The sequence below is a fragment of the Arthrobacter sp. SD1074B genome (assembly GCF_056780195.1).
The window spans coordinates 2619714-2670560 of sequence record NZ_JBRAZT010000001.1 but is presented as its reverse complement, the minus strand read 5'-3'; the positions used below and the strand labels follow the sequence as shown (position 1 = coordinate 2670560).

The following is a 50847-nucleotide window of genomic DNA, read 5'->3' as shown; positions in this document are numbered from 1 at the left end:
TCGGTCGCGTGCGGGACGGAATCGAGGGCGAGTTCGAGGGCGCGCTGCCGGGCGGCGAAGATCGGGTCCATTGTGTTCTCCAAGGGGTTGGTGGTGCATGGTTATGCGGCGAGGTCCACGAGGGAGCGCCAGTTCGTTTCCGTCGTCGTGATGACGTATCGGGCGGGGTCGATGGAGTCGTCCGCGGTCTTGATCGGCTTGTCCTCGCCCCGGAGGGAAGCGGTGGGGTCCCACGAGTACCCGGGCATCTCACTGATGAGCCCCTGGCACCGGTCGGATACCTTCAGCTTGCCGTTGGCCATGAGCGAGGACATCGTCCGGATCCCATACAGGACCTCGTTGTTGGCCGGGATCACGTTGCGGACGCCCTGCGTTCCGAACTCCACGTGCAGGGACGCGGCGGCGGGGTCGATGATCACCCATTCGGGCTGCAGCGTGGACGGGTGCGGTGTGTGCTGGACGGGTAGCCATTCCTTGATCGCGGTGGTGATCGTCGCGTCGTTGAGGCGCATGGACCGGTCTGAGGCTTCGTAGCGCCACTCGTCGACGAAGTACAGGACCCCGTCGACGCCGAGGCCGAGGATGATCGCGGACGTGGCGTGGGTGGTGCCGTAGTCGATGCCGCAGCCGAAGTAGCGCTGCATCGGGGGAAGGTCTTTCCAGGCGACGACGTGCTCGGCTTCGTCCCAGAAGTCGAACACGGCGCCTTCAGCGGCGACCCATAGGCCTTCGATGAAGCGCTTGTAGAAGAGGCCGGTGAATTCGAGCTTCTTCTCTTCGATGTACTCGGGGGACAGGCTGGGGTTGTCGTCCATGGTGAACCGCCACCGTGTCCAGTGGGGGAGCTTGTCTTTGCCGGTGCCGATGCGGTCCAGGAATTTCTTCTTGAACCAGTGCGCGGGCCCGTCAGGGTTTGTCGTGCCGAATAGCTGGGCGCCGGCGACGGACATGCGGCCGAGGAGCTGGGTGAAGAACTCCTCCGGGATGGTCGTGATCTCATCGACCATGGCGCCGGAGACGGTGAGGCCTCGGAGGACTTTCTCGGACTTCGCATCGGACGCGCCGAGGACGTGGACGAGGCGGCCGAAGATCTTCACCGTCGGCGCACCGTAGTTGCCTACGACGTCGTCGGAGAGGGCGCCGAAGAGGGTGGTGTCCTGCAATGGCCCGATCATGTTCCGCCACACACTGTCCCTGGTGCGGCCGACCATGACGAGGGCGCCGGTCTTGGGGGCGGTGGCGATGAACATCATCCATCGGACGAGCGCGATGATCGTTTTCCCGGAACGGATGGACCCTTCGAGGATGTTGACCTTACGGTTGCTGCCCCTCAGGAAGTTCAGTTGCTTCGGGCTGACCGCTTGAAGCACTGGTGACCCCCAATTGTTCTGCGAGGCGGCCGAGCATGGATTGCGCTTCGGAGCGTTCGGGTACGGCGTCGACCTTTTCGAGGAGCATGGCCTTGTCCAGGTACACGGCGACGGACGTGGCGAGGTTGCGCTCTTCGCCTGCGGGGACGAAGTCCAGATCGCGGGGTGATTGCTGACCTGGCCCGGTGGGCACGAGCGCAGAGAACGTGGGCTTTTCGAGGCGGTCGAGGATGAACTCGGCGCGGTCGTACATGCGGCCGACGAGTTTGGCGCGGCGGGCTTTGTTGTCGGCGGTCTTCGCTTCGGTGGCGGCTTTGACGCGTTCCCCGCGGGCGAATGACTTGCCGGCGTCCCGGACGACGTTGGAGACCCAGGCTGTTGAGTAGCCGGTCTCGCGGACTATGTCGTTGCGGCCCTTGTTTTGGCCGTGGAGTTTGAGGACGATGTCGATGTCTGCTTGTGTGCGTTTCGGGTTGGGCACAAGAGAGTTGTCACCGCCTTCTGGGTTGGGATTGTGGAGTGTTACTGGCTCGTCCGCGGTTCCCTGGTGGTTGGTCGGCGGCGGTCACACTCAGTGGACTGGCGATGGGTCGAACATCGCACCGGGCCTGCCGCGTGCGGCCGTCCTCAGTCCTGCCGGGTGAATAGGCCGGCGGTCTTACTCATGGGAGCGACATGGGTCGCCGTGGGTCTCCCCGGATTCGAACCGGGACTGTGCAGGTTTTGAAGCTGCTGTCTCTGCCGTTGGACTAGAGACCCGGGTGGTGAGTACGGCGGGCTGCTGACCGAGCCATTTAACCTAGGTGCGTAACCGCCAGGCACGTCGCTAGGCACCACTCTTCTGGCCGTACTCTCCGTGGCAGCAGTTGGAATCGAACCAACCGTGGACCGATTTACAGTCAGCCCTGGCACCTTGCCTCTTCTACTGCCTGGTCCCGCTCCGCTGAGGTCTCACGGCAGGGGAGCGGGAAGTGTTGGTGGTGGCGGGCCCGTGCAGGGTTGTCACTCTAGGCTGGATGGGCCGAGCTACCTGCTGGAGAATCTGTGCAGCAGACACCCGCCACCACGTCTAGGACTACCCGTTTAAGGGGTAGAAACCAAAATGTCTGTGGAGACAGTACTCCGCAGACATGACCCATGCTACGGGAGTTTAGGCACTGACGCAACGCGACACGCGCACTGTCAGACGGTACTCAGGGCGCGGGCAAGCCACTGGACGTTGTCACCGTGCCACACCACACCGCACGCCTCGCAGGAAGCGTCCCACCGGGACGGGTGCATCATCGCCTCGTCCTCGTCCCAGCAGTTCACGGTCAGGGCGGGAAGCCGGTCGTCGCCGTGGTACTTCGCACCGCAGGCCGGGCAGGGCCGGTGGAGGCGCCGGCGTGGCTTCGCCGGGTGGAGGAGCGCGGTGATCTCGGTGATCCAGCTGGTGGCCACGCCGTGGAGGTAGTCGTCCCAGTCCTCCGGGAGCTCCACGAACGGCGGCCGGACAAAGTCGGCAAGGAGGTCCTCCAAGTGCCCGACGTAGGGGAAGCCTCGGAGGACCTGCCATTCAGTGCGGGCCGCTGCCTGGATCTTGCAGAGGAGGTCCACGGCGGTGAGGTTCACAGGGACGGGCTTCCCGCCGTCGCCGCCTGCTTTGCCGCCGTCGCTGCCGGGCGTAGTGGCTGCCCGCAACCGCGTGAGGAGCGGCGCCTGCGGCTGGCCCGCGGCCAGGTGCGGTTGGGTGAGCTGGTGGACGTGGACGGCGAACCTGGACACGATGTGTCCCCCCTTAGTTGAGTCTGGTGTGGAGTCGTTGTGGTGGTCGGCGGCGCTGGTTGAGACGTCGGGCCAATGCTGGGGCGTGTTGGTGGGCTTCGGGTGTTTGGATGAGCCGGTTCACTTCTTGCCAGTACCGGGTCGGGGTGAGGCCGAACTGCTGCATGGCGTGGTCTTCGAGCGATCCGGCGTACCGGAAGGTTTGGCCGGCAAGAGCAAGCATGGACTGTTCAGTGATGGTGAGCATTCAGGCAGGTTAGCGTCGAGCCCTGACAGTGGAGCCAGGGGAGCCGTGAACGCTTCGAAGAACTCCAGCACCGGACGGAACGCTTGGCCGATGCAGTTGCCGAAGTGCGCGAGGCCCTTGGTGTGCCGTTGCATGGATTCGATGGCGCGGAACTGGTCCGGGTGGTTGGTGGTTAGGTGGCATGGCTGGCACTCGTACTCCCAGTTGGCTTTGCCGCGCTTCCGGATCATGTGGAGCCTCCAGTGGTTGATTGTGGGTAATCAGTCGTTTCCGGTTCGCCATGCCGTCTACATCCCGGGTCGGTTGGACGCGGTCGCTTCGGGTCGTACACGGACCGCGGGCAGGTGCACCGGTCAGACAAGGAATCTCTTCCTGAGTTCCGTGGCTTGTCTGCCGTGCGCGGTGAGTGCGGCCCTGGTTCTTTCCTCAGCCAACCGGTGCCGGATGTTGAGGGCTTCCCGGTCGAAGGCTTTGAGTGAGTCCCACGCCCGCCACCCGGCCTGCTCGCACCCTTCGAGGTAGTCGATCTGGTCCGGTGTCATCCGTTCCCGTGCGAGTAGGTGCCGTGCGGCGAGGATGCCGAACCGGATCCGCTGCGCCCCGTACGCGGTCACCCTTCACCCCGCACAGCAGCGGCGCGGGCACGGAGGCGGCGGGCATCATGGTTGATCGCCTTGACGGATGCCGCTGCCCCGACGCTCATTTCTCCCACCCAAGTTGAAGCCACGCCTTGTGCTGACTTTCCGAGCCAGTCCGCAGCTTCTTCGAGTGCCTTCGCCCCGGCTTCCTTGACCAGCCCGAACCCCGCAGCGTACAGCGCATCGGCTTGGTGGATCACGAATGCCTCTTGGCCGCTCTTTGCCTCATTCAGCCACGGGAACTTGGTCCCGCAGATGCAGGTCATGGCAGGGTAAGCGTCCGGGTCGAAGTCGAAGTCAGCGTGCGCCGCGAGCACTTCCGCCATCCCGCTCGTGCTGGTTCCTTTGATACTCCTTTGACGAACCTCAATTCTGTTACCCCCTTCAAAGGGCTTGGTTCCATGCCCACCCATCACGCCCCCTCCGTTGCGGTGAGCGCGGCACGGATGAGTCCCGCGTAGTGCTTGTCTCCCGGCGCGAGGCGATCCAAGTAGCGGACCAGATCGTTGACCCGCACTATCGCGGCCTGCTGGGACCGGACAACAGCGAGAAGGGCCGGCACATCCGTGCGGGCGTGCGCGATGAACTCCGCGTCGGCCTTTGAAGTCCCGAGGTCCAATGCCCCCTTGCCGTTGTGGACCTCACAGCCCTCAGGCGGCCCGCCACCTGTGCCGTAGTATGCAAACACCCACGGCCCTTCTGTGGCGGCGTCTGCGCGTGCCTGGATCGTGGCGAGGTCGTCCGGGGACAGGGACGCGGCGGTCACTCGGCCGCCTCCTGCTCGGTTCGTTCCCCGGCGGTGCCGCGCATGTCCCACGTGGTGCCACAGTCCTTGCATCGGATGCTGTCGGAGTCGTTGACCTCGATGTCCCCGATGCCGTCCTCGCAGACGGAGCAGCACGCGGAGATGACCCAGTCAACTTCAATGTCTGGGGCGCGACCGGGCTCGTACTGGTCAGAGTGGTTGCGCCGGAACTGCCCCTGCCAGAACAGGTCGTTGTCCTTGATGGTGGGGTTGGGGTTGACGTACTGGGTGAACTGGCAGTCCGTGGCGGTGCAGTGGAGATGCTTCGTGCCGGTGCTGGGCTGGTGCGGGTGCTCGCTCATTGTGTTCCTTCCTGGTGGGCGGTCGTTTCTTCGGTTTGCGCTTCTGGCGCGGCTGGCAGGGCGTTCAGGACGTCGTTCATGTGCACGATTGCCTCCGCGGGGCAGTCGGTGTTGTTGCACCGGACGAGCCGCCAGTCAGCGTTGATCATGCGGGGGTTGGGGTGGCCGCGCTTGTCGGCCGCCACCTCCGTGGCGGTCCAGTTCCACTCGTGGAAGTCCCACTGGTCCTCAGTGTTGACGACGTGGTCGAAGCTGACGACGGTCCGGATCTCGGGGCGAGTGACCTGCAACCCGCTCATCGGACGCCCCGGATTACGTGGTTTCGGCCGGGGATGAGCTGCTCACCGAAGAAGCAGGCGAGGCGGCGGAACGTCCAACGCGCCGCCCTCACGAGTGCACCGGGGAGGCTAGGAGGATGAACGCGATGACGAAGACGGGGATGAACGCGGCGAGGAAATCCCACCGCGTGTACCGGTCCCTGGCGCTCACGCCTGCGCCTCGGGTTCGTGCAGGATCGTGGCGGGGAGGGCGATACGCGTGGCCGGGTACCTCCGCTGGTCACCCGGGGTCATCCACCACGGCAGGTCCGGCGCGTCGTCCTCAGCGTCCTTCTCGTGGATGCGGCCAACCCAATCGACTACAACCGCCCCCACCGGCAGCGCGTCGAGTTCTTCGGCGGTGGTGATGGTGCGGGGCGTGAAGTGTTCCTCAGCAAGTGCGACAACGTTGTGAGCTGCGTCGTCGGCATCGTGGTCAGTCACGATTGAGCCGAGGTCAAGAATCAGGCTCAGCCGAACTTTGTGGACCAGTTCGTCGCGGGCGCTCATGCGACACATCCAAGCTTCGCGGCCCGGTACTCGGCTTCGAGTGCGGTGAGCCGGGTCCGGGCTTCCTGCGCCTCGGACGCGGCCTGCGCGGCGTCAGCGTCGGCCCGCTCCGAGGCGACCTTCGCCCGGCGGAAAGCATGCGCCAGGATCACCCGGTCAGTCGCCGGCGTGGTGGTTGTGGTCATTGTTTCCTCCATCGGGTTAGGCCATCCCTGGCCGTTGTCTGCTGCTCTCACCGAGCCTACCGCCTGTCGGTGCGCGACACAAGCACCGACAGTGGTCACGCTGGGTAAATCTTCACCACCAACGCCGCCGGACCAATCCCGCCATGCCGCATATCGGGCCCCACCACATGCAGCCAATCATCATCCGACAACAGGCCAGCGTCCACGATGCCGTCCACGACGGCCTTCGCCGTGGGATACAAGTTGCCCGGGTCATACCGGCCACGCCGCGGCTTCCACACCTCAGCCACCACCCGCACCGGGCCCTCAGCCGGCGACCACGAACCCGGCACCCGCACCCTGGCAGCCTCACGCCACGACGCCGTCAACTTCGCCACCTGCATCCGATGAAGACGCTGATTCGAATTGATCCACCCAGCCGGCGCCGGAACCTCCAACTGCTTCACACCTTCTGCGCGTTGTTGAGCCGGTCCGGTAACGCGCTCAGTGCCCTTCTCCGGCACTGTCAGTGCCTTCCGTGGGCATGGAGGCGGGAGCGGGTGTTTGCGGCTGTCCTGCCGTGCTCTCTGGTCTTGTGGCGCATCACCTCGCGGTAGAGCTGGAGGTCCTCTGAGGTTTGTTCGACCCAGTCCCAAGCTTCTTCCATCTGGATCTCAACGGCTTGGGTTTCTTTCCCTCCTGTGGTGTGGAATCGGTCTACCCAGGCGTGGAAGATGTCGAGGGCTTCTTGGTGGCGGGCTTTGAGGGTTGTTTCGGTGTGCTTCCCGGTGGTGGTCATTTTTGGTCGGCTTTCTGTCGGAGCCATTGGGCGGCTTCGGGGTGGGGGATTTGTTCGGCTGCGTCGAGGAGTGCGCGGCGCTTGGTGGCGGCGAGGACGGCTTTGACCTGGTCCGGGGTCATGATGCTTCCCTGAGGATCTTCTCGAGGACGCTCTTCGCTATGGGGGTCATCTCGTCCGGGTAGAGGAGCTTGATGGCCGCCTCGATACGGGCGACGTCGACGGTCTTCTTTGGGTCGGTCATGCTGCTAGGTCCTTTGCTGCTGCTCGGGGCTGGTGGAGTTGGCAGGGTGATGGTTCGCCGCAGGCTTGGCATTGCCGGTAGGAGCCGCGCCCCTCAGACCACTGGCTGATGGTGCGTGCATCGCGCCTCAGTGGTTCACGGCATGCTGTTCGCTGGACGGCTGATGCGAGGCCTGCGATGAAGTCCAGTGTCAGGGGCTCAGTGTCCAGCTCGGGTGCCTTGACCTTGATTCGCAGCCTGTTCCCGCTCTTGACCATGAGGCCCCAGTCCTCAGGAAGTTCTCCCGGCTTCACAATGGCGGCGTCCGAGATGACGAGCCACCAGAAGTTGCAGTAGCGCTTGATGCGCTCGGCCTTGGTCGGGTCCCGCAATTCGGTGAGCCAGTCGGAGCGGGAGACCTTCACCTCGTGGCCATGCATCGCCTGGGTGGAGCGGTACTTATCGATGGCGATGAAGTCCGCGATGCTGGTGAACTGGTAGCCACTCTGGGTGCTTCGGACGTGTTCGGCCCGGACCCAGCGGTCGGCGATGGTGCCCTGCCGCTCGGTGTTGTACCGGGCGAGGAGGAGATCCAGCATGTCCCTCTCGGTGTGCTTATCGCTCATGATGCTTGTTCGCTTTCTGGTGTGTGGTGTTTGCCGAGTTTGTTCTCTGGTCGGAGGCCGGCTTTGATGTCTCCCCAGCAGGCCCGGCAGGTATGGGCTTCGAAGGTTCGATGGTCTTCGCATGGTGTCCAGGTGCGTGGGGCTTGCCAGTCGTCGGGTGCCGTACTGGACCAGTGCTTCCCGTCTTGGGGGTAGAAGTTCGGGGTGCGCTTCGAGTGGGCACCGCTGGCGTCCACCTGTGTGGCGTAGTGGGCGAGGGCCCGGATGCAGTGACCAAAGTCCTTCCCCGGTAGCCCACCTGCGTCGTTCGCTTCCCGGAGCGTCACCCCGGGCTTGTTCGGGAGCCAGTCAGGCCGGGCCGCGACCATCATGGCTACCAGCCTCTGCCCTTCCTGGTCCGTGAGCTTGTACATGGATCTCCTTGGTCAAAATTGGATCGGCGTGCGTCGCGGAGGCCCCTATCACCTAAGTGACGATCGACGCTTTTCTTTTCCCAACTTCTTGAAAACTGAAGTAGAGATTGAAGTGAGTTGAGGCTCTTAGGTGAGTAGGAATGGTTAATGGTTAATGGTGCTAATCCGCTGCTACGGGTTTGCTATGGCACGTGCTTTAGCAGGTGCTAACCGGTTCGGGTGGCTTGGCAGTATTCGCAGCTGATGTCGAAGATGCCCTTTTTCTCGTGGTGCCGAGTGTGCGCCCCGATCGCGCCGGCGGTGGACTTCTTCGCCTTGTGCAGCTCGATCTCGACCTTGGACTTCTGGTGGACGAGGTAGTCGTGCATGTAGTAGACGCCGGCGGTTTTGGTGGTCTCCACCCAGCCGTTGAGGAGCTCGTCAGCGACTTTCTTCCCCTGGGCGTGGAGGACTGCGTGTTCGATGAGCCCGTCCGTTTGGAACTCGTTGCACGTTCCCCAAAGCTCGAGCAGGTAGAGCTTGGCTTTGTCCGATAGGCGCCGGAACTTGGGGTGCCGGAACAGCTCGTTCGTGACCGTGATGTACGGCCGTTTGTCCTTGTCCATCATTCGCTCCATCCAGGGACTCGTCTTGTCCAGTGCCATCCGCCGTGATCGCATTCGTAGAACCGGCACACCTCCAGCTGCGCGCCGGGCCCTGCGATTTCTCTGCGGAGGCGTCTGGCTTCGTCCCTGGTGGGGGAGTAGACCTTCCCGCAGCCGCAGTAGAAGACCACGGGTTTTCGGTGCCGGACCCGGTAGTCGGCGTGGGCACTCACGCTGTGACTCCCATAAAAGCTGCGTTCATTTCCTGTCCTTCGCTAGAAGAGAAGTTCCCTGACCTGGGGGCGAATTTTTGTCTCGAAGGCGCTCACAAATTCACGTTTGATCTCGAAGCCGAACGACTTCCGCCCGAGGTTCTCCGCGGCCAGTAGGGTCACCCCGGAGCCGGCGCATGGGTCGATCACCACGTCTCCCGGGTCAGTGAACATTTCGATCAGCCGTCCAATGACGCAGATCGGCTTCTGGGTTGGGTGAACTTTGGGAGTGAGACTGTCGCGGGTCCAGTCCATGCAATTCATCACCATGCGGCCTTTGTTGCGGAACTTCGGAAGCTTGTCCCGATAGAGGACGATCGCGTATTCGGTGTTACCGACGATGCGCATATTGGCTTTGAGGACTTGCGGGGAGAAGTTCTTCCGGAACACAAGGTTTATGTAGTTCTTGTATCCGTACTTGCGGCCTTCCTCTATGACCTGCATCTGCTGTTCGAAAGAGCAGAAGACGATCATGCAGCCGGCCTCGTTCTTCTCCTTTGGCTCCTTCTTGAGCATCCGGCTGGTGAAGTGCATGAACTCGCTAATCCGGAAGTCTTCGTCCGTGTCGAAGAAGCGTTTTCCCGCGAGGGCAGATTCCCCGTTGACCCGGTCGCCGCCTTCGTACCACTGAGGATTCGAGCCGTAAGCGTTGGTACCGATGTTGTAGGGAATGTCGGCAATGATCAGCTGCGCGGGAGGAATGTTGTATTGCCGGTGGTTCTGGAAGTGGTCGCGGTAGAGCTTCATCGTTCCGGCGGTAGTGAAGACGTCCGAGACAGCGAGTTCGGTCATGAGTGTTCCTTCCAAGGGGGTGGGTGGGGCTCCCGCGGTGTTGCGGGAGCCCCAGGGTGTTTCCCTGCGCTGGCCCGGTGCTGCAGGCGCTGGCGGGGAAGGTTTAGTCCGTGCAGCCGGCGCACTCACCGGTGCGGTTAAGCGGTTTGTCGCAGGAGTCGCACATGGCGATGTCGAGCTGCCGGCGCGGGATGTTCAGTACCGGCTTGGGCGGGATGAGGGCGATCGGCTTCACGCGGCCGCCCGCAGGAGTGCCCGGGCCTGCTTCGTGGCCTTCCGCATCTGCTTCGGTTTGGCCTGCCACCACTCCAGCCCGTCACCTTTCAGCAGCTCGTTGCGGAGTGTGCAGACCTTCTCCTCGAACGGCAGGTTCGCCTCCAGCCACTTAGCCATTGCGAGGTGCGCGACAGCTTTGCGGTACTCGAAGTTGACGTTGTGGTTCGCGCTGACGATGGACTTGGAAGGGAGTGGAACGCTACGGCTGATCAGACCGCCGGTGAAGGCGATATCGTCGATGCCGTCGATGCGGGCAAGGAGTTCATCCTCGTCGGTCTTGACCTCGGGCAGGTCGGTCGGTGGGATTACGATGTATCCCTGGGCTTCGAGTTCTTCTACGAGGTTCATGCTGCTGCCTCCGCACGGTGGGTGATGTGTTCGCGGATTTTGGTCGGCTGCAGCCCGGACCAGTGGACGTCACCCTCGGGGGTGGAGACGTACAGGGTCGGAGCCTGCTTGTAGCCGAGGGTCTTGGTGACGTAGTCGTAAGCGGCTTGGTCGTTCTCCATGTCCACTTCGGTGTACTCGACACCGGCCTTTTCCAAGAGGGCTTTGGTCTTGCCGCAGCCCCAGCATTCGGACTTGGTGTAGACGGTGACGGCGACGCCTTCGCGGGCTTCGATGCGGGGTGTGATGTCGGTGATGGTCAAGGGGATTCTCCTTAGAACGGGGGTTCGGTGTCGGGGCCGTTGCCCCAGACGCCCGGCGAGTTGTTGCCGGTTGCGGGCTGGCCGCCGCCCCACGAGCCCTGCCCGCCCTGGTTTCCGCCGTGACCGGCACCTTCCTGCCGCTGGGTCCGGTTGACCTTGGCGTTCGCGTATTTCAGGCTGGGGCCGATCTCGTCGACCTCCAGCTCAATCACGGTGCGCTTCTCGCCTTCTTTGGTGTCGTAGGAGCGGGACTTGAGCCGTCCGGAGACGATGACGCGCATGCCCTTGGTCAGGGACTCGGCCACGTTCTCCGCGGCCTCCTTCCAAACGCTGGCCCGGAGGAAGAGGGTTTCCCCGTCCTTCCACTCGTTGGACTGCCGGTCGAACGTGCGCGGAGTGGACGCGATCGTGAAGTTCGCGACCGCCGAACCGCTGGGGGTGAACCGGAGCTCCGGGTCATTGGTCAGATTGCCGATCACGGTGATCGTGGTTTCGCCCGCCACTACTTGGCACCCGCCTGGTTGAGGCCCCACTCGGAGTCGACGTCTGGGATGACACCGTCAGCGTCAGCCGGTGGAGTCTCGGCGTCTTCGATGAAGCGGGACGCCTCGGCCTTGGTGAGGGCCTTGGACGATTCGATGGTGCGGCCGGTGAAGTTGGACAGCTCGGCGAGTCCGGCTTCGCGGTCGCTGGCGCCGAGCTTGCCGAGGATGACGTGGATCTTGGTGAGCTGCGCTGTGGTGGCCAACGGCTCGGCCGGCGCCTCCGGCTCGTCCTGCGGTGCGTCGTGGACGATGTCGGGGAGGTCCGGGGCCGGGGCCTGGGCTCGCTGGATGGTGCGCTTCGGCTTAGCCTCCGCAGCGGGCGCCGCGGGTGCCTGTTCGCCGAGGTCGTCCAGCTCCACTTCTTCCACCGACGTCGCGGCGATACCGGTGAGCACGTCGGGGGCGATGACGCGGCAGATCTCGGCCTGGCACTTCGCGGTGAGCATGCCGATCGGGTCGGTCTGGTACTTCTTGTTCGACGTGTAGCCGGCCTTCTGTGCCCGGGCGATGGTCCACTCGACGCGGGTGAAGGTGGTCTCTCCCTTGCGGCGGCCTTCGTAGATGACGCGCTGCTCGGTCGCCTCGATACGGCGGATGGTGTGGCCTGCCTGCATGACGAGGGCGGCCATGGTGCGGGCGTACATGGAGGGGCGGCCGGAGACGACGAAGATGTTGGCCAGGGCGTTCATGGGGTCGAGGCCGAGGGACTTCCCGGCGAGGATCGCGGCGGCCGCGGCTTCCGGCTTGCCACGGAACGACGTCGGAACGAACTCGGTGCTGCACAGGGCGGTTCCGAGCTGGTGCGCGGCGGCGAGCTCCTGCGCCCATTCCATAAGGGACACGGTCGCGGATGTCGCTGGGAGGGCGCTCGTGTTGAAGGCGGCGACGGGGGCCGTCTGGGGGATTGCTACTTCGCTCATGCTGCTACTGCTTTCTCTTCGATGGTCACTGGGGCGCCGACGATGGCGTCCCGGAGTTTGGTGGTCTTGTGGGTGTAGGCGGCGGCCAGGAACATCGCGTAGTGGCCCTTCATTTCGGCGCGGTTCTTCGCCAGCGGGTAAAGGGTCGTGCCGAACGGCGCGTCCCCGTAGCGGGCGTTCTCACCGTCGCGGTCCATAGGAGTCACGTGGGCGACGTACGTGGCCACGATCTCCGGCATGGGCTGCTCAGTCCCGTCCTCGTCCATGTAGAACTCGGCCAGAGAGTAAGCGGCACACTGCAGGCCGGTCTCCCCGTAGACGAACTTGGACGTCTTGAGGTCGATCATCACCGGCTGCCCGTCGTTGAGCAGGGGAGAGGTGCCGATCATGTCGAACTTCCCGGCGAACCAGTCCTTCCGGCTGGCGCACGGCCTTTCCATGAGGATCGGGGTGATCTGGAAGCGGTCAAGGAAGTCCGCGTAGCCCTCGACGTACCCGGCGAGGTCGTCCGGGACGTCCTCAACGGACCCAGTCGAGGCCAGGGCTTCGGCGAAGTCGTGCACGGCAGTGCCGCGCACACCTGCTTCGTCCCGGACCTTGGCCGGCACTGCAGCGAGTTCCCGGACCATGTCTACCTCGTCCCGGGCCCGCAAGGATTCAATCTCGGTGGGGTTCGCTTCGACGTACTCCGCCACGACCTTCCCGGCCCAGTAGACAAGGGCGGGCTTCGGGATGCCGCCATTGAGGATGGTGGTCACGCCGGTGACCGGGAGCCCGTCGAGCTTGTAGCGGTGGCCCGAATGCGTGAAGGTCAGTCCCTTCACCTGGGCCTTGGTCTTGGTGGTCACGAGTTGTCCTTTCCGTGGTGTGTGTCGTTGCAGTTGCAGTCGGTGCAGGTGTGTTCGCCGCAGTTCGGGCAGATAGCCTGGCCCCGGCAGTAGCAGTTCATGACTCATCCCTGAAGTACTCGTGGAACTTCTCGATGAGGTCCTGCGTGTCCCGTAGGTAGTGGCCTTCGAGGTGGCCGGGGATGGCGTGCAGCTGGTAGTGAGGACCCAGGCCGCCGACTTCGGTGAACCCGATCGCCATACCGTGCAGGAAGTGCGCTTGCTGCTCGCTGTCCCACTGCCAGAACAAACGCCCTAGCTCCCAGTGGTTGATCTTCGTTTCGGTGGTTACTTCAATGGCGTTCATGACAGGTCCGTTCCGCACGTCGAGCAGGTGGTCGCACCCTTGTCGTATGTGGCGGAGGGGTGCTCGCAGGCGTTCACAGTCCGACCAGCTTCCCGAAAACCAGCAGCGAGCCGGGGATCACGACAATGGCGGCCAGGGCACCGAGGCAGTCGACGACCCACTCGCCACGCTCGGTCAGGTGGATACGCTGCCGGCTCATGCCGCCACCGCCGAGGGGACGAAGACCTCGCGGGTGCGGAACTCGGCCACGACATCGCGGATCGCTGTAAGGAGATCGCCCTCGAACTCCTCCACTAGGGCCTCGGTGTTGTCCCGGGTCCGTGCGGCGTTCAGGTCGAGCCGGTCGTGGGTGCCGTTCTCGACCTGGCGAAGATCGTCGAGGGCCTGCAGCGCGTTGGCGATGTAGGCCGGCTGCGGCCGGATCCCCAGCATGCCGCTGACCTCGTAGGCGAGGGCGTCCTCGTCCTGCCAGTCGTTCGGGTACCGCTCGTAGTAGTTGATGATCGCCACCCGGGCGGCCTTCTCGGCCTGCTCCTTGGTAAACTGGAAACGCTGGTCCATCAGGTATCCTCCTTGTAGATGAGCCGCTTGCTTGTTCTTGGGTCCCGCGATGCTTTGGCCGGCTGCGGGGCCCTTTTCTATTGGGCGAAGATCCGGGTTTCGCGGAGCTGCCGGTTGCGGGTCCTGCGCTGGGCTTTGTCCGGGGCTGGGCCCTGGGATCCTTTTCGGCGGATCGCTTCGATTTCCTCGGGACCGAACCGCATCTGGCGGCCGTCCCGCCATGCTGGCCACTGGCCGCCGTTCACCCGGTTGCGGACCGTCTGTTCGCAGATCTGGAACATCTGCGCTACTTCCGGGACGGTGAGGTAGGTGCTCATGCCGCCACCCATTCGCGGAGGATCCCGCCGTGCCTGGACCGGTGCCGGGACGTGGAGATGCCGGCCTGGGTGATTAGGCCGCGGGAGCGAGCGATCCTGAACGCGGACCCGACCCGGTTCGGGTGTGGTGCGGGGCGGTGGTTCCGGCGGAGGTCGTCGGCAGTGACAGTGCCTCCGCGTTTCGCGAGGTCCGCGATCGTTGCGACGGCCTCCTCGGTCCACGTGGTGTCTTCCAGAGCCATTGACTGCGTCATGTCGGCGTGTCCTTTCCTAAGCCACTTGCAAGTGCTGTGACTGCGTGATCTGACGCTTGGCAGACGGTGCCACAGACACGAATAGAACCTCCAGTGGCGCGTTAAGCACCTCCGAAATTCGCTCTGCCGTTTCTGGGAGCAGGCACTTGCGCCGGCCGCTGGTGAGGTGGTTGATGAAGCTGGGGTGCTTGCCGATTCGGTCAGCCAGCCCCCGCTGGGTCATCTTGTGCGGCAATGGGGCGCCTTTCTTGTGGGCGTCGATGTCTTTCTGGGTAATCAGGTAAGCGCAGAGCGCTTCCTTTGAGACCAGTTGCATGTACGTTCCTTTCGGCCAACGGGCCTTAGTGCGCCAGGGTGACATGAGCTCTCCTTTTTGTTCGGTAGGCGGGTTGCCTTGTTCTGCTGCCCTTGAAGTATTGCCTACCGGTAGGCGTCACGTCAAGCACTGACAGTGCTTGTTTTCCGCACCAGCATTAATCAGCTGCTAGATGGGGGGCTTTTTTGGTAGGCGGAAACCTAGAATTAGGGGTACCGCCTACCGGTAGGCATAGTGCGCACCATGCGCGTTGCGCTCCACAGCACCCATAGGAAAGCTCAGAGCATGACATCGACATCAGGCCCCAACTTCCAGCAGATCGTCCTCGCAGCAAAGAAGGACGACTCCTACGAGACAATCTCCAAGCGCGCCGGCGGCGTCCCCAAAGCCCGCGCCCTCCAGTCCATCGTCAAGGACGGCTTCACCCGCTGGCCGACCACCGAGACGATCGCCGGCCTATCCCGTGCGCTCAACGTCAGCCAGCGCGACCTGGTCCTCGCCGCGGCCCGCACACTCGGGATCGACATCGAACCGGAGAACCCGAACGACCTCCTCCTGGTCGGCGCCGGACGGCTGCCCGACGAGTCGAAGGACATGCTCAAGGCAATCTCCCGTGAGATGCAGGACTGGCTTGACGGCCGGCGTACGGGGGCCGAGGAGAGCCCGGACAATGTCGTCCAGTTCCCGGCGCCGAAGAAGTCGCGTCCCGACTTCGAGCGTATGGCCGGCAACACTGAGACCGAATCCGAGGGCAAGCATGAATCAGCCAGGGCAGCGCAGGCAGGCGAAGAATCCCAGGACGTCGAGTAACAATCCTTCACTGTCGGAGCCTGCTACTAAGGTTGCGGCATGGATTCTGGGGAGGGACTGGCGGCCGAGCTCGGCGTGCATGTCGTCGCTACCCGCCTCCCGGGATTCCTAGTGGCGGCCACAGACGGACGGACGATCTACTATGACGAGCGACTAACCCTCAGGGAGAAGCGTTGCGCCATAACTCACGAACTCGTGCACATCGAGGCAGGGCACCGGGAGTGCCAGCCGCCAGCGGTAGAACGGAAGGTTCGCGCACTGGCGGCACACCGACTCGTATCCTGGGAAGCGGTGTGGGAACACGCCCCATGGTCGAACTCCATCGACGAGCTGGCCGAGGACGTCATGGTGACGAAGAGTGTCCTCTCCGACTGGATCGCGTCCCTTCCGACGGAGGCCAGGATTGCGCTGCAGCAGCGCTTCGAATGCGCCAATTAGGCTGTGCACTAAGTGCACAGATGCGTTGAATCAGCTTCAATTCGGTTAGTCTTGTTGGGTGTGATCCGCGGAATCTAGGCATTTTTCGGGGCCTATGGTGGCGGCTGGGGCGGTTCAATTCCCCCCATCTCCACTCACGGAGCCCCGGCAACGGACGCTCCACCCCGTAGCAAAAGGCCGGAAGCATCAGCTTCCGGCCTTTTTGTTGTGCTGGCTGTGTTCCTCTTGTGCGGGCGGCGATCACCGCTTCTTGATGTGCGCCACCGGATCGGTGTGCTCGTCCACGATGTGCTTGGCCTTCTTTTCGGCCCGTTTTTCCTTGATGGTTTTGACCGGCTTCTTGCTCAGGTGCCGGTGCGGCGACTTGTCAGGCATTGCGCGCTCCCTAAAGGTGGGGGCCCGGGATGAGCCCGTGCTTTTAAGGCTACGCCTCGGGTACCGCGACGTCCACGATGCCGACGAAGCGGCTCCCGACTCCCTCGTACTCGCTGCGGACTTCACCGGCGCCGAGTGCGGGCAGCTCGTACGGGGCGTGGTGGGCGCAGCAGACGTGGCTGAACTCCGCCCACCACTTCTTCGGCCGCGCCGCCTCGGAGAATCCGCAGACAGCGCAGGTCAGCTGGACCCAGACCGGGCGTTTGCCCGTCCGGTTCGCTTTCGACTGGAGGAGCCAGGCCGGCGGACTGTCCAGCAGTTCGCCCAGCTCGGCATCGGTCAGACGGGACGGAATGCCGTGACGATGCGCCATTTCCAGCGGAATATCAAGAATCTGGGCAGCTTCACGTCTCGTAACCATCCTTCAACTTTACGGGATCGGGGCACCCCAACAGATCCGCAGACGGCCGGTGCTAGGCTCATCCCAAACCCGGTGCCCCGCCGTCAGGCAGGCAGTGAGGAAGGCAGCAGCCATGTCCGGCAACCCCGCCGCAGTCTTGTCCAGCCTTGAAAAGCGCGTGCTGTACGTGGCGATCATCGCGTCCTTTATGGCCTTTCTGGACGGTTCGGTGGTCAACCTTGCGCTCCCGGCGATTGACCGGGAACTCGGCGGCGGCCTGGTGGTCCAGCAATGGGTGGTGGACGCCTACCTGCTGACCCTGGGGGCGCTGATCCTGGTGGCAGGCTCCCTCTCGGACCAGTTCGGCAGGGTCCGGGTCCTGCAGTGGGGCCTGGCCGGTTTCACCGCCACCTCCGTGCTCTGCGGCCTGGCGTGGAACGGGGAGTCGCTCATCGTGGCGCGCGGCCTGCAGGGCATCGCAGGTGCTCTCCTGGTTCCCAGTTCGCTGGCCTTGATCGTGACGGTCTTCAGCGGGCCGGCCCAGTCCGCCGCGATCGGCAAGTGGTCGGCGTGGACCTCCGGTGCCATCGTCGCCGCCCCGGTGCTGGGCGGGATTTCCGTGGACGTGTTCACCTGGCGGCTGATCTTCTTCCTCAACATCGTCCCGGCGGTGGCTGTCTGGCCTGCGCTGCGCCGGCTGCGTGAACTGGACCTGGAGCGGCCCCCCGGCAGCACGATCGACATCACCGGAACCGTCCTGGCGATCGTCGGCCTGGGCGGCATCGTCTACGCCTTCATCGAACGCGGGAGCCTTGGCTGGGGCGCCCCGCAGGTCTGGCTGCCGCTGGTGCTCGGCGTCGCCGGCCTCACCGGGTTCCTGCTCCATGAGCGGCGCACGCCGGCGCCGATGATGCCGTTGCGGCTCTTCGCGATCCGCAACTTCGGCTGGGGCAACATCGCCACCACAGTCATCTACGGTGCGCTGAACCTCGGCTTTTTCGTCCTGGGGCTTTTCCTGCAGCAGGTTGCCGGCCTGGGTGCCACCGCCGCAGGCTTCGCCCTGCTGCCCTCCACCGCGATACTGCTGCTGCTGTCCGCACGCGTGGGCACGCTGTCCGGCCGCTACGGTCCGCGCTGGTTCATGACGGCAGGGCCGCTGCTGTGCGCGGCGGGATTCCTAATGTTGCTGGGCATCCGCCTGCCGCTGGACTATTTCGGCCAGGTCTTCCCCGGGCTGGTGGTCTTCGGGATCGGCCTGGCCGTGACCGTGGCGCCGCTGACCGCGGCGATCCTCGGCGCCGTGGACCCCGCAGAAGCCGGCATCGGCTCGGCCGTGAACAACGCCGTCGCCCGCATCGCGGGACTGGTGGCCATCGCATTCGCCGGACTCATCACCGGCCCGGTCATCACGACGGCGGGACTGCACGGCACCGCGGCGGTCACCGCCGGACTCTTCATCGCCGGCGCCGCGGCGTCCGCCGTCGGGATCCGGAACCCGCCGCGCGACAGTGATGACAACGGGGGAGCTGACGCCCCGGACTAACGGCCGTCAGGTCGAGGCCGGCCATCCGGAGCCCACGGCGCGCCAGGCGCGGTCGATGCTTTCCAGGGCCGCAGCCGGGAGCGGTCCACGACCGGCGGCCGCGATGTTCCGGCGCAAGTGGGCCAGTTTGGCCGTGCCGGCAATGGCGGTGTCCACACCGGGAGCGTACACCGTGAAGCGCAGGGCGAACTCGGCCCAATCCAGGCCGTCCGGGTCCAGTTCGAGAGCCTGCAGCCGTTCCCAGTAGAGTTCTGCGTAGTTCCCGGCTGGCCGCTGGGCGAACCGCCACGGCGCGTTCGCGATGGGGCGCTTGGCGATCACTCCGAGTTCGGGCCGCCGGCCGAGGACGTTTCAGAGATTCCATTGGTCGGCTATGTTGACGCTGGTTTCGATCGCCGCGAACCGGCCGGAGTCGACAGCGAAGTCTAGCGCCTCATTGTCACCGCTGTAGCCCGCAACGCCGATCTTTCCGGCAGCCACGGCCTGGTCCAGGGTGTCCTGCAGGTCGCCGCGCCGCAGGACGTCAAGCGGGCAGGAGTGCAGGTAGAAGACGTCGATCCGCTCCGACCGGGTCAAGCGCAACGACTGCTCGATACTCCCAAGCACGCTGCCCGGCGACCAGTCCCGTTGACCGTTGACCCCGGCCCCGCCCTTGGTTGACAGCGCAAATTCGTCCCGGCGCCGGCCGAGGTGCCGGCCGATCCGCTCTTCGCTCAGCCCGTAACTGGCGGCGGTGTCGATCAACGTGACGCCGAGATCCAAGGCTCCGTTGAGCACCTCGGCGGCTTCGGCCTCGGTGACGTCGCTTTCGCCGATCTGGCCGGCCCCAAGCCCCACGATGGAGACTTCGATTCCAGTGTTTCCAAAGGGCCTTTGCTCAAGCATTCCTTCGCTCCTCCTGACGGGCGACGCTGCAGCCGGAGTGGGCGGCGTCGCTGTGCACCCAGAGCGCGGAGGCCACCTCGTCGGCGAGGTCGACGTCGCGCAGGGCTGACCCTGCGCCGATCCGGACGACGAGCGGGCCGCCGAACGGTTTCCGGCCCAGGACCTCGACGGCGGCGTCGAGATCGATCTGCTGGGCAGCAAGGTAGCGCAGCAACTCGGGGTTCTCGTCGCTGATCCGGGTGATCCGGCCGGTATGGCCCTCGTCAAGCTCGCTCATCCGGTAGGCCGGCGGCATTAGGACCGTGCCGTCGGCGGCGGGAATCGGGTCGCCGTGCGGGTCCCGGACCGGGTTGCCCAGTTTGGCGGCCATCCGCTCGATAAAGGTGTCCGAGACGGCGTGTTCCAGGAGCTCCGCTTCGTCGTGGACCTCGTCCCACCGGTAGCCGAGCTCCTGCACCAGGAAGGTCTCAATCAGGCGGTGCCGGCGGACCATCGAAAGGGCCAGCCGCACGCCGTCGTCGGTCAGGGTGACGGCGCTGTACGGCTTGTGGTCCACCAGGCCCTGGTCCTTGAGTTTGCGGACCATCTCGGAGACCGAGGAATTGGCGACGCCGAGGCGCTGGGCCAGCTGCGTGGAGGTGATCGGCTTGTCCTGCCACTCCGTAAAGGAGTAGATGACCTTGACGTAATCCTCGATCGAGGAGGAGGGCGGACTGGTCTTCACAGCCCCAAGCCTACCGTCCGGCGGCGCCGGTGAAGGTGAGCCACAGCAGGACCAGGTTCAGTGCCACCACCAGGACCACGCTAACGATCGCGGCGACCCGCAGGGCCATCCCGTCGGCGAAGCGGCCCATCAGGGGCTTGCTGCTGGTCAGCACCACGAGCGGAACCAGGACGAACGGGATCCCGAAACTGAGCACCACCTGGCTGAGCACGAGCCCCCAGGTGGGGTCGAAGCCCACGGCCAGCAGGACGACCGCGGGGATCAGGGTGAGCACCCGGCGCGTCATCAGCGGAATCCGGACCTTCAGCAGGCCCTGCATGATGGTGCCGCCGGCGTAGCAGCCCACCGAGGTGGAGGCCAGGCCGGAGGCGAGCAGGCCGACGGCGAATACCACGCCGACGACCGGGCCCAGGTTGGCGGTGATGGCGGCGTGGGCGCCCTCGATGGTGTCCGTGCCCTCTTCACCGCCGAGAGTGGACGCGGCCAGCAGCAGCATGCCGATGTTGACGATACCGGCCACGGCCAGGGCCGCGACCACGTCCCAGCGCGTGGCCTTGACCAGCCGCGCCATCGCGTGCGGCGGGACGTGGAGATGGGGGTTTGGGCGGTGCCGGTCCCGGGAGAGCGCAGAGTGGACGTAGATGGCGTGCGGCATCACGGTCGCGCCGAGCATGCTCGCGGCCAGCAGCACCGTGTCCGGGCCCTGGAAGCCGGGCACAAGTCCGGCCACGACGCCGCCGGGATCGGGTGGGCTGATGAACAGTCCGGCCAGGAACCCGACGGTGATGATGCCGAGCAGGAAAATGATGACGAACTCGAAGGGCCGCTGCTGGTTCCGGCTCTGCACGGCGAGCAGTGCCATGGAAATGCCGCCGACGATCACGGCCCCAAGGGGCAGGGGGAGACCGAACAACAGGTACAGGGCGACGGCGCCGCCCACCACCTCGGCGAGGTCGGTCGCTGCCGCCACGATTTCAGCCTGGACCCAGAAAGCGCGGCGCCACACCGGCCGGAGCCGCTCGCCCAGGATCTCGGGAAGGCTTTTGCCGGTGACGATGCCGAGTTTGGCGGACTGGTACTGGACCAGCACCGCCATGACGTTGGCCGCGACGAGGACCCACACCAGCAGGTAGCCGTACTGTGCCCCGGCCGTGAGGTTGGCGGCGACATTGCCGGGATCCACGTAGGCGATGGCGGCCACGAACGCCGGGCCGAGCAGGCCCAGCAGGGCGCGGCGGCTGCCCCGGACCTTGCGGGCAGGCGGCGGCCCCGCGGGCCCGGGTTCGTGTCCGGTGACATCAAGCACTGCGGCTCCCAAAAGTTCCAGGATGCCTACAAAGAAAAGTTAGGCACACCGAAATAATAGGCGCGGCATGCCTTCAGTGCAATGCGCCAAACTCAGGCCCGGGCGGCACGCCAGCTTTGCGTCAGGTAGGGGAGCGGCAGGGGCTCGCCCGGAGTGCGCCCGAGGTGCTCGTGCAGATACCAGTCGAGGTTGCTGAGGACTTTGGCGCGGGTGGCCTCGGCCGCCCGCAGGTAGTAACTCCGGGACTTGGCCAGTTCCATGATGTCCTGGCTGGTGACGGGATCCTCCCAGCGGGTGAGGTGGCTCTGCAGCCCGCGGAATTCAGGTCCCAGCGGCGGTCTGAAGTCGGGCTTGTGGACGTCCCCGGCGTGCATAATGCGCGAAAGCCGGTGCACCCAGGGGACCGAGGTGTCGAGTTGGTTCCAGATCAGGCCGAGGATGCCGTGCGGGCGCAGGATCCGGGCGGCCTCGGTGCTGGCTAGCAGGGGATCGCACCAGTGCCACGCCTGGGCCACCGTGACCAGGTCGAAGGCTCCGGACGCCAGGCCGGTATGTTCGGCGGTGCCCTCGACGGCGGTGACGCCCGGCAGGGAGCGGCGCAGTTGTTCGAGCATGTCCGGGGATGGATCGACGGCCACGGTCCGGAGCCCCCGTTCGACGAGGAGCGCCGTGAACTTGCCGGTGCCCGCGCCCAGATCGGCGGCGTCCCGGGCCCCGGCGGGGATCAGCCAATCGGCCGAGTCCGCGGGGTAGCCCGGGCGGACCCGGTCGTAGTGCTCGCCGCCGTCCTGGAAGCTCTGGCCGAGCTCCTGCCGCCGCTGGTGGTGGAGTTTGGGGCCGCCGCGTGCCACGTGCGATCTCCTTCGGCAGCAATAGGTAAGTACCCTCCGAATTTACCGCACGCGGCCGGAGGCGGGGGCCTCCCGAGTCGGGCGCCGCCGGCCAGGCGGCGGACCGGCTAGTCGAGGGTGCAGGGGGCAGCGCCGGCGGTGCCCGGCGTGTTCGGTGCCCAGTGCGGGTAGCTGCGCGAGTCGTTGGCCGGCACCCAGCGGCCGGCGTCCACCACGTAGTCCCAGCCGAGGCCGCTCCGCCGCAGCTCCTGCAGCCCGGCAAGCAGCCGCTGGGCGTCGTCGAGCCGGGACCCGAGGCCGAAGCTGGCGCGGAGCGACCCGGCCGGCAGGCCCAGCCGCTTCAGCAGCGGATGGGCGCAGAACCGGCCATCGCGCAGGCCGATGCCGTGCTCAGCGGAGAGGTACGCGGCGACCAGGCCGGCGTCGTATCCGGCGACCGAGAAGTTCACGACGCCGATCGTCCCGGGTCCCTCTCCCCGGGCCGTGTCCTCGAAGATGTGGTGGACGCTCACACCCTCGATCCGCTGCAGCCCCTCCACCAGGAAGGAACGGATGGTGTCCTCGTGGGCGTGCCACTGCTTTTCGTCGAGCGCCTCGATCACCTGGCTGGCGCGGGCCAGCGCGGCGGCGCCCAGGACGTTGGGGGAGCCGCCCTCGTGGCGGGCCGGGCCGGTGGTCCAGCTGACCGTGTCCAGCCGCGCATCCCGCACGGCGCCGCCCCCGGCTAGGTGCGGGGTCCCGGCGTCGAGCCAGTCCGGCCGGCCCACCAGTACGCCGGCGCCGAACGGGGCGTAGAGCTTGTGGCCGGAGAAGGCGAGGTAGTCGACGTCGTCCGCGGCGATGTTGATGCGGCGGTGCGGGGCCAGCTGGGCGGCGTCGACGACAATCCGGGCGTCGAATTCGTGCGCCAGGGCTGCCAGCTCACGGATCGGCAGGATTTCGCCGGTGACGTTGGATGCGCCGGTGACGGCCAAGAGGCTCACGCCGCCGAGGGCGAGCTCGGCCCGGAGCCGCGCCACGGTGCCGGCCAGGGTGGCGGCGGCGACGACGCTCCGGTGCGGGACGTTCTGCCAGGGCAACAGGTTGGCGTGGTGTTCAATGTCGAGGTAAAGCACCTCGCCGGTGTGCTGGCCGCCGGCAACGGGCAGGCAGCCGGCCAGCAGGTTCAGCGAGTCGGTGGTGTTCCGGGTGAAGATCACCGAGTCGTCCGCGCGTCCGCCGACGAAGCCCCGGACGATGTTCCGGGCGTTCTCGTACACCGAGGTGCTGAGCTGGGAGGCGTAGCCGGCGCCGCGGTGCACGCTGGCGTAGTACGGCAGAATCTCGTTCAGGTAGGCGGACACCACGGACAGCGCCGGGGCCGAGGCGCCGTAGTCGAGGTTGGCGTAGCGGACCTCGCCGCCCTGGATCAGCGGGGCCAGGATCTCGGCGCCGGACACGGCGGACAGCGGCCGACGGGCGGCGTCGAAGTGTGCTCCGGAAAGCCCCGCGCTGGCGGTGGGGTGGGTAGGAATGGTGGCAGTCGTCATGGGACCTCGCTCAAAAAGGACCCCGCTCACAGGGGATCCGCGCTTGCCGCGTCCGCTCCGGACCGGCCAGGTCGTCACCCGGGGCACCCCGCCGCGAATGGAGGGTTGCCGGCCAGCAAACCGGGGTTTAGCGCTGGCACTCGTGACCTGGTTCGAGCCTAGGACATGGCCGTGCGCACCGAAAAGGCAAGCGGGAATGTGAAGCGTTGTGTTACGGACTGCCGTGGCCGGGCGGCTAGAGCAGGTCGTCCAGGCCCGGGTTGAGGCGTTTGAGGACCTCCGAGTGCAGGATGGAGTTGGTGGCCAGTGCGTTGCCGCCGAAGGGGCCGTCCTCACCCTCGAGTGAGGTGAAGCGGCCGCCGGCTTCCGTCACGATCGGTACCAGCGCGGCCATGTCATAGAGGTTGAGCTCGGGCTCGCAGGCGATGTCGACCGCGCCTTCGGCCACCAGGCAGTAGGACCAGAAGTCGCCGTACGCGCGGGTGCGCCAGACCTCCTCGGTGAGGCCCAGGAACTCGTCGAGGTTGCCACGCTGCTTCCAGCCGCCCAGGCTCGAGTAGGACAGCGACGCGTCGGCGAGCCGGGAGACGTTCGAGACTTTCAGCCGGGTGGCCGCGGCCAGGGAACGGCCAGTGTAGGCACCGGCGCCCTTGGCCGCCCACCAGCGTTTGCCCAGGGCGGGGGCGCTGACGACGCCGACCACGGGTTCGCCTTCGTCGACCAGGGCGATCAGGGTGGCCCACACCGGGACGCCCCGGACGAAGTTCTTGGTGCCGTCGATCGGGTCGATGATCCAGCGGCGCGAGCCGTGGCCGGAGCTGCCGAACTCCTCGCCGAGGACGGCATCGCGGGGCCGGGAACGGGACAGCTGCCCGCGGATGGCTTCCTCGGCGGCCTTGTCGGCATCGGTGACGGGAGTGAGGTCCGGCTTCGTCTCGATCCGAAGGTCGAGCGCCTTGAAGCGGTTCATGGTCTGGGAATCTACGGAATCTGCCAGTACATGGGCAAGGCGCAGGTCATCGTTGTAGCTCGAAGCGGGTTGGCTCATGCCTCCAAACTACCGCCAAAACGCGCCGCGGGCCGGGAGGCCACGTCTCCCCTGCCAGGAGGGCCTGCCACGAGCCCCAGCCAGGGGTGCTACTAGGAGACGCTGCCGAGCTCCTTGGTGTCCTGCGCTTCCAGCCGGGGATCCGTGCCGAGCAACCGGCGCAGCGAGGCGAGCCGGGCCGGGCCGGACGGGCCGGCGTGGCCGCCCTGCACCCAGGCGTCCACCCCGCAGTTGACGGCGGAGGCATCGTGCTTGCAGCCCCGCTCGCAGTCCTCGGTTCCCGGCGCCAGGTCCGGGAAGGAACGCAGGATCCGGTCCGGATCCACATGGGCCAGGCCGAAGGAGCGGATGCCGGGGGTGTCGATGATCCAGCTCCCGGGGGGCGCGTCGTTGACCTTCAGCGCCAGCGCGGAGGACGAGGTGTGCCGGCCGCGGCCGGTGACGGCGTTGACGCCACCGGTGGCACGTTCGGCACCGGTGAGCGCGTTCACCATGGTGGATTTGCCGACGCCGGAGTGGCCCAGCATGACGGTGACCTTTCCGTCCAGGTAGGCGCGCAGCTGTGAGACGGCGGCCTTGTCCAGCCGGGCGGACAAGCCGTCATCGGATCGGGCGTCGATGCCGGAGGCGGCCGAATCCGCCGTCTTGGAGATGATCACCGGGAAGTCGAGGTGCTGGTAGTTGGCGAGCAGTTCGGCGGGATCCTTGACGTCCGCCTTCGTCACGAGCAGCAGCGGCTCGATCCCGGCGTCGTAGGCGGCCACCAGGGCCCGGTCGATGAACCCGGTGCGCGGTTCCGGGTTCGCGGCGGCAACGACGACGACCAGTTGGTCGGCGTTGGCGACGACGGCGCGTTCGATCGGGTCCGTATCGTCCGCGCTGCGGCGCAGCAGGGTGCGGCGGTCCTGGATCTTGACCAGCCGCGCCAGCGTGTCAGGCTCGCCGCTGACGTCGCCGACGAGGGAGACGAAGTCCCCGGCAACGACGGGGTTGCGGCGCAGTTCCCGGGCGCGGGCTGCGATGATCTTCCGTTCCGTGCCGGTGCCTTCGGCGACGACGGCGGTGTAGCGTCCGCGGTCAACGGTGATGATGCGTCCGGTGACGGCGTCGTCGTGGCTGGGCCGGTCCTTGGTGCGGGGCCGGGTGCCCTTTTTGTTGGGCCGGATCCGGACGTCGGATTCGTCCCAGGAGTCAGTGCTGCGGGCCACCGGCGGCGTCCTTCCCGGCGGAGGCTCCTTGTGCCAGCATGGCATCCCAGAGCTGGGGAAAGTCGGGCATGGTCTTGGCTGTGGTGGCGATGTCCTCGACCTCGACGCCGGGGACGGCGAGGCCGAGAATGGCGCCGGCGGTGGCCATGCGGTGGTCGGCGTAGCTGTGCACGACGCCGCGGTGCAGCGGAGCCGGGCGGATGATGAGTCCGTCGGCGGTCTCTTCGGCGTCGCCGCCGAGCCGGTTGATCTCGGTCACCAGCGCCGCGAGCCGGTCCGTCTCGTGGCCGCGCAGGTGCGCGATGCCGGTGAGCCGTGAGGGCCCGGTGGCGAGCGCACAGAGCGCTGCGACAGTCGGCGCCAGCTCACTGGTCTCGTCAAAGTTGCCACCCTTGATCTCCGGGCCGCCGGTGACGGTCAGCGTGCCGTCGTCGACGGTAACCGTTGCCCCCATGGTGGCGAGGATGGCGCGCCAGAGGTCTCCCACCTGGGTGGTTTCGGCCGGCCAGTTGGGGATGCGCACGGTCCCACCGGTGGCAAGGGCGGCCGCGAGGAAGGGTCCGGCGTTGGAAAGATCCTGCTCGATCCGCAGGTCGAAGGCCCGGATCGGTCCGGGGGAGACGACCCAATGGTTCGGCACGGAGTCGTCAACCGCCACGCCCACGCCGCGCAGCACCGCGACCGTCATGTTGATGTGGTCCAGGCTGGGCACCGGCTTGCCTGAGTCTTCGCTGCTGCGGTGTTCCAGGTGGAGCCCCTCGCTAAAGCGCGCGCCGGCCAGCAGCAGGGCGGAGACGAACTGGGATGACGCGCTGGCGTCAATGACTAGGTGGCCGCCGCGGACGTCGCCCGTGCCGTGTACGGCGAAGGGCAACGACGACGCCGGTCCGCCGTCGGGCGCACTGACCGCCACACCAAGTCCGGTGAGCGCTTCGATGATGGTGCCCATCGGGCGTTTGCGGGCATGCGGATCGCCGTCGAAGCGGGACTCGCCGCGGCGCAGCGCGGCGACCGGAGGCACAAAGCGCATGACCGTGCCGGCCAGGCCGCAGTCAATTACGGCCTCGGTTGCGGTACCGCTGTCAGCAGCCAGGGCGATCGGCGTGATTTCCAGGTCCGGGCCGTAGGCTCCGTCGCCGGGCACCTCGGTAATGGTGGCCCCCAGCTGCCGCAGCGCCTCGATCATCAGGGCCGAGTCGCGGGAGTGCAGCGGGGTCCGCAGCCGGGAAGGGCCGTCGGCGAGGGCCGCCAGGACAAGGTAGCGGTTGGTCAGGGACTTCGACCCGGGCACCGTGACGGTGGCGTCGACCGGACGCTCCGCGAACGGCGCGCGCCAGTGCGGACCGCCGCCGGCCGGTAGAGAAGTGGCAGCCGCGGTGTGGGTGGTGCCAGTCATTGCCGTCTTATGCTCCGACGGCGTGGTCCACGGCCTTGCGGACCGCCTTGTCAGCCTTCTTCAGCTTCTTGCCCGTAGTCTTCCGCGCATCGGCCGCGAGGTGGGCCGTGGTCTTCCGGGCGTCGGCCGCGAGGTGCTCGGCACGCCAGGCCAGGCTCGGCTTGCCGGCGGTGTCCACGGACGCCAGCAGGACGCCGCCGGTGAGGGAAACGTTCTTCAGCAGCTGCTTGCGCCGGGCGTCGCGGCCCTGCTTGGAGGAGATATCCGCACTGCGCCATTCCACGAAGCCGTTCAGTGCCGAAATCACGGCCAGCACGGTCGCGGAGAGGCGGGAGGCCTTGCCGAGGGCCAGGCAGATGCCGGCGCCCACCTGCGTGCCGCCGATCACCCGGGCCAGGACCAGCTCGTTCGTCTGGAAGGGCAGGGATTCAGCTGCGCGGCGCAGCACGGGGGACAGCTGTGCCGCAGTGTCATCCGCGTTCCGTAGCTTGTCCATGCCTGCGAGCACGAAACTGGAGGCGAGCATGGGGCGGGCGAGAAAGCGGACAAAGGACATGAATTTCCTCCTGGATGAACGGACCGCGAACGCTGTGCGGGAGAACCGGTTCTAGTCTTGCACCTTTGCGGAATATTTGCCCGTTGTGCGGGGTTGTGCATGGCAGATTCCAGCCGAAGATCGGGCCGGAAAAACAAGGGCGAACGCAGCAGAGGAAGGCGGAGATTTGGTTCTGGTGAAAGAATCCGGGCTGCTGGAAGCAGCCCCCGCAGACCCGTGGGCCATGGCCTTCACGGGAACTTCGGGCACCCGCCGGAAGGTGACAGTAGACTTGAACGCAATGAGCACCATGGATCCGGCCGTTGCGGCCATGCACGAGGTCGCCGGAAACGACGACGCCCAACCCGCCAAGACAGGTACCGCCACTAGTGCGGCGGAAACCACAGTCGCGGATGACCCGGCCGCGGAGCGGGCTGCCGTGGAAACCGTAGCGGCGGACGGCACCGGCCAGCCGCTGGACACGGCCGCCGAGAGCACTGACGAGCGCCGCGTCCGCTTCGAGCGCGACGCAATGCAGTACGTGGACCAGCTGTACTCTGCCGCGATGCGGATGGCACGCAATCCCGCGGACGCCGAGGACCTGGTCCAGGAGGCGTACACGAAGGCCTTTTCCGCTTTCCACCAGTACAAGCCCGGAACGAACCTCAAGGCCTGGCTGTACCGGATCCTCACCAACACGTACATCAACCTGTACCGCAAGCGCCAGCGGGAGCCGCTGCAGTCCAACTCGGACACCATCGAGGACTGGCAGTTGGCCCGTGCCGGGTCGCACACGTCGACGGGGCTGCGCTCGGCCGAGGCTGAAGCGCTGGACCACCTGCCGGATTCGGACGTGAAGCGTGCCCTGCAGTCGATCCCGGAGGAATTCCGGCTGGCTGTCTACTTTGCCGACGTCGAGGGCTTCGCGTACAAGGAAATTTCGGACATCATGAACACCCCGATCGGGACCGTCATGTCCCGGCTGCACCGCGGCCGGAGAATGCTGCGGGACATGCTGGCCGACTACGCCGCCGAGCGGGGATTCAGGGCCGCGGGCGATCCCGCCGCGGCAGCAGAAAGCAACAATCAGGAGAACAGGAAATGAGCGACTGCCAGGGACTGGGCGACTGCGACGACACCAGGATGCAGCGCATCTACGAGTACCTCGACGGGGCCCTGACGCACGACGACATCGCCGAGATCAAGGACCACCTGGACGAGTGCCCGGAGTGCCACGAGCAGTATGACCTTGAGTGCGTCATCCGCGTTATGGTGAAGCGCTCCTGCACCGAGGCCGCGCCGGAGAACCTCAAGAATTCCATCCTGGACCGGATCCACTCGATCCGCCCGGCCGACGCCGACGCCTGAGCGACCCACCACAGCGACAGACGCCGGAACAGCGAAAGACCCCGGGAACCGTGAGGTTCCCGGGGTCTTTCACTTAAAGCTGTCAATCCAAGCCGTGGCTTAGGTGTTGGGGCGCTTACCGTGGTTCGCGCCGCCACGCTTACGGTCACGACGTTTACGTGCACGTTTGCTCATAGCTGGCCTCCTTAATCTTGGTACTCAAAAGAGCTGCCCTCAAGTCTCCCACATCGGCGGACCCGCCGCGAACCGGGAGCCCGCCGGCGGTACGGCTCAGCCCTCCAGTGAGTTCCGGATGGAGATCCGCGCCTGGTCCAGGACTGTTTTGACGGTTTCGAGGGTGACCGGGGTGATGGGGCTGGTCCCGGCGTGCCGGCGCAGCTCGATCCGGACGTCGTCCCGGAAGGACTGCACCAGCATCTCGGCCTCCCGCAGCCTGCGGTCACCGTCCTTGGAGTAGCGGGCACCGGCCGGGGAGGCGGCGCTGCGGGCGGTGGTGCGGGCTGCTTCGGCCGTGGCGGCCAGATCCGCGCGCAACCCCTGCATGTTCACCCGGATGTCCTGCCGCAGCTTGTCGGCGAGCCGGCGGACCGAGGCGGAAATGTCGTTTTCCACATCGGCCAGTTCCTCGCGGCGCCGGTTGAGTTCCACCAAACCGGCCGCGGTGATGCTGTAGTTGGTGCGCCGGCCCTCGCTGCGGGTGGCCACCAGCCCTTCCTCCTCCAGCTTGGCCAGCCGCGGATAGATGGTGCCGGCGCTGGGGGAGTAGGTGCCGCCGAAGCGGTCGCTGAGTGCCTTGATCAGCTCGTAGCCGTGCTTGGGGCCGGATTCCAGCAGGGCGAGCAGGTACAGCCGCAGCGCGCCGTGGGCAAAGACCGGGGGCATCAGAGGCCCGCTTCGGCTTCCGGGCCCGGCTGGCTGTGGAAGATGGAGGTTTTACCCGACACCGAGTTGGTCCGGACCAGCATCAGTTTGGCGTCGGGTCCTGCGATCGTCTGCACCGAGCCGCCCGGCTGGGTGTACTTCTGGTCGTCGATCACCACCGCGCCGCTGGCCGACTTCGCGATGATGTCCACGCCGACGTCGTGCGGCAACCGGATGGTGACGTCGCCGGAGACCGAGTTGGCGCCGAAGTCCTGGGTGAAGCTGTGCAGGTCAAAGCTCAGGTCCCCGCTGACGGTGTTGGCCCGGATATTGCTGAATTCGCCGGAGGCCGTGACCTCGCCGGAGACGCTTTTGGCCGTCAGCACGCCGTGGTGGTTGCGGGCGATCACCTCGCCGCTGACGGTGCTCACTGCCAGCTCGCCTGAGGTGCTGTCGGCCAAAACGGAGCCTGAGACGGTGTTCAGCCGGGTGTGGCCGGTGACGCCGGATACCATGCCGTCGCCACTGACGGTGCCGGCCTCGACGTCGACCCCGGCCGGCAGCGCAATGCTGATGACCACCGAATTGCTGGAGTTGTTGTTGACCGTACCCATGAGGTTCTTGAACCATCCCTGCGGTCCGTGCAGCTGGTGGCGGACCTCGAGGCGGCCATCGGTGAGGCTGACCGCCAGCGGGTCGCCGTCGACCTCGGAGACCTCCAGTCGGGCTACGGCCTCGTCGTGGGTGACGATGTCGAAGCGGCCGCGGACGATGCCGAGCTTGAGCGAGCGGACGCCGTCGACGTCAATGGTCTGGGGACCGGTAACGGTCCACGAGTTCTGTTCCATGGTTCCTCCGGGTGGACGGAGCGATCACGCCAGCGCCGCTCCTTGCGATATATCGCGACTATGGAAACACGGTACAACGCTCCCGCCGGCCGGTCAAGATATATCGCGTCTGACGCTCACGCGGCCGCGGCGGATCACGCTCCCGGGGGTGCTTACTCCGGCGCGTCGATCCGCAGCCACTGGAACCAGCCCCGGTGCAGCACCAGCCAGGCCATAAGGCCGTAGCCGGCCTGTCCGGGGGTGCCGCCGTTGGCCGCCAGATCCTGACGCCAGTGCTCGTGGTTCAGCAACGGCGAGAAGGTATCCACGTACAGGTGCTTGCGGCGGGTGGTGACGTCGGCAAAGGCGGTGTTGAGCTCGCCGAGCCGGCGGTTCTGGGCCGGATCCAGCGTCGGCGGCGGCCCGACGACAAAGACCTCGATCTTGTTCTGCGAGGCCGAGTCCAGGATGTTGGCAAGGTTGAGCCGGCTGCGGGCGGTGGACAGCCCAAACTCGATGTCGCGGCCGGACAGGCCGATCACCAGGCGGTTCTCGTGCTGCGGGGCGAAGCGGCGGCCCGCCTCCTCGAGCCAGCGCTCGGCGAGGCCCTCGGTGCCTTCCTGCGGACACGGCAGCGGGTAGCTTTCCAGGGCCAGGCCGTCCTGCGGGGTGCGGGCGAGCACACGTCCCAGCCAGCCCAGCGCCCGGGGGTCACCCAGGCCGGCCAGCAGCTCATCTCCAACGGCCGCGATCCGCAGCTTCCGATCTTCCACGACTACCTCTTCATTCCCCATGCCGGTTCAAAGCCTTAAACAAAGCTGCCCGGCCGGAGTCGTGGTGTTCCACTTCCGGCCGGGCAGCCTGGCCCTACTTACGTGCGAATGCCTGCTTGAGCAGGGCGTCCTGCTCGGCTGCGTGGCGCTTCATCGACCCTGCCGCGGTGGACGCCGAGGCGGGCCGGGAGACGAGGCGCACGCGGCGGTCCAACGCGTCCGGCAGGTTCAGGCCGATGAACGGCCACGGTCCCTGGTTGGCGGGCTCGTCCTGGGCCCAGACAACGTCGGCGTTCGGGTACTTGGCCAGCTCGGCGGCGATTTCCGCGGCCGGCAGCGGGTACAGCTGCTCGACCCGGATGATCGCCGTCGTGGTGTCGCCGGTCTTCTGCCGGGTGGACAGCAGGTCGTAGTACAGGCGGCCCGAGACCAACAGGACGCGCTCGACGGCGTCGGCCTGCAGCTGCTCGTGCTCGGGGATGACCGGACGGAAGGTGCCCGTGGTGAAGTCTTCCACCGAGGACGCCGCGGCCTTGAGGCGCAGGAGCTGCTTAGGGGTGAAGATGATCAGCGGCTTGCGCGGCCGGCTGTACGCCTGACGGCGCAGCAGGTGGAAGTGCGAGGCCGGCGTCGTGGGGTTGGCTACGATCATATTCTCTTCCGCGCAGAGCTGCAGGAAGCGCTCGATCCGTGCAGAGGAGTGGTCCGGGCCCTGGCCCTCGTAGCCGTGCGGCAGCATCAGCACCAGCGACGAGCGCTGGCCCCACTTCTGCTCGGCCGAGGAGATGAACTCGTCGATGATGGTCTGCGCGCCGTTGACGAAGTCGCCGAACTGCGCCTCCCAGAGCACCAGGGCGTCCGGCCGCTCAACGGAGTAGCCGTATTCGAAGCCCATGGCCGCGTATTCGGACAACAGCGAATCGTAGATCCACAGCTTGGCCTGGTCCTCGGAGAGGTGCGCCAGGGGCATCCACTCGTCGCCGTTGGCGCGGTCGTGGAAGACCGCGTGGCGCTGGACGAAGGTGCCGCGGCGCGAGTCCTGGCCGGCGAGGCGGACCGGGACGCCTTCCATGCTGAGCGAACCGAAGGCCGCGAGTTCGCCGAAGCCCCAGTCGATGCCGCCTTCACGGGACATCTGCTCACGCTTCTCAAGCAGCTGCTTGAGCTTGGCGTGGACTGTGAAGCCCTCGGGGAAGTCGACGTGGGCCTTGCCGATGCGGGCCAGCGTCTCGGCGGAGATCGCCGTGGACTCCGGGGCGCTCACGCCGGTGTCGCCCTGCTGGGCGGAGGGCCGTTCCAGGTCGGACACCGCGGCGGAATCGGCGGTGATGATCGGGATCGGTGAGGTCTGCGCGGCGTGGGTTTCCGCGAAGACGCGCTCGAGGCGTTCCTGGTAGTCGCGGAGCAGCTGCTCGGCTTCGTCCTCGGTGATGTCGCCGCGGCCGATCAGTGATTCGGTGTAGAGCTTGCGCACCGAACGCTTGGCCTCGATCAGGTTGTACATCAGCGGCTGCGTCATCGAGGGGTCGTCGCCCTCGTTGTGGCCGCGGCGGCGGTAGCAGACCATGTCGATGACAACGTCCTTGTGGAAACGCTGGCGGAACTCGTAGGCGAGCTGGCCGATGCGGACCACGGCCTCCGGGTCGTCGCCGTTCACGTGGAACACCGGCGCCTGGATCATCTTGGCGACGTCCGTGGAGTAGGTGGAAGAGCGCGAGGATGACGGGGCGGTGGTGAAGCCGACCTGGTTGTTCACCACGACGTGGATGGTGCCGCCGGTACGGTAGCCGCGCAGCTGGGAGAGGTTAAGCGTTTCCGCCACCACGCCCTGGCCGGCAAAGGCGGCGTCGCCGTGGACCATGATCGGCAGTACAGGGAAGGCCTCGCCCTGGTCCAGCCGATCCTGCTTGGCGCGAACGATGCCTTCGAGGACGGAGTCCACGGCTTCGAGGTGCGAGGGGTTGGCGGCGAGGTAGACCTTGGTCTCCTTGCCGTTGTCCGAGGTGAAGGTGCCTTCGGTGCCGAGGTGGTACTTCACGTCGCCGGAGCCCTGCACGGAGCGCGGGTCCTGGGTGCCCTCGAATTCACGGAAGACCTGCGCGTAGGTCTTGCCGGCAATGTTGGTGAGCACATTAAGCCGGCCGCGGTGGGCCATGCCGATGGCCACTTCGTCGAGTTCGTCGTCGGCGGCGTCGGAGATGATGGCGTCCAGCAGCGGGATCAGTGACTCGCCGCCCTCAAGCGAGAAGCGCTTCTGGCCGACGAACTTCGTCTGCAGGAAGGTCTCGAAAGCCTCGGCCGCGTTGAGCTTGGAGACGATCCGGAGCTGTTCGTCACGGCTGGGCTTGGAGTAGGGGTGCTCCAGCTGGTCCTGGAACCACTTGCGCTCGGCCGGGTCCTGGATGTGCATGTACTCGATGCCGGTGGTGCGGCAGTACGCGTCGCGGAGGACGCCGAGGATGTCGCGGAACTTCAGCATCGGCTTGCCGCCGAAACCTCCGGTAGGCCATTCACGGTCCAGGTCCCACAGGGTCAGGCCGTAGGTGAGGACGTCGAGGTCCGGATGCTTGCGCTGGACGTACTCGAGCGGATCGGTGTCCGCCATGAGGTGGCCGCGGACGCGGTAGGAGTGGATGAGCTGCTGGATCCGGGCGACCTTGTTGATCTCATCCGCGGGGTCCACCTGCAGGTCCGGGCTCCAGCGCACGGGCTCGTACGGGATGCGCAGCGATTCGAAGATCTCGTCGTAGAAGTTCTGCGCGCCAAGCAGCAGCTGGTGCACCAGCTTGAGGAACTCGCCGCTGCCGGCGCCCTGGATGACACGGTGGTCGTAGGTGGAGGTCAGCGTGAGGACCTTGCTGATGGCGTTGTGCGCGATGATCTTTTCGCTCGCGCCCTGGAACTCGGCCGGGTAGTCGAGCGCGCCGACGCCGATGATGGCCGCCTGGCCCTTGGAAAGGCGGGGGACCGAGTGCACGGTGCCGATGCCGCCCGGGTTGGTCAGTGAGACGGTGGTGCCCGAGTGGTCGTCAGCGGTGAGCTTGCCGTTGCGGGCGCGCTTGATCAGGTCCTCATAGGTGTGCCAGAACTCGGAGAAGTTGAGCGTCTCAGCCTTCTTGATGTTCGGGACCATCAGGAGGCGGGTGCCGTCCGGCTTGGGCATGTCGATGGCAATGCCGAAGTTCACGTGGGCGGGCTGGACGGCAACGGGCTTGCCGTCCACGACGTCGTAGTAGACGTTCATCGAGGGGAACTGGGCCAGCGCCCGGATGACGGCGTAGCCAATCAGGTGCGTGAAGGAAACCTTGCCGCCGCGGGCGCGGGCCAGGTTGGAGTTGATGACTACGCGGTTGTCGATCAGCAGCTTAGCGGGGATGGCCCGGACGCTGGTGGCGGTGGGCACCTCCAGGCTGGTCACCATGTTGGCGGCGATGGCCTTCGCCGGCCCGCGCAGCACGGAGACGACGTCTTCTTCCGGCGCGGTGGGGGCCTTGACGTTCTTGGGCAGCTGGGCCGGGATCGGCTGGGTGCCGGCGCCGGGCTCGGCGGTCTTGGAGCCGTCGCGGGCGACGGTGGCCGGCGCCTTCTGGGCTGCGGCGGGGGCCGGTGCGGGGGCAGGAGCCGCGGATGCGGGTGCGGCGGCGGGAGCCTTCGGGGCAGCGGGCGCGGCAGCCGCGGGGGCTGCGGCGGCCGGCGTCACGACCGGCAGTTCGCGGGTGGAGGGGTGCGCGGCGGCGGCTGCCGAGGCGCCGTTGGTTGAGGAACCGTCGCTGGTATCGAAGGACTCGAAAAGCGGCCACCACTTGGCATCTACCGTGTTCTTGTCCTGCTGGTACCGCTCGTACAGTTCGTCAACGAGCCACTCGTTTCCGCCAAATTCCTCGGGTAGACGGTGGCTAGGCTGCTCTGGCACTTGAAATACGCCTCTTCCATGAGTTTGATTCCCGCTGGTTTCCACGGTGCCGCAGCACGTCAATCGAACCAGTTCTCCGCGTCCAGTGAACCCAGACCCTTGCCAGTCTAGTGACGATCCCGGCCAAACCGCCAATAAGGGTGACTCAAATCATCCAGGAGCCGCAAAGGCGCCCCGCCGGGCCCGTCGAGCCCGCCCCCGGCCGGAAGCACGATGCCCGGCGGGTGCCTCTAGAATCACAACTGAGACCCCTTATCGAGGAGCAGCCGTGCGTTTTTTAAGTGAGCCGACCACCGACCTGACCTATTCGGACATCTTCCTGGTGCCGTCCCGCTCCGACGTGACCTCCCGGCTCGACGTCGACCTGTCCGCGGACGACGGGACCGGCTCCACCATCCCGCTGGTCGTCGCGAACATGACAGCGGTGACCGGGAAGCGGATGGCGGAGACGATGGCACGCCGCGGCGGCCTCGCGGTCCTGCCGCAGGACGTGCCGCTGGATGTGCTGCGGAGCGTCACGTCGTGGGTCAAGGCCCGCCACGCCGTGTTTGAGACACCGGTGAGCCTGCGCGCCTCGAACACCGTGATCGACGCCCTGCACCTGATGGGCAAGCGCCCGCACGGCGCGGTGGTGGTCCTCGACGACGCCGGGGCCGTCGCCGGCGTCGTGCGGGCCGCCGATTTCGAAGGCCAGGACCGCTTCGCGTCGCTTGGCTCCGTGATGCGCCACCAGCCGCTGGTGCTGGACGCCGCGGAGTTCGACGCCGGCGCCGCAGCCGATTCCGGCGCTTCGGCGTCGTCCCTGCGCCGGGCCTTCGACGCCATGGACGCCGCCGGCACCGACTTCGCACCCGTCCAGCAGGATGGTGTCCTCGCCGGCGTGCTGACCCGCAAGGGCGCCCTGCGCTCCACCCTGTACCGCCCCTCCCTCGACGACGGCGGCGCGCTGAAGGTGGCCGCCGCCGTCGGCATTAACGGCGACGTCGCCGGCCGGGCGGCCGAGCTGCTCGCCGCCGGGGTCAACGTGCTGGTGCTGGACACCGCCCACGGCCACCAGCAGAAGATGTTCGATGCCCTGGCCGCGGTCCGCAGCCTTAACCCCGGGGTGCCGGTCGTCGCCGGCAACGTCGTCACCGCCGACGCCACCCGCGAGTTGATCCGGGCCGGGGCGGACATCGTGAAGGTCGGCGTCGGGCCGGGCGCCATGTGCACCACCCGGATGATGACGGCGGTCGGCCGGCCGCAGTTCTCCGCCGTGCTGGAATGCTCGGCCGCGGCGCGCGACGCCGGCGGGAGGGTCTGGGCAGACGGCGGCGTGCGTTACCCCCGCGACGTGGCGCTGGCCCTCGCGGCCGGCGCCAGCCAGGTGATGATCGGTTCCTGGTTTGCCGGCACACATGAGAGCCCCGGCGACCTGCAGCTTGATGCCAACGGCCGCCAGTTCAAGGAGAGCTTCGGGATGGCCTCGGCCCGGGCGGTGCAGAACCGCAACCAGCGCGAGGGCGCCTTCGAAAAGGACCGCAAAGCCCTGTTCGAGGAGGGCATCTCCACCTCCCGGATGTACCTGGACTCAACCCGCCCGGGCGTGGAGGACCTGCTGGACATGATCACCGCCGGACTGCGCAGCTCCATGAGCTACGCCGGTGCCGCCGACCTGGCAGCGTTCCGGGAGCGGGCCGTGGCCGGCATCCAGTCGGCGGCGGGCTACGAGGAAGGCCGCCCGGTCCCGCAAAGCTGGTGACCCGCCCCGCCGCCGGAGCGGCCGCCGCCGGGCGTCAGGGCGGCGGTCCGTGGCGGCTGCTCCTGTAGACTGAAATTCTTATGGACAGTAAATCTAGGTGCCGGCCTGGGGGCTGCCCGCGCGGAACGGAACCCGTTCCCGCCCAGTCCACCCGCAGAGCCGGCAAACCCCGTTCACGCGCCCATCACTCCTCCGCTTCCCGGTCGTTCCGCGGACGCAGAGCCTTCCAGGAAACGGGGTCGGCCGCGGCTGACCATCCTCCGCCGGGACGTTTCCCCCGGCCATCACTCCGGCCCTCCGAAGCGGGCAGCTAAATGGAGTGGCTACTGCTCGGAGCAGGACTGCTCCTTATTCTCGGCACCGGCTTCTTCGTCGCCGTCGAGTTCTCCCTGGTCGCGCTCGACCAGGCCACCGTGCAGCGGGCGGTGGACAACGGTGACACCGCCGCCGCCCCGCTGCTCAAGTGCCTGAAATCCCTTTCCACCCAGCTTTCCAGCTGCCAGCTCGGCATCACCCTGACCACGCTGCTCACCGGTTACGTGATGGAACCCTCGGTGGGCAAGCTGCTCGAAGGCCCGCTGGCCGCCCTCGGCCTGCCTGAACCCGCCGCCACCTCGGTCTCCCTGGTCATCGCTATGGCGCTGGCCACCCTGCTGTCGATGCTGATCGGCGAACTGGTCCCGAAAAACATGGCGATCGCGCTGTCGTTCCCGGTGGGCAAGGCTTTGGCCCGGCCGCAACTGGTCTTCACCGCGATCTTCAAGCCGGCCATCATGGTGCTCAACGGCTTCTCCAACAAGGTCCTGAACGTCTTCGGCCTCGAAGCCAAGGAGGAGATTTCGGGCGCACGCACCCCGGCCGAGCTCGCCTCGCTTGTTCGCCGCTCGGCCGCGATGGGCACCCTGGACGAACGGACCGCCAACTTCATTTCCCGCACGCTGAAGTTCAGCGGACGGACGGCCGCGGACGTGATGACGCCCCGGATCCGGGTCGAGACCATTGACGGCCACCAGCCGGTCTCGGACATCGTGGAGGCCGCCAAACGCACGGGCTACTCACGCTTCCCGGTGATCGGCGAGTCCTCGGACGACATCCGCGGCGTGGTGCACGTCAAGAAAGCCATCGCCGTCCCGGCGGACCGCCGTGCCAACCTGGAAGCCGGCGCGATCATGACCGAGGTGCTCCGCGTGCCCGAGACCATCCACCTCGACGGCCTGCTGGCCGAACTGCGCGAAGGCAACCTGCAGCTCGCCGTCGTGCTCGATGAATACGGCGGAACCGCCGGGATCGCCACCCTGGAGGACCTGGTGGAGGAAATCGTCGGGGAGGTGGCCGACGAACACGACAAGGTCCGGCCCGGGCTGCTGCAAAGCGCGTCCGGGGACTGGTACTTCCCGGGCCTGCTGCGCCCCGATGAACTCTCCGAGCAGATCCCCGGCCTGACAGTGCCGGACGAAGCGGCCTACGAGACCGTCGGCGGCTACGTCATGAGCCAGCTCGGCCGCATCGCCGCTGTCGGCGACACGGTCGACGTCGTCGGCGGAAAGCTCAGCGTCACCCGGATGGACGGACGGCGGATTGACCGCATCTCCTTCAAACCGTCCCCGCCCGAGCACGAACCGCACGCCGGAACCAACGGGCGCATCGACGCTGCCGGAAAGGCCGGTGCCGCATGAGCGACTGGCTGGGAATCCTATGGCTCGCTGTGCTGCTGGTGGGCAACGCGTTTTTCGTGGCGGCCGAGTTTGCGGTGATGTCCGCGCGCCGCAGCCAGATCGAGCCCCTCGCCGAGGCCGGGTCCAAGCGGGCGCAGACCACGCTGCGGGCAATGGAAAACGTCTCGCTGATGCTGGCGTGCGCGCAGCTGGGCATCACCGTCTGCTCGCTGCTGATCCTGCAGGTGGCCGAGCCGGCCATCCACCACCTCTTGGCGGTACCGCTGGAGGCGCTCGGCGTCCCGCTGGAGATGGCCGACGTGGTGGCGTTCGCCATCGCGCTGCTGGCGGTCACCTTCCTGCACGTCACGTTCGGCGAGATGGTGCCAAAGAACATCTCGGTCTCCGTTGCGGACAAGGCCGCCCTGCTGCTTGCCCCGCCGCTGATGTTCATCGCCCGTGCGGTCAAGCCGGCCATCGTGGCACTCAACTGGTCCGCGAACCACATCCTGAAGCTGATGCGGATCGAGCCGAAGGACGAGGTCACCTCCTCCTTTACGCTCGAGGAAGTGCAGTCGATCGTGCAGGAATCCACCCGGCACGGCCTGGTGGACGACGATGCGGGGCTGATCACCGGCGCACTGGAGTTCTCTGAACATACGGCCTCCCAGGTCATGGTTCCGCTGGAGAAGCTCGTGATGCTCAAGGCCGCCACGACTCCGGAGGAGTTCGAGAAGGCCGTGAGCCGGACCGGGTTCTCCCGCTTTCCGATGCTCGACGACGACGGCATGCTCTCGGGCTACCTCCACATCAAGGACGTGCTGTCGATCCCGGAGGCCGGCTACCAGCACCCGATTGCGGAAAGCCGCATCCGCTCGCTGGCCAACCTGGCCATGGAAGACGAAATCGAGAAGGCAATGTCCGTCATGCAGCGCACCGGTTCACACCTGGCCCGCGTGATCGGACCGGACGGGCACACCCAGGGCGTGCTGTTCCTGGAAGACGTGATTGAGCAGCTGGTCGGGGAGATCCGGGACGCCACGCAGGCCACCGGCTACCGCAGGCTCGGACAGGACTAGGGGAGGGCAGGCAACGCGGGGCTAACCCTAAATAGGAATGATTCCTATTTAGGGTTAGACTCGCTGTATTGCTAATGCTTCTCAATAACAGATCCGAGGTCTTCCCGTGCGCCGTTCCGTTGCCGCAGTTCTTCTTGCCGGCCTCAGCAGCCTCCTGCTGACGGCCTGCGGCCCCTCGTCCGGCGGTGACCGGCCCGGTGCCGGCGACGGTGTCGTGGAGGTCGTCGCGTCCACCAGCGTGTACGGCGACATCGCCCGCGCTGTTGGCGGCGATAAGGTCCGGGTCACGTCGATCATCAACCGGACCAGCCAGGACCCGCACTCCTACGAGGCCACCACGCAGGACAAGCTCGCGGTCTCCAAGGCCGAGCTGGTGATCGAGAACGGCGGCGGCTACGACGACTTCCTGCACAAACTGGCCCAGGACACCGGGCTGGATGAAAAGAATCTGCTCAACGCAGTGGACGTCTCGGGCCTGGACTCCGGCGCGGCCGCCTCGGCCTCGGCGGCGCCCGACGCCGACGGCCACAGCCATGCGGCCGGGGGATTCAACGAACACGTCTGGTACAGCCCGGCCGCCATGGGCCGGCTGGCCGACGCGCTGGCCGAGAAGCTGGGCGACTTGGAGCCCTCCTCGGCCGAGGACTTCCGGAATAACGCCGCGGCCATGAAGAAAGATCTCGGCGGCTTGGAAACGAAGCTGTCCGCGCTCCAAGCGACGGCCGCCCACGGCGGCGTCGCCGTCACCGAACCGGTCCCGCTGTACCTGCTGGAAGCGGCAGGCCTCGAGAACCGGACGCCGGCCGAATACAGTGCTGCGATCGAAGCGGGCTCGGATGTACCGCCCGCCGTGCTGCGGTCCGCGCTTGACGTCGTGAAGTCCGGTAACATCCGGCTGCTGGCTTACAACCCGCAGACCGAGGGACCCCAGACCCGCGCGCTCAAGGACGCAGCCGTTGCCGCGGGTGTTCCGGTGGTGGACTTCAGCGAGACTTTGCCGGAAGGCGAGGGCTACCTGCAATGGATGTCCGGCAACGTGGACAACCTGGCCAAGGCCCTCGCCCGGGGCTAACGCCTAAGATATTCGCAACGGCGTGGCCACCTGGCCTGCGCAGAAATCGAGGAAACCCCAGTTGACACCCGTAGTGAGCCTGCGCGGAGCCTCCCTCACGTTCGGCAACCGGACTTTGTGGGAGAACCTGGACCTGGACATCCACCCCGGTGAATTCTTCGCCGTCCTGGGACCCAACGGCAGCGGCAAGACCACCCTCCTCAAGGTCTTGCTTGGTTTGCAGGACCTGACCTCCGGTACCGCCGTTCTGGACGGCCAGCCCATCGCCCGCGGCAGCCGGCAGATCGGCTACGTCCCGCAGCAGGAATCGTTCGACCCGGACACGCCGCTGCGCGCCCGGGACCTGGTGGGCCTCGGCGTCGACGGCCACCGCTGGGGGATACGCCTCGGCGGCGGCAAGGTGAACCGCAGGATCGACGCGCTGCTCGCTGAAGTTGGCGCGCAGGACTACGCCAGGGTCCCGGTCGGAAAGCTCTCCGGCGGCGAACAGCAGCGGCTGCGGGTGGCGCAGGCCCTCGCCACCGAGCCGAAGGTGCTCTTGTGCGACGAGCCGCTCCTGTCGCTGGACCTGCACCACCAGCAGGCGGTCAGCGCGCTGATCAACAAGCAGTGCCACGAGCAGGACAGCGCGGTGATCTTCGTGACCCACGAGATCAACCCGATCATGGATTACGTGGACCGCGTCCTCTACCTGGCCGGCGGGCGTTTCCGCGTAGGCACGCCCGAGGAAGTCATGACCACGGAGGTCCTGTCGGATCTGTACGGCAGCCATGTTGAGGTGATCCGTGCCAACGGCCGGCTGATCGTGGTGGGGCTGCCGGATGCGACGACACACCACCATGAGGACGCCCACTCGATCGCCGGAGAGGTGGGCTAGATGGATCTGGACAGCGTGCTCCATTCGATCTTCAACTTCGAGAACTACGGCGAACTGCTCACGCTTGTGCAGAACTCCATCTGGGCCGGCGCGGTGCTGGGCCTGCTGGGCGGCCTGGTGGGCACCTTCGTGATGAAGCGCGACCTCGCCTTCGCCGTGCACGGCATCTCCGAACTCTCCTTCGCCGGCGCCGCCTTTGCCCTGCTGGTCGGGGCGGACGTGGTGCTCGGCTCGCTCGCCGGTTCGGTGGTGGCGGCGCTGCTGCTGGGTGTGATGGGCGTCCGGGCGCGGGACAAGAACTCGACCATCGGCGTGCTGATGCCCTTCGGCCTGGGCCTGGGCATTCTCTTCCTCTCGCTTTACGAGGGCCGCGCCGCGAACAAGTTTGGACTGCTTACCGGCCAGATCGTGTCTGTCGGCACCGTGCAGTTACAGGTGCTGGCTGTCGCCGCCGTCGTCGTGATGCTGGCGCTGATCGCGATCTGGCGGCCGCTGACGTTTGCGAGCGTGGACCCCAGGGTGGCGGCGGCGCGCGGCGTCCCGGTGCGCGGACTGGCGCTGGGCTTTATGCTGCTGCTGGGCGTGAGCGTGGCGCTGTCCATCCAGATCGTCGGCGCCCTGCTGGTGCTGGCGTTGTTGATTACTCCGGCCGCCGCGGCCCTGCGCGTGACCTCCTCACCGCGGCTCGTGGTGCTCCTGAGTGTGGTCTTCGCGGTGGCGGCAACGGTGGGCGGAATCCTCCTGGCCCTCGGCGGCCGGCTGCCGATCAGTCCCTATGTGACCACGTTGTCCTTCCTGATCTACATGGTCTGCCGGATGATCGGCAGCATCCGGGACCGGCGGGGCCATAGCGGCCGGATTGTCGCGCCGGCGCAGGACTAGGGCCGGGCTCCTTGCCCGGCCGTGCCATCCGTCCGGCTGGTCGCTTCCCGCAGCCGCCGGAAGTACAGTGCAGGCATGGGGGATAAACAGGTGAAAACGCTGCGGCTGTTCCTGCGCGCGGCGGTGCTGGTGGTGCTGCTCTCGACGGCGGTTTCCGGTTGCGTTGCGGAGCCGCGGCAGCCGGACCTGTCTACCAGGGAAGACTTCGCCCGGAGTGTCATGTCAGCAGCCGTTTCCGGATCCGTGGAGGGGGTTGAGAACCTGGTCGATCCTGTATTCACTAACGCCCGGCCCGAAGCCCAGCAGCTTGTTGACTCCACCCGGGGCTGGACGCCAGGGTCCTGGCAGCTCGGCATCAGCAATGATTTCCCGGAGGTGGCCAACGTGACCGCCTCGCGGAACGGGCGAGCCCCCACCGTCCGCTTCGCGATCTCGTGGAGCGATGACCGCTGGACCCTGATGATGGGGGAGTCGAAGGGCGGGTCGAGCGTCGGCGCAAGACCCATTGGCCGCCAGCCGGCGCAACCGGCTGGGCTGAGCGCAGCGTGCCCCGCCAGCACAGCCGGAACCGGCACTGGCTTGGGCGCCGCCGCGCTGGCCTGCCGGTCGTTCACCTCGACGTCGGGCAACGCACGCGGCCAGAACATGTACTGGTTGACGTCGACGCCGCTGCACCTGAGCTTTGACCGGACGGACGGGGCGGCCATGGTGGTCCGGATGCCGTGCGGCGTCCTGAGCGTCCCTGTTTCAGTGGATAATTTCGGTCTGGTACCCGACCCGGCCCGCATGGTGGAGTCGGCTGACGGCTGCGCCGGCCCGGACTCCGACCACCGCACGTGGACGAGCGCCTATTTCAAGGTGCCTGCCGTCTACCAGCTTGAGTCCTCGGAGCTCGTGCTCACCAACGAGCACGGCCAAATCCGGTTCACGCAGGACTGAGGAGGCGGCCCTAGCGTCCGGCCTGCAGGGCTGTGCACTCGGGGCACAACCCGAAGATCTCCACTGTGTGTTCCACCGCGGTGAAGCCGTGCTCACTGGCGATCCGTGCCGCCCAAGCCTCGACGGCGGGCGCTTCGACCTCGACGGCTTTGCCGCAGTTGCGGCACAGCAGATGGTGGTGATGCCCGGTGACCGCGCACCGACGGTAGACAACTTCGCCCTCGGCGTTCCGCAGCACATCCACCAGGCCGTCGTCGGCGAGGGACTGCAGGATCCGGTAGGAGGTGGCGAGCGAAACCGAGGTGCCCCGCTCTTGCAGGATGCGGTGCAGCTCCTGGGTGCTGACGAAGTCAGCCAGCTCGTCCAGGGCAGCGCTGACGGCCAGCCGCTGCTTCGTGACGCGTTGCTCCTTGCCCGGTTCCTTGCCAGAAGGCTGTTCCTTCGTGCCGGCCGTGGCCGGTGCCTGTGCCTGGGCCGGTGTCTGGCTGCCGTCGGTGGTGGCGCCCTGGGACATGGGGAACTCGCTTCGCTGGGGGTCATGCTGCGGGAGGGGGCAGGGTCCCAGATTACCAGCCGGGCATCGTGGACACCGCTTTGCGGGGCACCATAGGCTAGCCGGATGAAGCTGACGAAATTCACCCACGCCTGTGTCCGTCTCGAAAAGGAAGGCCGGGTGTTGGTGCTGGACCCTGGAACGTTCTCCGAGACGGACCGGGCCCTCGCCGGTGCGGCTGCCGTGCTGATCACGCACGAGCACCCGGACCATATCGACGTCGACGCCGTCACCGATGCCCTGCTGGCGAACGGAGAGCTGCAGCTCTTTGCCCCTGACGGCGTCGCGGCCCAGCTGCGTGGCAAGGCGCCCGAGGCGGCGGACCGGATCCACGCGGTGGCCGCCGACAATAGCTTCGAGGCGGCGGGCTTTGCCATCCGGAGCTTCGGCGGCCAGCATGCCCTCATCCATCCGCAGATTCCTGTGGTCGCCAACGTCGGCTTCCTGGTGGACGCCAACGTCTACCACCCGGGGGATTCCTTCGCGATCCCGGACGGCATCGAGGTACAGACCCTGCTGGTGCCCATCCACGCGCCGTGGAACAAGGTGGGTGAAGTGGTCGACTTCGTCATCGGCGTGCGGGCGCCGCGGGCCTACCCCATCCACGACGCCCTGCTGAACGACACGGGACGCGGCCTGATCGAAGGGCACGTGACCCGGATCGGCGCCCGCTACGGCACCGAATACCGGCACCTCTCCAGCGGCGAATCGGTGGAGGTCTAGTTTCCGCTGCCGGTTACGCGGGCCAGGTTCCGCTGGCGAAGAATTCGCGGATCGTGGCCTCGTGCGGTGCCGGATCCAAGCCCTGGGACTGCAGCCAAGCGGGGTCGTAGTAGTTGCCGGAGTAGCGGTCACCGCCGTCACACATCAGTGAGACCACGCTGCCGCGGCGCCCTTCGGCGATCATTTCGGCGATGAGCTGCCACACGCCCCAGAGGTTCGTGCCGGTGGACGGGCCTGCGTGCAGCCCGGCGTGCTTGCGCAGATGGCGCATAGCGGCCACCGAGGCGGCATCCGGCACCTGGATCATGTGGTCGATCACGGCAGGGACGAAGCTCGGCTCCAGTCTGGGCCGGCCGATTCCCTCGATCCGGGAAGGGAGGCCGGTGGCATCCGCTGCAGCGCCGCCGTCCCGGCTGGCCAGCCAGCCGGGGAAGAACGCGGAATTCTCCGGATCGACGACGGCGAGCCTGGTGCCGTGCCGCTGGTAGCGCAGGTAGCGGCCGATCGTGGCGCTCGTTCCGCCGGTGCCGGACCCCACGACGATCCAGCGGGGGACCGGGTGCTCTTCGAGCGCCAGCTGGCCGAAGATCGACTCGGCGATGTTGTTGTTGCCCCGCCAGTCGGTGGCGCGTTCGGCGTAGGTGAACTGGTCCATGTAATGGCCGCCGGTGCTGCGGGCCAGATCCTCGGCCGCGGCATAGACCTCCGAGGCGTGGTCCACCAGGTGGCACGAGCCGCCGAACTGTTCAATCAGCGCGATCTTCTCGCGGCTGGTGGTCCGGGTCATCACCGCGATGAACGGCAGGCCGAGCAGCTGCGCAAAATAGGCCTCGGACACGGCCGTGCTGCCGCTGGACGCTTCAACAATGGTGGTGCCTTCGCGGATCCAGCCGTTGACCAGCCCGAAGAGGAACAGCGAACGCGCCAGCCGGTGCTTGAGGCTTCCCGTGCGGTGGGTTGATTCGTCCTTGAGGTAGAGCTGGACGCCCCAGTGCTCGGGCAGGGGCACCGAATAGAGGTGGGTGTCGGCTGATCTGTTGTTCTCGGCATTGATCCGGCGGATGGCTTCGTCGGCCCAATCCCGGTCCTGCTGGCGCACTTTTGTCACCGCCCCAGCCTACCCGCGGCGGCGCCCGCGCAACGTTAGAGTGGGCGAATGGACACCCTCATGACTGTCGCCGACCTCAAGGACCGTTTGGACTCCGGCGTGCGGACCGTGCTGCTGGACGTTCGCTGGGCGCTCGGCGACCCGCACGGCCGGGAGCACTACCTGGCGGCGCACCTCCCCGGTGCGATCTTCGTGGACCTCGCCACCGAACTTGCCGGACCGGCCGATCCCAGCCGCGGACGCCATCCTTTGCCGTCACTGGAGCAGTTCCAGGAGTCGGTGCGCAGCTGGGGTGTCCGGGACGGTGACGTGGTGGTGGCGTACGACGACACCGGCAACCTTGCCGCTGCCAGGGTGTGGTGGATGCTGCGCAACGCCGGTTTCGCCGCGGTCTGCCTGCTCGACGGCGGCTTGGCCGCCTGGCGGGCCGAGGGACTCGACGTCGAAGGCGGCGAGCCGGCCGTAGAGGCCGGTGACGTCGTGTTGGACGACGGGGCCATGCCGGTGATCGGCGCGGGTGAGGCAGCCGCGTGGTCCGGCCGGGGCCTGCTCCTGGATGCCCGTGCCGGCGAGCGGTACCGCGGCGAGATTGAACCTGTGGACCCGCGCGCAGGGCACATTCCGGGCGCGGTGAGCGCGCCCACCACCGAAAACCTGGCCGCGGACGGCCGCTTCCTCCCGGCAGCCGCGCTCCGCGAACGCTTCACCGGCCTGGGCGTGCAGGCGGACCTGCCGACCGCTGTGTACTGCGGTTCCGGCGTGACCGCTGCCCACGAGATCGCGGCGCTGGAGATCGCGGGGTTCCCCGCAGCCCTGTACCCGGGATCGTTTTCGGAATGGTCCAACAACGCCGCCAACGAGGTCGTGACCGGTGCCGCTCCTGAGGGCGATGCGTCCCAGGTGGGGTCGGCAGTCAGCGCGGCGCAGGACGGCTGACTCAGCAGGACAGCTGACTCAGCTAGGCCGCCGGCTGCACTGCCGGGCGGGCACCCACCATTACTTTCGCCCGGTGCCCCAGCTTGGCCCGGTGCCTGAGCTTTCGGCTTTGGATCGGCGGTTTTGGAGGGGCGGGGGTGGTTGTGTCCTGTTCGGTGCGCGGTTGTGGCGGCGGGGTGGTGCTGGTTCCCGGTTGGGGCGGGGCGGTGGAGTAGTAGCTGTGGCCGGTGGGCGTGGTGAGTTGGAGGGTGTGCCGGCCGGGTCCGGGGCGTGGTTGTTCGCTCCAGCCGGGGGTTTCTTTGGTGTGGTTGCAGGCCTCGCAGAGACCGGCGCCGTTGCTGATGCTGGTGGGTCCGGCGTTGTGCCAGGGGACGATGTGGTCCAGGTGGCGGATCGGGGCGTCGCAGTACGGCGTCCGGCAGGTATGGTCCCGCGCCTCGATGAACCGGCGGTGTCCGGCCGGGAAGAGCCGGGCGCGGGAGTCCATGGCCACGAGTTCCCCGGAGCCGGGGGCGGTGTAGAGGCGGCGCAGCCAGGTGACGAAGGCCTGCTCGCCCGGGCCGGACACCGGGCCGGTGCCGGAAGCGTTGCTGTCGCGGCCGCCGCCGGTGTCCGGGGCTGCGCCACCGACGTCTTTGAGTAAACGTCTGGCCCACCCGGCGGGGACGGTGCCGTAGCCGGGGAGTCGGGCGGGTTCGCTGTCGGCCTGGAAGAGGGTGCGGTCGGTCATGACGAGCTGGATCTCGATCCCCGCGATCCCGCCGGTCTTTCCGGTGGTGCGTTCGACCAGTGCGTCGGCCATCAGCTGGCCCCGGGTCCGGGTATCCCCGGCGGCGCGGGCAGCGTCGGCATGCCGCGTCAGTGCGGCGTGGGCGGCGACGCCCTGGCTGACCGGCAACAGCGCGGTGAGGTAGCACATGGTGTCAGGGGCCGGGCGGAGGCTGACGTGGCGTTCGGTTTCGGCGTGGGCGGCGCGGTCGGTGACGGAGCGCGGGTCGCGCCGGTACGTGGCGGTGCGGGCCGCGGCGATGATGGCGCGGTCCCCGGCGCCATCGAAGGTTCCGGTGTCGGGGGCGAGTTCCTCGTCGACGGCGGCCCGGTCGGCGGCGGAGAGGCAGGCGGTTTCGCGGACCAGGAGGGTGGCGCGCCATTCGTTGAGCCGGCCGGTTTCCAGGGCGGCGAGGGTGCGCGGCATTTCGGTGACGAGGGCTTTGGCGAGGCCCAGGAGCCGTCCGCCCTTGGCCGGGGACTCGGACCGGGCGAGGGCAAGCTGCGCAGCAACCCCGGCACCGAGCCGGTCCGCCGGAACGCCGGCAAGGGATTGTGCGCGGCGCTGGGACAGGTCGAACGCGACGGCGTCCCGGGCCTGGCGGGCGGCCAGGGCAGACTTCAGATCCTCCAGTTCGCGTGTTTCGTCGATGAGGGCCGCGGCGCTGGCCGGGGCCGGGATCCCGGCCAGGATCCGCGCAAGGTCCGCGACCGTCACGCCTGCCCTCAGAGCCACGTCGGGCCCTCGCTTGCCGTCCATGGTTCAAGTGTCCCTTCGGGCTATGACATTAACGGCCCAGCGAAGACGTTCCATCGTGGTGGAATCCTTCGGCGATCCCGCAGGGTCCTTGGCCAGACCTTGACGGAAGTGGCGTCGGACGGGGCCGCCGACAGGTTTTTGAAACCTGTCGTTACACTTTCGATGGTGCCGGACATTAACGGGGTATGAGCTTGCAAGCAGTCCGGAGGGAACCCGGCAATGTGGAACGGGAAAAGCGTTTCTTGGCGGCCCACGCGGCCAGCCATGACCGCATATACCGCTATTTCCGCCGAAGAACAGCGGACGCCGCCACCGCAGAAGATCTCTGTTCCGAGGTTTTCAGGATCGCGTGGGAAAAGCTGGCCGGCAGCGGCGAACTGACCGTCATGGTTCTCTTTGGCGTGGCCAAGAATGTCCTGAGGAACCACGATCGTTCTGCGTCCCGGTCCGCAAACCTCATTGGCGCGCTCCTGGCCGAACGACGGGATGACGCGCCCCACCATGATTCTCCCGTCTTTGATGCCCTGGAGCGGCTCAGCCCCGACGAACGCGAAGTCCTGCTCCTGACCTATTGGGATGGCTTTACGTCCAAGGAGATTTCCGACCTGCTCGACACGAGTGCCACGGCGGTCAGGATGCGCCTTCACCGGGCACGCAAGGCACTCAGTCAACTCATTCGCGCACAGCCACAGGCAGAGGGTGCAGAACTATGAATACGAAGACAACCGCTGACCAGATCCGGCGTCAGCTGGCATTCGTCGATCCGGCAACACACATCACCGACGATGAATTGGTCCGGAGCCGTAATCGTTCCCTCGCGGCGCTGCGGTCAATTCCCGCGACGCTTCATGAAGTCGACGGCGTTGCCGTTCCGGGCAAAGCGGCCCCGTACCCCGCGCCGACGAAACTCTCCGCCCGGCGCCCGCGCCGTGCGCGCATCTGGCTGACGTCGGCCGCAGCCGCTGTGGTGGTCGCCGTGTTGATCGCGGGAGATGTCATTGGTCTTGCGGGCTGGAGAGGGGGAGCCACCGCCCAGGCCGCGCAAGTCCTCAACAACGCAGCGCAGATGACGATCAAAACGACCGATCCGCAGGTGTTACCCGGCCAGTACCTTCGGATCAAAAGTACCAACGTCTGGGCTTCGTACACTTCCGAGCAAGATGGATCCGAATACCAGTGGCTGGACACGGAGAAATCCGACATGTACATACCCGCCGACCGCTCCGCTGAGTGGGTGTGGCATCGCTCCGGACGCGTCCCCACGACCTTCTTCGACGCGAAGTCCAAGGACTACGCCCTCAAACAGGAAATACAGCCCTACCCTGAGCTGCTGCGTGCGCGCAACGGAGCCTTCTACGGAAGCTCGGGCTGGTGGATGGCCACGGACCTGTCCAAATTGCCCCGCGATCCCTACCGGCTGCTGAACAGCATCTACAAGCAAACCCTGGGGCAGGGCCAGTCCGTCGACGGTGAAGCGCTCGTGTTCATAGCGGACCTCCTGAGGACCGGCGTCGTCCCTGCCGACCTGCGGGCCGCGCTCTACAAAGCCGCGGCAATTATTCCTGGCGTGACAGTCACCGAAGGCCAGGCCAACCTGGACGGCCGCACCGGTGTCGCCATCGGACGTCTCGAGGAGGGTCCCGCCAAAACACGGCAGGAGCTGATCATCGACCCCCAGACCGGATTGCTGATAGGAGAGCGATCGGTCCTGACCCAACCCCAAGGCGCGTTCCCGGCAGGGACAGCAACGACCTGGACCGCCATCGAAACGTCCGTCAGCGACACCGCGCCGTGACACAACCACACATGTACCGCCCAGGCGTACCATCGGCCGATGGACACTCAACCAGTTGGGCCAGACGCAGCCATCGGTGAGGATGACCGTCCCGCCTAGTGCCCGCCTCCGCCCCGCGCCATCGCCAAGTGGCACGGAAACCGCTCCCGGGGGTAGCGTCAAACCATGACTCCAGGACGCCCCGTACCGCCGCCCCTCGCCAAGCCGCTTCCCGACCTCAACCACCTCAACGCCAACGAAACCGGCGGCCCCTCGCTTGCCGCCGCCTTCGGTGCCACGGCCAGCGACAGCGGACTCGTGCCGCTGACCG

The 50847-nt window shown here is 66.8% G+C and carries 69 protein-coding genes, 2 tRNA genes and 1 riboswitch (2 of these 72 running past the window's edge); of the genes, 18 read left to right on the top strand and 53 right to left on the bottom strand.

All coding sequences use genetic code 11. The annotated features are described in order from the left end of the window. The 14 genes from ACUYM2_RS12375 to ACUYM2_RS12310 form a co-directional block, all read right to left on the bottom strand. A protein-coding gene (locus ACUYM2_RS12375) for a hypothetical protein (protein WP_481600326.1) crosses the window boundary here: on the bottom strand, positions 1 to 71 show its beginning. Its footprint begins 151 nt before the window's first position; 71 of the gene's 222 nt are visible here — the first part of the coding sequence; it begins with the start codon at positions 69 to 71; its stop codon lies beyond the left edge, outside the window. A 30-nt stretch (positions 72 to 101) separates the two neighbouring features. Beyond that, the gene (locus tag ACUYM2_RS12370) at positions 102 to 1370 is read right to left on the bottom strand and encodes a PBSX family phage terminase large subunit (RefSeq protein ID WP_481600325.1); all 1269 of its coding nucleotides are present in this window, start codon (positions 1368 to 1370) and stop codon (positions 102 to 104) included. After that, complete coding sequence (locus ACUYM2_RS12365; RefSeq protein WP_481600324.1) at positions 1315 to 1851, bottom strand: hypothetical protein; 537 nt, start codon at positions 1849 to 1851, stop codon at positions 1315 to 1317. The genes ACUYM2_RS12370 and ACUYM2_RS12365 overlap by 56 nt, the downstream gene beginning before the upstream one ends. A 205-nt stretch (positions 1852 to 2056) precedes the next feature. Continuing rightward, a tRNA-Leu gene (locus ACUYM2_RS12360) sits at positions 2057 to 2129 on the bottom strand. Positions 2130 to 2227: 98 nt separating this feature from the next. After that, positions 2228 to 2300 (bottom strand) — tRNA-OTHER (locus ACUYM2_RS12355). A 252-nt stretch (positions 2301 to 2552) separates the two neighbouring features. After that, complete coding sequence (locus tag ACUYM2_RS12350; RefSeq protein WP_481600323.1) at positions 2553 to 3134, bottom strand: hypothetical protein; 582 nt, start codon at positions 3132 to 3134, stop codon at positions 2553 to 2555. A 13-nt stretch (positions 3135 to 3147) separates the two neighbouring features. Further along, a complete protein-coding gene (locus ACUYM2_RS12345) occupies positions 3148 to 3381 on the bottom strand; it encodes a DUF3263 domain-containing protein (RefSeq protein WP_481600322.1) in 234 nt (77 codons plus the stop codon). Between the two features lie 353 nt (positions 3382 to 3734). Then, positions 3735 to 3995 carry a hypothetical protein gene (locus ACUYM2_RS12340; protein ID WP_481600321.1) on the bottom strand — a complete coding sequence of 87 codons (261 nt, stop codon included), beginning with the start codon at positions 3993 to 3995 and terminating at the stop codon, positions 3735 to 3737. Further along, complete coding sequence (locus ACUYM2_RS12335) at positions 3992 to 4345, bottom strand: hypothetical protein (RefSeq protein ID WP_481600320.1); 354 nt, start codon at positions 4343 to 4345, stop codon at positions 3992 to 3994. The genes ACUYM2_RS12340 and ACUYM2_RS12335 overlap by 4 nt, the downstream gene beginning before the upstream one ends. Before the next feature lie 86 nt (positions 4346 to 4431). Beyond that, positions 4432 to 4785 carry a hypothetical protein gene (locus ACUYM2_RS12330; RefSeq protein WP_481600319.1) on the bottom strand — a complete coding sequence of 118 codons (354 nt, stop codon included), beginning with the start codon at positions 4783 to 4785 and terminating at the stop codon, positions 4432 to 4434. Beyond that, positions 4782 to 5126, bottom strand: a complete 345-nt coding sequence (locus tag ACUYM2_RS12325) for a hypothetical protein (protein ID WP_481600318.1) — start codon at positions 5124 to 5126, stop codon at positions 4782 to 4784. Before ACUYM2_RS12325 ends, ACUYM2_RS12330 begins: the two co-directional genes overlap by 4 nt. Then, positions 5123 to 5425 (bottom strand): hypothetical protein, encoded by a 303-nt coding sequence (locus tag ACUYM2_RS12320; protein ID WP_481600317.1) that lies wholly within the window; start codon positions 5423 to 5425, stop codon positions 5123 to 5125. Before ACUYM2_RS12320 ends, ACUYM2_RS12325 begins: the two co-directional genes overlap by 4 nt. Positions 5426 to 5611: 186 nt before the next feature. Further along, entirely contained in the window at positions 5612 to 5953 is a 342-nt protein-coding gene (locus ACUYM2_RS12315) for a hypothetical protein (RefSeq protein WP_481600316.1), read from the bottom strand. Beyond that, positions 5950 to 6138 carry a hypothetical protein gene (locus ACUYM2_RS12310; RefSeq protein ID WP_481600315.1) on the bottom strand — a complete coding sequence of 63 codons (189 nt, stop codon included), beginning with the start codon at positions 6136 to 6138 and terminating at the stop codon, positions 5950 to 5952. The genes ACUYM2_RS12315 and ACUYM2_RS12310 overlap by 4 nt, the downstream gene beginning before the upstream one ends. A gap of 207 nt (positions 6139 to 6345) precedes the next feature. Between ACUYM2_RS12310 and ACUYM2_RS12305 the strand changes: the two genes are divergently transcribed. Further along, positions 6346 to 6528 (top strand): hypothetical protein, encoded by a 183-nt coding sequence (locus ACUYM2_RS12305; protein WP_481600314.1) that lies wholly within the window; start codon positions 6346 to 6348, stop codon positions 6526 to 6528. 115 nt (positions 6529 to 6643) lie between these two features. On the opposite strand, the gene ACUYM2_RS12300 is transcribed toward ACUYM2_RS12305, so the two are convergent. From ACUYM2_RS12300 to ACUYM2_RS12210, 19 genes are all read right to left on the bottom strand, one after another. Next, the gene (locus ACUYM2_RS12300; RefSeq protein ID WP_481600313.1) at positions 6644 to 6916 is read right to left on the bottom strand and encodes a hypothetical protein; all 273 of its coding nucleotides are present in this window, start codon (positions 6914 to 6916) and stop codon (positions 6644 to 6646) included. Continuing rightward, positions 6913 to 7038, bottom strand: coding sequence for a hypothetical protein (locus tag ACUYM2_RS12295; protein ID WP_481600312.1), 126 nt, complete (start codon positions 7036 to 7038; stop codon positions 6913 to 6915). The genes ACUYM2_RS12300 and ACUYM2_RS12295 overlap by 4 nt, the downstream gene beginning before the upstream one ends. Continuing rightward, a complete protein-coding gene (locus ACUYM2_RS12290) occupies positions 7035 to 7160 on the bottom strand; it encodes a hypothetical protein (protein WP_481600311.1) in 126 nt (41 codons plus the stop codon). The genes ACUYM2_RS12295 and ACUYM2_RS12290 overlap by 4 nt, the downstream gene beginning before the upstream one ends. After that, on the bottom strand, positions 7157 to 7765 hold the full coding sequence (locus ACUYM2_RS12285; RefSeq protein WP_481600310.1) for a hypothetical protein: 609 nt from the start codon (positions 7763 to 7765) through the stop codon (positions 7157 to 7159). The genes ACUYM2_RS12290 and ACUYM2_RS12285 overlap by 4 nt, the downstream gene beginning before the upstream one ends. After that, positions 7762 to 8178: a hypothetical protein gene (locus ACUYM2_RS12280; protein ID WP_481600309.1), complete on the bottom strand. Its 417-nt coding sequence runs from the start codon at positions 8176 to 8178 to the stop codon at positions 7762 to 7764. The genes ACUYM2_RS12285 and ACUYM2_RS12280 overlap by 4 nt, the downstream gene beginning before the upstream one ends. A gap of 206 nt (positions 8179 to 8384) precedes the next feature. Then, positions 8385 to 8783 carry a hypothetical protein gene (locus tag ACUYM2_RS12275; protein ID WP_481600308.1) on the bottom strand — a complete coding sequence of 133 codons (399 nt, stop codon included), beginning with the start codon at positions 8781 to 8783 and terminating at the stop codon, positions 8385 to 8387. A gap of 254 nt (positions 8784 to 9037) precedes the next feature. Beyond that, entirely contained in the window at positions 9038 to 9826 is a 789-nt protein-coding gene (locus tag ACUYM2_RS12270; protein ID WP_481600307.1) for a DNA-methyltransferase, read from the bottom strand. 103 nt (positions 9827 to 9929) lie between these two features. Beyond that, entirely contained in the window at positions 9930 to 10061 is a 132-nt protein-coding gene (locus ACUYM2_RS12265; protein ID WP_481600306.1) for a hypothetical protein, read from the bottom strand. Further along, positions 10058 to 10450, bottom strand: a complete 393-nt coding sequence (locus ACUYM2_RS12260) for a hypothetical protein (RefSeq protein WP_481600305.1) — start codon at positions 10448 to 10450, stop codon at positions 10058 to 10060. The genes ACUYM2_RS12265 and ACUYM2_RS12260 overlap by 4 nt, the downstream gene beginning before the upstream one ends. Next, positions 10447 to 10752: a glutaredoxin family protein gene (locus ACUYM2_RS12255; RefSeq protein ID WP_481600304.1), complete on the bottom strand. Its 306-nt coding sequence runs from the start codon at positions 10750 to 10752 to the stop codon at positions 10447 to 10449. Before ACUYM2_RS12255 ends, ACUYM2_RS12260 begins: the two co-directional genes overlap by 4 nt. A gap of 11 nt (positions 10753 to 10763) precedes the next feature. After that, positions 10764 to 11255 carry a single-stranded DNA-binding protein gene (locus ACUYM2_RS12250; RefSeq protein ID WP_481600303.1) on the bottom strand — a complete coding sequence of 164 codons (492 nt, stop codon included), beginning with the start codon at positions 11253 to 11255 and terminating at the stop codon, positions 10764 to 10766. Further along, a complete protein-coding gene (locus tag ACUYM2_RS12245) occupies positions 11255 to 12217 on the bottom strand; it encodes a hypothetical protein (RefSeq protein WP_481600302.1) in 963 nt (320 codons plus the stop codon). The genes ACUYM2_RS12250 and ACUYM2_RS12245 overlap by 1 nt, the downstream gene beginning before the upstream one ends. Beyond that, positions 12214 to 13065, bottom strand: coding sequence for a hypothetical protein (locus ACUYM2_RS12240; protein WP_481600301.1), 852 nt, complete (start codon positions 13063 to 13065; stop codon positions 12214 to 12216). The genes ACUYM2_RS12245 and ACUYM2_RS12240 overlap by 4 nt, the downstream gene beginning before the upstream one ends. Positions 13066 to 13162: 97 nt before the next feature. Continuing rightward, positions 13163 to 13411 (bottom strand): hypothetical protein, encoded by a 249-nt coding sequence (locus ACUYM2_RS12235; protein WP_481600300.1) that lies wholly within the window; start codon positions 13409 to 13411, stop codon positions 13163 to 13165. 73 nt (positions 13412 to 13484) lie between these two features. After that, a complete protein-coding gene (locus tag ACUYM2_RS12230; protein WP_481600299.1) occupies positions 13485 to 13610 on the bottom strand; it encodes a hypothetical protein in 126 nt (41 codons plus the stop codon). Next, on the bottom strand, positions 13607 to 13972 hold the full coding sequence (locus ACUYM2_RS12225; RefSeq protein ID WP_481600298.1) for a hypothetical protein: 366 nt from the start codon (positions 13970 to 13972) through the stop codon (positions 13607 to 13609). The genes ACUYM2_RS12230 and ACUYM2_RS12225 overlap by 4 nt, the downstream gene beginning before the upstream one ends. 77 nt (positions 13973 to 14049) lie before the next feature. Continuing rightward, complete coding sequence (locus tag ACUYM2_RS12220; protein ID WP_481600297.1) at positions 14050 to 14289, bottom strand: helix-turn-helix domain-containing protein; 240 nt, start codon at positions 14287 to 14289, stop codon at positions 14050 to 14052. Then, on the bottom strand, positions 14286 to 14543 hold the full coding sequence (locus tag ACUYM2_RS12215; RefSeq protein WP_481600296.1) for a hypothetical protein: 258 nt from the start codon (positions 14541 to 14543) through the stop codon (positions 14286 to 14288). The genes ACUYM2_RS12220 and ACUYM2_RS12215 overlap by 4 nt, the downstream gene beginning before the upstream one ends. 16 nt (positions 14544 to 14559) lie before the next feature. Next, a complete protein-coding gene (locus tag ACUYM2_RS12210; RefSeq protein WP_481600295.1) occupies positions 14560 to 14859 on the bottom strand; it encodes a helix-turn-helix transcriptional regulator in 300 nt (99 codons plus the stop codon). A 285-nt stretch (positions 14860 to 15144) separates the two neighbouring features. Here ACUYM2_RS12210 and ACUYM2_RS12205 point away from each other — a divergent pair, with 285 nt between their 5' ends. Together ACUYM2_RS12205 and ACUYM2_RS12200 are read left to right on the top strand one after the other, a co-directional pair. Next, entirely contained in the window at positions 15145 to 15669 is a 525-nt protein-coding gene (locus ACUYM2_RS12205) for a hypothetical protein (protein ID WP_481600294.1), read from the top strand. Between the two features lie 39 nt (positions 15670 to 15708). Then, positions 15709 to 16107, top strand: a complete 399-nt coding sequence (locus tag ACUYM2_RS12200) for an ImmA/IrrE family metallo-endopeptidase (RefSeq protein WP_481600293.1) — start codon at positions 15709 to 15711, stop codon at positions 16105 to 16107. Between the two features lie 240 nt (positions 16108 to 16347). Here the strand turns inward: ACUYM2_RS12200 and ACUYM2_RS12195 are convergent, their stop codons facing one another. After that, positions 16348 to 16482: a hypothetical protein gene (locus ACUYM2_RS12195; RefSeq protein WP_268760372.1), complete on the bottom strand. Its 135-nt coding sequence runs from the start codon at positions 16480 to 16482 to the stop codon at positions 16348 to 16350. A 49-nt stretch (positions 16483 to 16531) separates the two neighbouring features. Continuing rightward, on the bottom strand, positions 16532 to 16903 hold the full coding sequence (locus ACUYM2_RS12190; protein ID WP_481600292.1) for a hypothetical protein: 372 nt from the start codon (positions 16901 to 16903) through the stop codon (positions 16532 to 16534). Positions 16904 to 17015: 112 nt separating this feature from the next. Between ACUYM2_RS12190 and ACUYM2_RS12185 the strand changes: the two genes are divergently transcribed. Next, the gene (locus ACUYM2_RS12185) at positions 17016 to 18425 is read left to right on the top strand and encodes an MFS transporter (RefSeq protein ID WP_481600291.1); all 1410 of its coding nucleotides are present in this window, start codon (positions 17016 to 17018) and stop codon (positions 18423 to 18425) included. Between the two features lie 6 nt (positions 18426 to 18431). On the opposite strand, the gene ACUYM2_RS12180 is transcribed toward ACUYM2_RS12185, so the two are convergent. The 10 genes from ACUYM2_RS12180 to ACUYM2_RS12135 form a co-directional block, all read right to left on the bottom strand. Beyond that, positions 18432 to 18746: a hypothetical protein gene (locus ACUYM2_RS12180; protein ID WP_481600290.1), complete on the bottom strand. Its 315-nt coding sequence runs from the start codon at positions 18744 to 18746 to the stop codon at positions 18432 to 18434. A gap of 30 nt (positions 18747 to 18776) precedes the next feature. After that, a complete protein-coding gene (locus ACUYM2_RS12175; protein WP_481600289.1) occupies positions 18777 to 19310 on the bottom strand; it encodes an aldo/keto reductase in 534 nt (177 codons plus the stop codon). After that, positions 19303 to 20034, bottom strand: a complete 732-nt coding sequence (locus tag ACUYM2_RS12170) for a metal-dependent transcriptional regulator (protein WP_481600288.1) — start codon at positions 20032 to 20034, stop codon at positions 19303 to 19305. Before ACUYM2_RS12170 ends, ACUYM2_RS12175 begins: the two co-directional genes overlap by 8 nt. A 10-nt stretch (positions 20035 to 20044) precedes the next feature. Then, positions 20045 to 21340, bottom strand: a complete 1296-nt coding sequence (locus ACUYM2_RS12165) for an Nramp family divalent metal transporter (RefSeq protein WP_481600287.1) — start codon at positions 21338 to 21340, stop codon at positions 20045 to 20047. 92 nt (positions 21341 to 21432) lie between these two features. Beyond that, a complete protein-coding gene (locus tag ACUYM2_RS12160) occupies positions 21433 to 22191 on the bottom strand; it encodes a class I SAM-dependent methyltransferase (RefSeq protein WP_481600286.1) in 759 nt (252 codons plus the stop codon). 107 nt (positions 22192 to 22298) lie between these two features. Continuing rightward, positions 22299 to 23720: an aminotransferase class V-fold PLP-dependent enzyme gene (locus ACUYM2_RS12155; protein ID WP_481600285.1), complete on the bottom strand. Its 1422-nt coding sequence runs from the start codon at positions 23718 to 23720 to the stop codon at positions 22299 to 22301. A 34-nt stretch (positions 23721 to 23754) separates the two neighbouring features. Further along, positions 23755 to 23868: riboswitch (SAM riboswitch) on the bottom strand. Positions 23869 to 23955: 87 nt separating this feature from the next. Further along, positions 23956 to 24768, bottom strand: a complete 813-nt coding sequence (gene hisN / locus ACUYM2_RS12150) for a histidinol-phosphatase (protein WP_481600284.1) — start codon at positions 24766 to 24768, stop codon at positions 23956 to 23958. Between the two features lie 92 nt (positions 24769 to 24860). Continuing rightward, positions 24861 to 25976 (bottom strand): ribosome small subunit-dependent GTPase A, encoded by a 1116-nt coding sequence (rsgA, locus tag ACUYM2_RS12145; protein WP_481600283.1) that lies wholly within the window; start codon positions 25974 to 25976, stop codon positions 24861 to 24863. Then, a complete protein-coding gene (gene aroA / locus ACUYM2_RS12140) occupies positions 25960 to 27372 on the bottom strand; it encodes a 3-phosphoshikimate 1-carboxyvinyltransferase (RefSeq protein WP_481600282.1) in 1413 nt (470 codons plus the stop codon). Before aroA ends, rsgA begins: the two co-directional genes overlap by 17 nt. 7 nt (positions 27373 to 27379) lie before the next feature. Then, complete coding sequence (locus ACUYM2_RS12135) at positions 27380 to 27928, bottom strand: DoxX family protein (protein WP_481600281.1); 549 nt, start codon at positions 27926 to 27928, stop codon at positions 27380 to 27382. A gap of 280 nt (positions 27929 to 28208) precedes the next feature. Here ACUYM2_RS12135 and ACUYM2_RS12130 point away from each other — a divergent pair, with 280 nt between their 5' ends. Continuing rightward, the gene (locus tag ACUYM2_RS12130) at positions 28209 to 29012 is read left to right on the top strand and encodes a sigma-70 family RNA polymerase sigma factor (protein ID WP_481600280.1); all 804 of its coding nucleotides are present in this window, start codon (positions 28209 to 28211) and stop codon (positions 29010 to 29012) included. After that, positions 29009 to 29275 carry a mycothiol system anti-sigma-R factor gene (gene rsrA, locus ACUYM2_RS12125; RefSeq protein WP_481600279.1) on the top strand — a complete coding sequence of 89 codons (267 nt, stop codon included), beginning with the start codon at positions 29009 to 29011 and terminating at the stop codon, positions 29273 to 29275. The genes ACUYM2_RS12130 and rsrA overlap by 4 nt, the downstream gene beginning before the upstream one ends. A 99-nt stretch (positions 29276 to 29374) precedes the next feature. Here the strand turns inward: rsrA and ACUYM2_RS12120 are convergent, their stop codons facing one another. From ACUYM2_RS12120 to ACUYM2_RS12100, 5 genes are all read right to left on the bottom strand, one after another. Further along, the gene (locus tag ACUYM2_RS12120) at positions 29375 to 29449 is read right to left on the bottom strand and encodes a 50S ribosomal protein bL37 (RefSeq protein ID WP_369299106.1); all 75 of its coding nucleotides are present in this window, start codon (positions 29447 to 29449) and stop codon (positions 29375 to 29377) included. A gap of 96 nt (positions 29450 to 29545) precedes the next feature. Further along, on the bottom strand, positions 29546 to 30157 hold the full coding sequence (locus tag ACUYM2_RS12115; protein WP_481600278.1) for a PadR family transcriptional regulator: 612 nt from the start codon (positions 30155 to 30157) through the stop codon (positions 29546 to 29548). After that, the gene (locus ACUYM2_RS12110) at positions 30157 to 30984 is read right to left on the bottom strand and encodes a DUF4097 family beta strand repeat-containing protein (RefSeq protein WP_481600277.1); all 828 of its coding nucleotides are present in this window, start codon (positions 30982 to 30984) and stop codon (positions 30157 to 30159) included. Before ACUYM2_RS12110 ends, ACUYM2_RS12115 begins: the two co-directional genes overlap by 1 nt. A 152-nt stretch (positions 30985 to 31136) precedes the next feature. After that, positions 31137 to 31736: a GDSL-type esterase/lipase family protein gene (locus ACUYM2_RS12105; protein ID WP_481601483.1), complete on the bottom strand. Its 600-nt coding sequence runs from the start codon at positions 31734 to 31736 to the stop codon at positions 31137 to 31139. 94 nt (positions 31737 to 31830) lie between these two features. After that, positions 31831 to 35649: a multifunctional oxoglutarate decarboxylase/oxoglutarate dehydrogenase thiamine pyrophosphate-binding subunit/dihydrolipoyllysine-residue succinyltransferase subunit gene (locus ACUYM2_RS12100; RefSeq protein WP_481600276.1), complete on the bottom strand. Its 3819-nt coding sequence runs from the start codon at positions 35647 to 35649 to the stop codon at positions 31831 to 31833. A gap of 268 nt (positions 35650 to 35917) precedes the next feature. Between ACUYM2_RS12100 and ACUYM2_RS12095 the strand changes: the two genes are divergently transcribed. The 7 genes from ACUYM2_RS12095 (at position 35918) to ACUYM2_RS12065 (ending at position 43894) form a co-directional block, all read left to right on the top strand. Then, positions 35918 to 37390, top strand: a complete 1473-nt coding sequence (locus ACUYM2_RS12095) for a GuaB1 family IMP dehydrogenase-related protein (protein ID WP_481600275.1) — start codon at positions 35918 to 35920, stop codon at positions 37388 to 37390. A 314-nt stretch (positions 37391 to 37704) separates the two neighbouring features. Beyond that, on the top strand, positions 37705 to 39066 hold the full coding sequence (locus ACUYM2_RS12090) for a hemolysin family protein (protein WP_481600274.1): 1362 nt from the start codon (positions 37705 to 37707) through the stop codon (positions 39064 to 39066). Further along, complete coding sequence (locus tag ACUYM2_RS12085) at positions 39063 to 40124, top strand: hemolysin family protein (RefSeq protein WP_481600273.1); 1062 nt, start codon at positions 39063 to 39065, stop codon at positions 40122 to 40124. The genes ACUYM2_RS12090 and ACUYM2_RS12085 overlap by 4 nt, the downstream gene beginning before the upstream one ends. Positions 40125 to 40230: 106 nt before the next feature. Next, on the top strand, positions 40231 to 41196 hold the full coding sequence (locus ACUYM2_RS12080; RefSeq protein WP_481600272.1) for a metal ABC transporter solute-binding protein, Zn/Mn family: 966 nt from the start codon (positions 40231 to 40233) through the stop codon (positions 41194 to 41196). Between the two features lie 61 nt (positions 41197 to 41257). Next, positions 41258 to 42073 (top strand): metal ABC transporter ATP-binding protein, encoded by an 816-nt coding sequence (locus ACUYM2_RS12075; protein WP_481600271.1) that lies wholly within the window; start codon positions 41258 to 41260, stop codon positions 42071 to 42073. Beyond that, positions 42074 to 42955 (top strand): metal ABC transporter permease, encoded by an 882-nt coding sequence (locus ACUYM2_RS12070; protein ID WP_481600270.1) that lies wholly within the window; start codon positions 42074 to 42076, stop codon positions 42953 to 42955. It begins immediately after the preceding gene. A 75-nt stretch (positions 42956 to 43030) separates the two neighbouring features. Further along, entirely contained in the window at positions 43031 to 43894 is an 864-nt protein-coding gene (locus ACUYM2_RS12065) for a hypothetical protein (protein ID WP_481600269.1), read from the top strand. Between the two features lie 10 nt (positions 43895 to 43904). Here the strand turns inward: ACUYM2_RS12065 and ACUYM2_RS12060 are convergent, their stop codons facing one another. Further along, complete coding sequence (locus ACUYM2_RS12060) at positions 43905 to 44408, bottom strand: Fur family transcriptional regulator (RefSeq protein ID WP_481600268.1); 504 nt, start codon at positions 44406 to 44408, stop codon at positions 43905 to 43907. Positions 44409 to 44513: 105 nt separating this feature from the next. On the opposite strand from ACUYM2_RS12060, the gene ACUYM2_RS12055 reads away from it, so the two are divergent. After that, positions 44514 to 45170, top strand: coding sequence for an MBL fold metallo-hydrolase (locus ACUYM2_RS12055; protein ID WP_481600267.1), 657 nt, complete (start codon positions 44514 to 44516; stop codon positions 45168 to 45170). Positions 45171 to 45183: 13 nt separating this feature from the next. On the opposite strand, the gene ACUYM2_RS12050 is transcribed toward ACUYM2_RS12055, so the two are convergent. Further along, a complete protein-coding gene (locus ACUYM2_RS12050) occupies positions 45184 to 46278 on the bottom strand; it encodes a PLP-dependent cysteine synthase family protein (RefSeq protein WP_481600266.1) in 1095 nt (364 codons plus the stop codon). Positions 46279 to 46326: 48 nt separating this feature from the next. Here ACUYM2_RS12050 and ACUYM2_RS12045 point away from each other — a divergent pair, with 48 nt between their 5' ends. After that, positions 46327 to 47214, top strand: a complete 888-nt coding sequence (locus ACUYM2_RS12045; RefSeq protein ID WP_481600265.1) for a sulfurtransferase — start codon at positions 46327 to 46329, stop codon at positions 47212 to 47214. Positions 47215 to 47236: 22 nt separating this feature from the next. Here ACUYM2_RS12045 and ACUYM2_RS12040 read toward each other — a convergent pair whose 3' ends face one another. Continuing rightward, the gene (locus ACUYM2_RS12040) at positions 47237 to 48742 is read right to left on the bottom strand and encodes an HNH endonuclease (protein ID WP_481600264.1); all 1506 of its coding nucleotides are present in this window, start codon (positions 48740 to 48742) and stop codon (positions 47237 to 47239) included. Positions 48743 to 48927: 185 nt separating this feature from the next. Here ACUYM2_RS12040 and ACUYM2_RS12035 point away from each other — a divergent pair, with 185 nt between their 5' ends. The 3 genes from ACUYM2_RS12035 to ACUYM2_RS12025 all read left to right on the top strand — a co-directional run. Further along, positions 48928 to 49455 carry an RNA polymerase sigma factor gene (locus ACUYM2_RS12035; RefSeq protein WP_481600263.1) on the top strand — a complete coding sequence of 176 codons (528 nt, stop codon included), beginning with the start codon at positions 48928 to 48930 and terminating at the stop codon, positions 49453 to 49455. Next, a complete protein-coding gene (locus ACUYM2_RS12030) occupies positions 49452 to 50537 on the top strand; it encodes a CU044_5270 family protein (protein WP_481600262.1) in 1086 nt (361 codons plus the stop codon). Before ACUYM2_RS12035 ends, ACUYM2_RS12030 begins: the two co-directional genes overlap by 4 nt. A gap of 165 nt (positions 50538 to 50702) precedes the next feature. Next, positions 50703 to 50847, top strand: partial view of an NAD(P)-dependent alcohol dehydrogenase gene (locus tag ACUYM2_RS12025; RefSeq protein ID WP_481600261.1) — the 5' end (the start) only. Its footprint extends 1016 nt past the window's final position; 145 of the gene's 1161 nt are visible here — the first part of the coding sequence; its start codon is at positions 50703 to 50705; its stop codon lies off the right edge, out of view.

What these genes read in the sequence shown, in the direction of transcription:
- ACUYM2_RS12300 (WP_481600313.1), bottom strand. Translation starts at nt 6,916, where the DNA reads ATGACCACCACCGGGAAGCACACCGAAACAACCCTCAAAGCCCGCCAC.
- ACUYM2_RS12315 (WP_481600316.1), bottom strand. Translation starts at nt 5,953, where the DNA reads ATGAGCGCCCGCGACGAACTGGTCCACAAAGTTCGGCTGAGCCTGATT.
- hisN (WP_481600284.1), bottom strand. Translation starts at nt 24,768, where the DNA reads ATGAGCCAACCCGCTTCGAGCTACAACGATGACCTGCGCCTTGCCCAT.
- ACUYM2_RS12185 (WP_481600291.1), top strand. Translation starts at nt 17,016, where the DNA reads ATGTCCGGCAACCCCGCCGCAGTCTTGTCCAGCCTTGAAAAGCGCGTG.
- ACUYM2_RS12295 (WP_481600312.1), bottom strand. Translation starts at nt 7,038, where the DNA reads ATGACCCCGGACCAGGTCAAAGCCGTCCTCGCCGCCACCAAGCGCCGC.
- ACUYM2_RS12040 (WP_481600264.1), bottom strand. Translation starts at nt 48,742, where the DNA reads ATGGACGGCAAGCGAGGGCCCGACGTGGCTCTGAGGGCAGGCGTGACG.
- ACUYM2_RS12345 (WP_481600322.1), bottom strand. Translation starts at nt 3,381, where the DNA reads ATGCTCACCATCACTGAACAGTCCATGCTTGCTCTTGCCGGCCAAACC.
- ACUYM2_RS12305 (WP_481600314.1), top strand. Translation starts at nt 6,346, where the DNA reads ATGCCGTCCACGACGGCCTTCGCCGTGGGATACAAGTTGCCCGGGTCA.
- ACUYM2_RS12110 (WP_481600277.1), bottom strand. Translation starts at nt 30,984, where the DNA reads ATGGAACAGAACTCGTGGACCGTTACCGGTCCCCAGACCATTGACGTC.
- ACUYM2_RS12035 (WP_481600263.1), top strand. Translation starts at nt 48,928, where the DNA reads ATGAGCTTGCAAGCAGTCCGGAGGGAACCCGGCAATGTGGAACGGGAA.
- ACUYM2_RS12070 (WP_481600270.1), top strand. Translation starts at nt 42,074, where the DNA reads ATGGATCTGGACAGCGTGCTCCATTCGATCTTCAACTTCGAGAACTAC.
- ACUYM2_RS12055 (WP_481600267.1), top strand. Translation starts at nt 44,514, where the DNA reads ATGAAGCTGACGAAATTCACCCACGCCTGTGTCCGTCTCGAAAAGGAA.
- ACUYM2_RS12280 (WP_481600309.1), bottom strand. Translation starts at nt 8,178, where the DNA reads ATGTACAAGCTCACGGACCAGGAAGGGCAGAGGCTGGTAGCCATGATG.
- ACUYM2_RS12290 (WP_481600311.1), bottom strand. Translation starts at nt 7,160, where the DNA reads ATGACCGACCCAAAGAAGACCGTCGACGTCGCCCGTATCGAGGCGGCC.
- ACUYM2_RS12210 (WP_481600295.1), bottom strand. Translation starts at nt 14,859, where the DNA reads ATGCAACTGGTCTCAAAGGAAGCGCTCTGCGCTTACCTGATTACCCAG.
- ACUYM2_RS12065 (WP_481600269.1), top strand. Translation starts at nt 43,031, where the DNA reads ATGGGGGATAAACAGGTGAAAACGCTGCGGCTGTTCCTGCGCGCGGCG.
- ACUYM2_RS12085 (WP_481600273.1), top strand. Translation starts at nt 39,063, where the DNA reads ATGAGCGACTGGCTGGGAATCCTATGGCTCGCTGTGCTGCTGGTGGGC.
- ACUYM2_RS12270 (WP_481600307.1), bottom strand. Translation starts at nt 9,826, where the DNA reads ATGACCGAACTCGCTGTCTCGGACGTCTTCACTACCGCCGGAACGATG.
- ACUYM2_RS12285 (WP_481600310.1), bottom strand. Translation starts at nt 7,765, where the DNA reads ATGAGCGATAAGCACACCGAGAGGGACATGCTGGATCTCCTCCTCGCC.
- ACUYM2_RS12320 (WP_481600317.1), bottom strand. Translation starts at nt 5,425, where the DNA reads ATGAGCGGGTTGCAGGTCACTCGCCCCGAGATCCGGACCGTCGTCAGC.
- ACUYM2_RS12325 (WP_481600318.1), bottom strand. Translation starts at nt 5,126, where the DNA reads ATGAGCGAGCACCCGCACCAGCCCAGCACCGGCACGAAGCATCTCCAC.
- ACUYM2_RS12275 (WP_481600308.1), bottom strand. Translation starts at nt 8,783, where the DNA reads ATGGACAAGGACAAACGGCCGTACATCACGGTCACGAACGAGCTGTTC.
- ACUYM2_RS12135 (WP_481600281.1), bottom strand. Translation starts at nt 27,928, where the DNA reads ATGTCCTTTGTCCGCTTTCTCGCCCGCCCCATGCTCGCCTCCAGTTTC.
- ACUYM2_RS12225 (WP_481600298.1), bottom strand. Translation starts at nt 13,972, where the DNA reads ATGGACCAGCGTTTCCAGTTTACCAAGGAGCAGGCCGAGAAGGCCGCC.
- ACUYM2_RS12030 (WP_481600262.1), top strand. Translation starts at nt 49,452, where the DNA reads ATGAATACGAAGACAACCGCTGACCAGATCCGGCGTCAGCTGGCATTC.
- ACUYM2_RS12155 (WP_481600285.1), bottom strand. Translation starts at nt 23,720, where the DNA reads ATGACGACTGCCACCATTCCTACCCACCCCACCGCCAGCGCGGGGCTT.
- ACUYM2_RS12205 (WP_481600294.1), top strand. Translation starts at nt 15,145, where the DNA reads ATGACATCGACATCAGGCCCCAACTTCCAGCAGATCGTCCTCGCAGCA.
- ACUYM2_RS12190 (WP_481600292.1), bottom strand. Translation starts at nt 16,903, where the DNA reads ATGGTTACGAGACGTGAAGCTGCCCAGATTCTTGATATTCCGCTGGAA.
- ACUYM2_RS12115 (WP_481600278.1), bottom strand. Translation starts at nt 30,157, where the DNA reads ATGCCCCCGGTCTTTGCCCACGGCGCGCTGCGGCTGTACCTGCTCGCC.
- ACUYM2_RS12335 (WP_481600320.1), bottom strand. Translation starts at nt 4,345, where the DNA reads ATGGCGGAAGTGCTCGCGGCGCACGCTGACTTCGACTTCGACCCGGAC.
- ACUYM2_RS12260 (WP_481600305.1), bottom strand. Translation starts at nt 10,450, where the DNA reads ATGAACCTCGTAGAAGAACTCGAAGCCCAGGGATACATCGTAATCCCA.
- ACUYM2_RS12220 (WP_481600297.1), bottom strand. Translation starts at nt 14,289, where the DNA reads ATGAGCACCTACCTCACCGTCCCGGAAGTAGCGCAGATGTTCCAGATC.
- ACUYM2_RS12230 (WP_481600299.1), bottom strand. Translation starts at nt 13,610, where the DNA reads ATGAGCCGGCAGCGTATCCACCTGACCGAGCGTGGCGAGTGGGTCGTC.
- ACUYM2_RS12235 (WP_481600300.1), bottom strand. Translation starts at nt 13,411, where the DNA reads ATGAACGCCATTGAAGTAACCACCGAAACGAAGATCAACCACTGGGAG.
- aroA (WP_481600282.1), bottom strand. Translation starts at nt 27,372, where the DNA reads ATGACTGGCACCACCCACACCGCGGCTGCCACTTCTCTACCGGCCGGC.
- ACUYM2_RS12060 (WP_481600268.1), bottom strand. Translation starts at nt 44,408, where the DNA reads ATGTCCCAGGGCGCCACCACCGACGGCAGCCAGACACCGGCCCAGGCA.
- rsrA (WP_481600279.1), top strand. Translation starts at nt 29,009, where the DNA reads ATGAGCGACTGCCAGGGACTGGGCGACTGCGACGACACCAGGATGCAG.
- ACUYM2_RS12245 (WP_481600302.1), bottom strand. Translation starts at nt 12,217, where the DNA reads ATGAGCGAAGTAGCAATCCCCCAGACGGCCCCCGTCGCCGCCTTCAAC.
- ACUYM2_RS12310 (WP_481600315.1), bottom strand. Translation starts at nt 6,138, where the DNA reads ATGACCACAACCACCACGCCGGCGACTGACCGGGTGATCCTGGCGCAT.
- ACUYM2_RS12175 (WP_481600289.1), bottom strand. Translation starts at nt 19,310, where the DNA reads ATGCTTGAGCAAAGGCCCTTTGGAAACACTGGAATCGAAGTCTCCATC.
- ACUYM2_RS12130 (WP_481600280.1), top strand. Translation starts at nt 28,209, where the DNA reads ATGAGCACCATGGATCCGGCCGTTGCGGCCATGCACGAGGTCGCCGGA.
- ACUYM2_RS12090 (WP_481600274.1), top strand. Translation starts at nt 37,705, where the DNA reads ATGGAGTGGCTACTGCTCGGAGCAGGACTGCTCCTTATTCTCGGCACC.
- ACUYM2_RS12045 (WP_481600265.1), top strand. Translation starts at nt 46,327, where the DNA reads ATGGACACCCTCATGACTGTCGCCGACCTCAAGGACCGTTTGGACTCC.
- ACUYM2_RS12215 (WP_481600296.1), bottom strand. Translation starts at nt 14,543, where the DNA reads ATGACGCAGTCAATGGCTCTGGAAGACACCACGTGGACCGAGGAGGCC.
- ACUYM2_RS12200 (WP_481600293.1), top strand. Translation starts at nt 15,709, where the DNA reads ATGGATTCTGGGGAGGGACTGGCGGCCGAGCTCGGCGTGCATGTCGTC.
- ACUYM2_RS12195 (WP_268760372.1), bottom strand. Translation starts at nt 16,482, where the DNA reads ATGCCTGACAAGTCGCCGCACCGGCACCTGAGCAAGAAGCCGGTCAAA.